50 protein-coding genes and 3 tRNA genes (1 of these 53 only partly in view) are annotated in these 57,671 nt (G+C 62.6%); 44 read left to right on the forward strand and 9 right to left on the reverse strand.

Annotated elements, in window-relative coordinates:
* Positions 1 to 2,360, reverse strand: partial view of a glutamate synthase large subunit gene (gene gltB, locus LK434_RS00215; RefSeq protein ID WP_083784211.1) — the 5' portion only. The gene continues 2,344 nt to the left of window position 1, outside the view; 2,360 of the gene's 4,704 nt are visible here — the first part of the coding sequence; its start codon is at positions 2,358 to 2,360; the stop codon falls past the left edge of the window.
* A 363-nt stretch (positions 2,361 to 2,723) separates the two neighbouring features.
* Here gltB and LK434_RS00220 point away from each other — a divergent pair, with 363 nt between their 5' ends.
* From LK434_RS00220 to LK434_RS00230, 3 genes are all read left to right on the forward strand, one after another.
* On the forward strand, positions 2,724 to 4,814 hold the full coding sequence (locus LK434_RS00220; RefSeq protein ID WP_040360966.1) for a glutamine synthetase III family protein: 2,091 nt from the start codon (positions 2,724 to 2,726) through the stop codon (positions 4,812 to 4,814).
* Between the two features lie 128 nt (positions 4,815 to 4,942).
* A tRNA-Glu gene (locus LK434_RS00225) sits at positions 4,943 to 5,019 on the forward strand.
* 100 nt (positions 5,020 to 5,119) lie between these two features.
* A complete protein-coding gene (locus tag LK434_RS00230; RefSeq protein WP_040360972.1) occupies positions 5,120 to 5,653 on the forward strand; it encodes a biotin transporter BioY in 534 nt (177 codons plus the stop codon).
* A 74-nt stretch (positions 5,654 to 5,727) separates the two neighbouring features.
* Here LK434_RS00230 and LK434_RS00235 read toward each other — a convergent pair whose 3' ends face one another.
* The 6 genes from LK434_RS00235 to LK434_RS00260 form a co-directional block, all read right to left on the reverse strand.
* The gene (locus LK434_RS00235; RefSeq protein ID WP_227917764.1) at positions 5,728 to 8,016 is read right to left on the reverse strand and encodes a MurT ligase domain-containing protein; all 2,289 of its coding nucleotides are present in this window, start codon (positions 8,014 to 8,016) and stop codon (positions 5,728 to 5,730) included.
* A gap of 97 nt (positions 8,017 to 8,113) precedes the next feature.
* Positions 8,114 to 8,914, reverse strand: a complete 801-nt coding sequence (locus LK434_RS00240) for an indolepyruvate ferredoxin oxidoreductase subunit alpha (protein WP_040360974.1) — start codon at positions 8,912 to 8,914, stop codon at positions 8,114 to 8,116.
* Positions 8,915 to 8,917: 3 nt separating this feature from the next.
* On the reverse strand, positions 8,918 to 9,370 hold the full coding sequence (locus LK434_RS00245; protein ID WP_040360976.1) for an FKBP-type peptidyl-prolyl cis-trans isomerase: 453 nt from the start codon (positions 9,368 to 9,370) through the stop codon (positions 8,918 to 8,920).
* Between the two features lie 386 nt (positions 9,371 to 9,756).
* The gene (locus tag LK434_RS00250) at positions 9,757 to 10,782 is read right to left on the reverse strand and encodes a hypothetical protein (protein ID WP_006720877.1); all 1,026 of its coding nucleotides are present in this window, start codon (positions 10,780 to 10,782) and stop codon (positions 9,757 to 9,759) included.
* The gene (locus LK434_RS00255) at positions 10,782 to 11,867 is read right to left on the reverse strand and encodes a hypothetical protein (protein WP_006720878.1); all 1,086 of its coding nucleotides are present in this window, start codon (positions 11,865 to 11,867) and stop codon (positions 10,782 to 10,784) included. Before LK434_RS00255 ends, LK434_RS00250 begins: the two co-directional genes overlap by 1 nt.
* 390 nt (positions 11,868 to 12,257) lie before the next feature.
* Positions 12,258 to 12,674, reverse strand: a complete 417-nt coding sequence (locus LK434_RS00260) for a NusG domain II-containing protein (RefSeq protein WP_006720879.1) — start codon at positions 12,672 to 12,674, stop codon at positions 12,258 to 12,260.
* Positions 12,675 to 13,045: 371 nt separating this feature from the next.
* Between LK434_RS00260 and LK434_RS00265 the strand changes: the two genes are divergently transcribed.
* Entirely contained in the window at positions 13,046 to 14,260 is a 1,215-nt protein-coding gene (locus LK434_RS00265; RefSeq protein WP_006720881.1) for an iron-containing alcohol dehydrogenase, read from the forward strand.
* A 300-nt stretch (positions 14,261 to 14,560) separates the two neighbouring features.
* On the opposite strand, the gene LK434_RS00270 is transcribed toward LK434_RS00265, so the two are convergent.
* Complete coding sequence (locus LK434_RS00270) at positions 14,561 to 15,451, reverse strand: ROK family protein (RefSeq protein WP_006720883.1); 891 nt, start codon at positions 15,449 to 15,451, stop codon at positions 14,561 to 14,563.
* A 416-nt stretch (positions 15,452 to 15,867) separates the two neighbouring features.
* Between LK434_RS00270 and LK434_RS00280 the strand changes: the two genes are divergently transcribed.
* The 24 genes from LK434_RS00280 to lysS all read left to right on the forward strand — a co-directional run bounded on the left by LK434_RS00280 (position 15,868) and on the right by lysS (position 39,269).
* The gene (locus LK434_RS00280; RefSeq protein WP_006720885.1) at positions 15,868 to 16,347 is read left to right on the forward strand and encodes a PTS sugar transporter subunit IIA; all 480 of its coding nucleotides are present in this window, start codon (positions 15,868 to 15,870) and stop codon (positions 16,345 to 16,347) included.
* Positions 16,348 to 16,441: 94 nt separating this feature from the next.
* Positions 16,442 to 16,747: a PTS fructose transporter subunit IIB gene (locus tag LK434_RS00285; RefSeq protein WP_006720886.1), complete on the forward strand. Its 306-nt coding sequence runs from the start codon at positions 16,442 to 16,444 to the stop codon at positions 16,745 to 16,747.
* 75 nt (positions 16,748 to 16,822) lie between these two features.
* Positions 16,823 to 17,929: a PTS fructose transporter subunit IIC gene (locus LK434_RS00290; protein ID WP_006720887.1), complete on the forward strand. Its 1,107-nt coding sequence runs from the start codon at positions 16,823 to 16,825 to the stop codon at positions 17,927 to 17,929.
* A gap of 84 nt (positions 17,930 to 18,013) precedes the next feature.
* Positions 18,014 to 18,874, forward strand: coding sequence for a class II fructose-bisphosphate aldolase (locus LK434_RS00295; RefSeq protein WP_006720888.1), 861 nt, complete (start codon positions 18,014 to 18,016; stop codon positions 18,872 to 18,874).
* An 81-nt stretch (positions 18,875 to 18,955) separates the two neighbouring features.
* Positions 18,956 to 19,858, forward strand: coding sequence for a ketose-bisphosphate aldolase (locus LK434_RS00300; protein ID WP_006720889.1), 903 nt, complete (start codon positions 18,956 to 18,958; stop codon positions 19,856 to 19,858).
* 164 nt (positions 19,859 to 20,022) lie between these two features.
* Positions 20,023 to 20,757 (forward strand): MurR/RpiR family transcriptional regulator, encoded by a 735-nt coding sequence (locus LK434_RS00305; protein WP_227917765.1) that lies wholly within the window; start codon positions 20,023 to 20,025, stop codon positions 20,755 to 20,757.
* A gap of 1,671 nt (positions 20,758 to 22,428) precedes the next feature.
* A complete protein-coding gene (locus tag LK434_RS00310; protein ID WP_006720893.1) occupies positions 22,429 to 23,421 on the forward strand; it encodes a type IV toxin-antitoxin system AbiEi family antitoxin domain-containing protein in 993 nt (330 codons plus the stop codon).
* Positions 23,422 to 24,199: 778 nt separating this feature from the next.
* Entirely contained in the window at positions 24,200 to 25,267 is a 1,068-nt protein-coding gene (gene argC / locus LK434_RS00315; protein ID WP_006720896.1) for an N-acetyl-gamma-glutamyl-phosphate reductase, read from the forward strand.
* 165 nt (positions 25,268 to 25,432) lie between these two features.
* Positions 25,433 to 26,725, forward strand: a complete 1,293-nt coding sequence (argJ, locus tag LK434_RS00320; protein WP_006720897.1) for a bifunctional glutamate N-acetyltransferase/amino-acid acetyltransferase ArgJ — start codon at positions 25,433 to 25,435, stop codon at positions 26,723 to 26,725.
* A gap of 9 nt (positions 26,726 to 26,734) precedes the next feature.
* Positions 26,735 to 27,706: an acetylglutamate kinase gene (gene argB / locus LK434_RS00325; RefSeq protein ID WP_006720898.1), complete on the forward strand. Its 972-nt coding sequence runs from the start codon at positions 26,735 to 26,737 to the stop codon at positions 27,704 to 27,706.
* 48 nt (positions 27,707 to 27,754) lie between these two features.
* Positions 27,755 to 29,038: an aminotransferase class III-fold pyridoxal phosphate-dependent enzyme gene (locus LK434_RS00330; protein WP_006720899.1), complete on the forward strand. Its 1,284-nt coding sequence runs from the start codon at positions 27,755 to 27,757 to the stop codon at positions 29,036 to 29,038.
* A 23-nt stretch (positions 29,039 to 29,061) separates the two neighbouring features.
* Positions 29,062 to 29,137, forward strand: a tRNA-Val gene (locus LK434_RS00335).
* Positions 29,138 to 29,527: 390 nt separating this feature from the next.
* Positions 29,528 to 29,818 carry a hypothetical protein gene (locus LK434_RS00340; protein ID WP_148334539.1) on the forward strand — a complete coding sequence of 97 codons (291 nt, stop codon included), beginning with the start codon at positions 29,528 to 29,530 and terminating at the stop codon, positions 29,816 to 29,818.
* A gap of 138 nt (positions 29,819 to 29,956) precedes the next feature.
* Positions 29,957 to 30,880 (forward strand): HAD family hydrolase, encoded by a 924-nt coding sequence (locus tag LK434_RS00345; protein WP_006720901.1) that lies wholly within the window; start codon positions 29,957 to 29,959, stop codon positions 30,878 to 30,880.
* Positions 30,881 to 30,898: 18 nt separating this feature from the next.
* A complete protein-coding gene (gene murI, locus LK434_RS00350; protein WP_006720902.1) occupies positions 30,899 to 31,777 on the forward strand; it encodes a glutamate racemase in 879 nt (292 codons plus the stop codon).
* A 299-nt stretch (positions 31,778 to 32,076) separates the two neighbouring features.
* Positions 32,077 to 32,811 carry a ribonuclease PH gene (gene rph, locus LK434_RS00355; RefSeq protein ID WP_006720904.1) on the forward strand — a complete coding sequence of 245 codons (735 nt, stop codon included), beginning with the start codon at positions 32,077 to 32,079 and terminating at the stop codon, positions 32,809 to 32,811.
* Positions 32,812 to 33,213: 402 nt separating this feature from the next.
* Positions 33,214 to 33,936, forward strand: coding sequence for an RdgB/HAM1 family non-canonical purine NTP pyrophosphatase (gene rdgB, locus LK434_RS00360; protein ID WP_050754968.1), 723 nt, complete (start codon positions 33,214 to 33,216; stop codon positions 33,934 to 33,936).
* A 1-nt stretch (position 33,937) separates the two neighbouring features.
* Positions 33,938 to 34,384 (forward strand): D-aminoacyl-tRNA deacylase, encoded by a 447-nt coding sequence (gene dtd / locus LK434_RS00365; RefSeq protein ID WP_006720907.1) that lies wholly within the window; start codon positions 33,938 to 33,940, stop codon positions 34,382 to 34,384.
* A 243-nt stretch (positions 34,385 to 34,627) separates the two neighbouring features.
* Complete coding sequence (locus LK434_RS00370; RefSeq protein WP_006720908.1) at positions 34,628 to 34,924, forward strand: Veg family protein; 297 nt, start codon at positions 34,628 to 34,630, stop codon at positions 34,922 to 34,924.
* Positions 34,925 to 35,899, forward strand: coding sequence for a 4-(cytidine 5'-diphospho)-2-C-methyl-D-erythritol kinase (gene ispE / locus LK434_RS00375; RefSeq protein ID WP_006720909.1), 975 nt, complete (start codon positions 34,925 to 34,927; stop codon positions 35,897 to 35,899).
* Positions 35,900 to 35,936: 37 nt separating this feature from the next.
* Positions 35,937 to 36,013, forward strand: a tRNA-Pro gene (locus tag LK434_RS00380).
* A gap of 279 nt (positions 36,014 to 36,292) precedes the next feature.
* A complete protein-coding gene (locus LK434_RS00385; protein WP_006720910.1) occupies positions 36,293 to 36,544 on the forward strand; it encodes a Sec-independent protein translocase subunit TatA/TatB in 252 nt (83 codons plus the stop codon).
* Positions 36,545 to 36,644: 100 nt separating this feature from the next.
* The gene (gene greA / locus LK434_RS00390) at positions 36,645 to 37,115 is read left to right on the forward strand and encodes a transcription elongation factor GreA (RefSeq protein ID WP_006720911.1); all 471 of its coding nucleotides are present in this window, start codon (positions 36,645 to 36,647) and stop codon (positions 37,113 to 37,115) included.
* 168 nt (positions 37,116 to 37,283) lie between these two features.
* The gene (lysS, locus tag LK434_RS00395; protein WP_006720912.1) at positions 37,284 to 39,269 is read left to right on the forward strand and encodes a lysine--tRNA ligase; all 1,986 of its coding nucleotides are present in this window, start codon (positions 37,284 to 37,286) and stop codon (positions 39,267 to 39,269) included.
* Between the two features lie 404 nt (positions 39,270 to 39,673).
* On the opposite strand, the gene LK434_RS00400 is transcribed toward lysS, so the two are convergent.
* Positions 39,674 to 40,153, reverse strand: coding sequence for a putative toxin-antitoxin system toxin component, PIN family (locus LK434_RS00400; RefSeq protein WP_227917766.1), 480 nt, complete (start codon positions 40,151 to 40,153; stop codon positions 39,674 to 39,676).
* A gap of 680 nt (positions 40,154 to 40,833) precedes the next feature.
* Between LK434_RS00400 and LK434_RS00405 the strand changes: the two genes are divergently transcribed.
* From LK434_RS00405 to cysS, 16 genes are all read left to right on the forward strand, one after another.
* Positions 40,834 to 42,291 (forward strand): aminoacyl-histidine dipeptidase, encoded by a 1,458-nt coding sequence (locus LK434_RS00405; RefSeq protein WP_006720916.1) that lies wholly within the window; start codon positions 40,834 to 40,836, stop codon positions 42,289 to 42,291.
* Positions 42,292 to 42,642: 351 nt separating this feature from the next.
* Complete coding sequence (locus tag LK434_RS00410) at positions 42,643 to 45,273, forward strand: ATP-dependent Clp protease ATP-binding subunit (protein WP_006720919.1); 2,631 nt, start codon at positions 42,643 to 42,645, stop codon at positions 45,271 to 45,273.
* A 448-nt stretch (positions 45,274 to 45,721) separates the two neighbouring features.
* Positions 45,722 to 46,846 carry a radical SAM/SPASM domain-containing protein gene (locus tag LK434_RS10550; protein ID WP_227917899.1) on the forward strand — a complete coding sequence of 375 codons (1,125 nt, stop codon included), beginning with the start codon at positions 45,722 to 45,724 and terminating at the stop codon, positions 46,844 to 46,846.
* An 86-nt stretch (positions 46,847 to 46,932) separates the two neighbouring features.
* Positions 46,933 to 47,481, forward strand: a complete 549-nt coding sequence (locus LK434_RS00420) for a hypothetical protein (RefSeq protein ID WP_148334541.1) — start codon at positions 46,933 to 46,935, stop codon at positions 47,479 to 47,481.
* 15 nt (positions 47,482 to 47,496) lie between these two features.
* Positions 47,497 to 47,748, forward strand: coding sequence for a helix-turn-helix domain-containing protein (locus LK434_RS00425; protein WP_006720922.1), 252 nt, complete (start codon positions 47,497 to 47,499; stop codon positions 47,746 to 47,748).
* Positions 47,749 to 47,937: 189 nt separating this feature from the next.
* On the forward strand, positions 47,938 to 48,375 hold the full coding sequence (locus LK434_RS00430; RefSeq protein ID WP_040360984.1) for a DUF2712 domain-containing protein: 438 nt from the start codon (positions 47,938 to 47,940) through the stop codon (positions 48,373 to 48,375).
* Between the two features lie 62 nt (positions 48,376 to 48,437).
* Positions 48,438 to 49,148 (forward strand): hypothetical protein, encoded by a 711-nt coding sequence (locus LK434_RS00435; protein ID WP_006720924.1) that lies wholly within the window; start codon positions 48,438 to 48,440, stop codon positions 49,146 to 49,148.
* A 55-nt stretch (positions 49,149 to 49,203) separates the two neighbouring features.
* The gene (locus tag LK434_RS00440; protein WP_040360985.1) at positions 49,204 to 50,040 is read left to right on the forward strand and encodes a hypothetical protein; all 837 of its coding nucleotides are present in this window, start codon (positions 49,204 to 49,206) and stop codon (positions 50,038 to 50,040) included.
* Positions 50,037 to 50,789: a hypothetical protein gene (locus LK434_RS00445; RefSeq protein WP_006720926.1), complete on the forward strand. Its 753-nt coding sequence runs from the start codon at positions 50,037 to 50,039 to the stop codon at positions 50,787 to 50,789. Before LK434_RS00440 ends, LK434_RS00445 begins: the two co-directional genes overlap by 4 nt.
* The gene (locus LK434_RS00450) at positions 50,779 to 51,600 is read left to right on the forward strand and encodes a hypothetical protein (protein ID WP_040360987.1); all 822 of its coding nucleotides are present in this window, start codon (positions 50,779 to 50,781) and stop codon (positions 51,598 to 51,600) included. The genes LK434_RS00445 and LK434_RS00450 overlap by 11 nt, the downstream gene beginning before the upstream one ends.
* Positions 51,601 to 51,667: 67 nt before the next feature.
* Positions 51,668 to 52,321: an ATP-binding cassette domain-containing protein gene (locus tag LK434_RS00455; protein WP_040360989.1), complete on the forward strand. Its 654-nt coding sequence runs from the start codon at positions 51,668 to 51,670 to the stop codon at positions 52,319 to 52,321.
* Positions 52,321 to 52,962 carry a hypothetical protein gene (locus LK434_RS00460; RefSeq protein WP_006720929.1) on the forward strand — a complete coding sequence of 214 codons (642 nt, stop codon included), beginning with the start codon at positions 52,321 to 52,323 and terminating at the stop codon, positions 52,960 to 52,962. The genes LK434_RS00455 and LK434_RS00460 overlap by 1 nt, the downstream gene beginning before the upstream one ends.
* Before the next feature lie 160 nt (positions 52,963 to 53,122).
* Entirely contained in the window at positions 53,123 to 54,187 is a 1,065-nt protein-coding gene (gene disA / locus LK434_RS00465; RefSeq protein ID WP_006720930.1) for a DNA integrity scanning diadenylate cyclase DisA, read from the forward strand.
* Positions 54,188 to 54,242: 55 nt separating this feature from the next.
* A complete protein-coding gene (locus tag LK434_RS00470) occupies positions 54,243 to 55,040 on the forward strand; it encodes an IspD/TarI family cytidylyltransferase (protein ID WP_006720931.1) in 798 nt (265 codons plus the stop codon).
* Between the two features lie 238 nt (positions 55,041 to 55,278).
* Positions 55,279 to 55,767 carry a 2-C-methyl-D-erythritol 2,4-cyclodiphosphate synthase gene (ispF, locus tag LK434_RS00475; RefSeq protein WP_006720932.1) on the forward strand — a complete coding sequence of 163 codons (489 nt, stop codon included), beginning with the start codon at positions 55,279 to 55,281 and terminating at the stop codon, positions 55,765 to 55,767.
* Positions 55,768 to 56,065: 298 nt separating this feature from the next.
* The gene (gene cysS / locus LK434_RS00480; RefSeq protein ID WP_006720934.1) at positions 56,066 to 57,547 is read left to right on the forward strand and encodes a cysteine--tRNA ligase; all 1,482 of its coding nucleotides are present in this window, start codon (positions 56,066 to 56,068) and stop codon (positions 57,545 to 57,547) included.
* Positions 57,548 to 57,671: the final 124 nt, after the last annotated feature.

Genomic DNA, 57,671 nt, shown 5'->3' on the forward strand with positions numbered 1-57,671 from the left:
CCCACGCGGCTCACGGTGCCGGCGAAGCACCGGTCGATGAGCTCGGGTGCCAGACCGACCGCCTCGAATATCTGGGCGGAATGGTAGCTCTGCATGGTGGAGATGCCCATCTTGGACATGATGGACACGATGCCCGCGGTGGCGGCGCGGTTGAACCGCCCGATGCCCTCGGAGGCGCTCAACTCGACCCCGTCCGCCGTTGCGAGGTCGTGCTGGGCGGCAAGGGCGGCAATGTGGGCATGGGCGCCATAAGGCCAGATGCCACTTGCCGAGTAGCTCACCAGCGCCGCGAAATCATGGGCCGAAAGCGCGTCGCCGGTTTCAACGATCAGGTCCGCGAACGTGCGAAGCCCCGCCCGCATCAGATGATTGTGGACCGCTCCCACGGCGAGCAGGGAGGGGATGGGGACCTCTCCCGTCCCGGCGCGGTCGGAGAGCGCCACGATGTTCGCCCCCGCGCGAACCGCCGTCTCAACCTCGCTGCAAAGGGAGGCGAGGGCCTGGTCGAGCGCATCGGCACCGGCGTCGCGTCGATAAACGGCGCGGAATGCGCGCGCGTGGAATCCCGTGTGCTCGATTGAGGTGATGGCGCGGTACTGCCCCTCCGTGAGCAGCGGGGAGTCGAGGCGGAGGAGCTGGCAGGCGTTGCGGCTGTCTTCGAGTAAGTTGCCGTGATTGCCCAGATACAGCACGGTCGAGGTCACCACGTGCTCGCGCAGGGCATCGATGGGCGGATTCGTTACCTGGGCGAACAGCTGGTAGAAGTAGTCAAAGAACGAGCGGGTCTTGGTGGAGAGGCAGGCGAGCGGCGCGTCGATGCCCATGGAGGCGAGAGGGACTCTGCCCGTGATCGCCATGGGGCGCACCACCTCGTCGATGTCGTCCCAATGGTGACCCAGTTTGGCGGCGTCCACGGTCATCAGCCCGCACGCCCCTTCGCACGGCCCGTCGACGGGCCGCTCGTTGTGCGCGGGCGTGATGTCGTCGAGCGTGAGCGTCTCCTCGGCGATCCAGTCGCGGAACGGCTTGAGCTTCGCCATGCTTCCGCGCAGCTCGTCGTTGTACGCCACGCGCGCCTTCGAAAAGTCGACTTCGATCATCTCACCCGGACCGAGCAGGCCCGCGGTGAGCACGTTTGCCGGATCGACTTCGATGGTGCCGACTTCCGAGGAGAGCAGGAAGCGATCGTCTCGGGTCACGTAGTAGCGTGCGGGGCGCAGGCCGTTGCGGTCGAGGGCGGCGCCGAGGGTCCGTCCGTCGGTGAATGCGATGGCGGCGGGGCCGTCCCAGGGCTCCATGAGCATGGACTGATATGCATCGTAGGCGCGCCGCTCGGGCGAGAGCGCCTTGTTGTGATCCCAGGGCTCGGGTATGAGCATGGACACCGCGCGGGTGAGGGGCCGGCCGTTCATGACCAGGAATTCAAGGACGTTGTCGAGGATGGCGGAGTCGGAGCCCTCTCGATTGATGATGGGCAGCACGCGGTCGAGATCATGTTGGAGCACGGGGGAGTACAGGTTGGGTTCGCGCGCGCGAATCCAGTTGACGTTGCCCTTCAAGGTGTTGATCTCGCCATTGTGGACGATGAAGCGATTGGGGTGGGCGCGTTCCCAGCTGGGCGTGGTGTTGGTCGAGTAACGGGAGTGGACGAGCGCGACGGCGGTTTTGACGGCGGCGTCGTTGAGGTCGGAGTAGAAGCGCCGCATTTGGGTTGCGACGAGCATGCCCTTGTACACGATGGTCCGTGCGCTCATGGAGCAGATGTAGAAGATCTTCCCATCGAGTGCGGGATCGACGTCCGCGCGTTTCTCGATTTCGCGCCGGCATACGTAGAGCGCCCGCTCAAAGTCGTCGCCGCGCGGAATCGATTGGGGACGGCCCAAAAACGCCTGCATGATGGTTGGCATGCAGGCCTGTGCAGTCGAGCCGAGGTCGTGCGGGTCAACGGGGACGGAACGCCAAAAGAGCAGCGGGATGCCGCATGCGGCGCAGCCCTCCTCGACGATGCGCCGTGCGTCCGCCACGCCGCGCTCGTCTCGCGGCAGGAAGAGCATCGCCACGCCGTAATCGCCCTCATCGGGCAAAAGGTGACCGCATCGTTGCGCCTCTTTGCGAAAGAATCGGTGGGGAACCTGAAAGAGGATGCCGGCGCCGTCTCCGGTGTTGCGCTCGAGGCCAACGCCGCCTCGGTGCTCAAGGTTGACGAGGACGGAGAGAGCGTCATCGAGGATCTGATGGCTGCGCTCTCCCTTGATGCTCGCCAGCGCGCCGATGCCGCAGGCGTCGTGTTCGAACTCCGGTCGATAGAGTGTCTGCCGCCCCTGAGGGCTCGTGGCGGGCGACGCGGTTGACTGTCCCATTGCCGTCTCCTTTGGGTCGAGGTGCACGGGGAATCGTTCGGGCGGAATGATACGTTCGGTTGGTTGCGCGTGGTTTGCAGACGTGTTTCCTGCAGGTTTCCAGTAGGGGAACATCTGAATACGGTCCTTATGCATACCCCTTTACCAGCGGTTATGAGAAAACCGAGGCTCTTTGCGCGCAAGCGTGATTTTTTGCCCGCGCTGCACAGTCAGCATTCTTTACGCAGGCAGAGTGCGGTACGCTACGATATGTTTCACGCCTGCAACGCAGCGGAAATTGCATCGAAACGTATGGCGTATAGGCTGCAATCGTCCACTAGCACCAGCGTCGCCCGCAGCGACGCGCCACGAAGGGAGCATCTGATGGCCGATCTCACCGACCGCTTTGGCACGATGGTCTTCTCCGAAGACGTCATGAAGAAGTGGCTGCCCAAAGACGTGTACAAAAAGCTCGCCGCAACCATCGAGGAGGGCCAGCCTCTCGACTTGGATGTGGCGAACGCCGTCGCCCATGCCATGAAGGAGTGGGCGATCGCCCACGGCGCCACGCATTACGCGCACTGGTTCCAGCCGCTCTCCGGCATCACGAGCGAAAAGCACGACAGCTTCCTTGAGCCCAACCACGATGGCACCGCCATCACCAAGTTCTCGGGCAAGGCGCTCATCAAGGGTGAGCCCGACGCCTCGAGTTTCCCCAACGGCGGTCTGCGTGCCACCTTCGAGGCGCGTGGATATACCGCATGGGACGCCACCAGCCCGGCGTTTATCAAGGACGACGTGCTGTGCATCCCCACCGCGTTTTGCTCCTACACGGGCGAGGCCCTGGACAAGAAGACCCCGCTGCTGCGCTCCATGACCGCCCTCGACGAGCAGGCCAAGCGCGTGCTCGCCCTGTTCGGCAAGCATCCCAAGCGCGTCGTGCCTTCCGTGGGCGACGAGCAGGAGTACTTCCTCATCAAGAAGGACGCATACCGTAAGCGCCGCGACCTCGTCATCTGCGGCCGCACGCTGTTCGGCGCGGCTCCGTGCAAGGGACAGGAACTCGAGGAGCATTACTTCGGCGCCATTCGCCCGACCGTCTCCGCGTACATGAAGGACCTCGATAACGAACTTTGGGCACTGGGCATCCCGGCCAAGACGAAACATAACGAGGTCGCCCCCTGCCAGCACGAGCTCGCCCCCGTGTACTCCGAGCTCAATGAGGCCGTTGACAACAACCTCCTCATGATGGAGAAGATGAAGCTCATCGCCAGTCGCCACGATCTGGTGTGTCTGCTGCACGAGAAGCCGTTCGAGGGAATCAACGGTTCGGGCAAGCACAACAACTGGTCGCTCGGCACGGCCGACGAGAACCTTCTCGACCCCGGCGACACCCCGCTCGAGAACTTGCAGTTCGTGGTGTTCCTTACCGCGGTCATCGAGGCCGTCGACAAGTACCAGGACCTCCTGCGCGCCAGTGTCGCGAGCTGCGGTAACGACCATCGCCTGGGCGCCAACGAGGCACCGCCGGCGATCATGTCCATCTTCCTGGGCGATCAGCTCACCGAGGTCGTCGAGATGCTGATGGACGGCGAGACGAGCGTCCACGCTACCACCGATACGCTCACCTTCGGCACGGTTCTGCTGCCCAACCTCGAGCAGGACAACACCGACCGTAACCGTACGAGCCCCTTCGCCTTTACGGGTAACAAGTTCGAGTTCCGCGCCGTGGGCTCCGAGGCGAACGTCTCCGACGCGAACCTGGTGCTCGACTGCGCCGTTGCCCAGGCCCTGCGCGACTTTGCGGACGCCCTTGAGGGCACGCCCGAGGCCGACTTCCAAGAGGCCGCGCTGGCCTACTGCGCCGAGCATCTGCGTGAGCATCGCCGCATCCTCTTCTCCGGTGATGGTTATTCCGAGGCGTGGGAGAAGGAGGCCGAGTCTCGCGGCCTGTGCAACTTCCGCACCGCCGCCGACGCGCTGCCGGCATTTGTCGCCGAGAAGAATCTTGCGCTGTTCCAGGAGCTCGGTGTGCTTTCCGAGGCAGAGGCCGTGTGTCGTTACGAGGTCAAGCTCGAGAAGTACAACAAGCTCATGAACATTGAGGCCACGACGATGATCCGCGAGGCGCGCCGCACGTACCGCCCGGTCATCACCGCCTACGCCACCAAGGTCGCCAAGGGTCTTGAGGCCATCCGAGCCGCCGGTGCCGAGGCGGCGATGCAGTGCGAGCAGAACACGCTCAACAAGCTCTGCAACGGCATCACCGACATCAACGAGGCCATCAAGGCGCTCGACGCGGTGCACGTCAAGGCGGAGTCCATGGCAGATGGCCAGGAGCAGGCGAATTGCTATGCGCACGAGGTTGCACCCGCTATGGCCGACCTGCGCGCGGCAGTCGATGCCATGGAGGAGATTGTGGCCGCAGATTACTGGCCGGTCCCGACCTACGACGACGTGCTGTTCTACGTGTAAGCGCGTTGCCTCAAGGCGATGGGGCATTGAGAGCGAAACGAGTGCGGGCGGGCGCTTTAACTCATCCGCCCGCACTCGATTGTGGGGGTTGTGCGGGCATGCGTGCCTTTGCTATACTCAGTCGCGCTGTCCCCATCGTCTAGCGGCCAAGGACGCCACCCTTTCAAGGTGGATATCACGGGTTCGAATCCCGTTGGGGGCACCATTTTGCTCTGCTTGGACCCGCACGGCTTCGCGTCGCGCGGGTCTTTTTGTCACAAGGCGCGCGCCGCGGAATGCGCGCCTACGGGAGAACGGGGTCCTCGATGGATGCGAAGCAGGTGGCGCGAGCCGGGGTGATGGTGGCGTTGCTCGCCGTCTCCGCCCAGGTCATGGTGCCCATCGGACCTGTGCCGTTCACCCTGCAGACGTTCGTCCTCGCCATGCTCGTCGCGGTGCTCGATCGCGGCACAGCGATGTTCGCCGTTATCGCGTACATCTTGCTGGGGGCGCTGGGCCTTCCGGTGTTTTCCGGGTTCATGGGCGGCATCGGAGCCCTTGTGGGCCCCACGGGTGGCTTTTTGTGGGGGTTCGTGTTGGGCACGGCACTCGCGTGCGGCGTTGGCCGTGCGCTGTCCAAGCGCGCGGGTGCGTACCCCCGTGCCCTCGTATCCGCTGCGGTTCTGCTGCTCGTTTCGTATACGTGCGGCACGGCGCAGCTCATGGTGCTCATGTCGCTTGACCTGCTGGACGCACTTGCCATCGCCGTGCTGCCGTTCGTCATCCCCGACGCCGTAAAGATAGCGCTGGGGTCGCGCGTGGGGATAACGGTGAGCAGGCGCCTCTCGCGGGTCGCCTAGCGCTAAACGGATGCGCCGCCGAGCTGGTTGGGCTCGGCGGCGCATCCGTTCGGCACCATGTGCTTTGTATTGCGCTACCCGAGGAGCTTCATGGCGGCCTCGTTCGCGGCGTGTTCGTAAGCGTCGTCGAGTGCCGCGAGTGGCACAAGGGCCGCCGCCTTCGCATCGCCTGCGTGGACGCGCCGCTCGAGGGCGCGTGCAAGCAGCCAGTCCGCAAGGTCGGGGTTCTTGGAGAGCGCGGGTCCGTGCAGGTACGTGCCGATCAGGTTGCGGTGCACGCAGCCCTCAAAGCCGTCATCGCCGTTGTTGCCCGTGCCCGCCACCACGGCAGCTCCCAGGGGCGTCTCGTCGGCATCGAGCTTGGTGCGCCCGCCATGGTTCTCAAAGCCCACGAGATTGTGGGGGAGCAGGTCGCTGGCGACCGCGACGTTGCCGGTGAGGCGGCCTTCGCCGCGCACGGTCTCCGCACCGATGACCCCCAGGCCCTCGACGCGCGTGTCGCCCATGTAGTAGGAGCGCCCGAGCAGCTGATAGCTTCCGCAAATGGCGAGCATGACGCCGTCTTGTTCGATGTAGGACGCGAGCTTGTCGCGCTGCGAGCGCAGCTCGTTGACGACGGCGAGTTGGTCGCGGTCCGCGCCGCCGCCGATGAGGACCACGTCGGCGGTCGAGAGGTCGAGTTCGTCTCCCATGCGCACGTCATCGACCTGCACGGGGATGCCGCGCCATGCGCAGCGCCGTGCGAGCACGATCGCGTTGCCCCCGTCGCCGTACAGGTTGAGCGCATCGGGGTAGAGGTGCACGATGCGCAAGGGGCGGTCCAAGGCAGCGGGCGCAGAGGCGCCGGCCTCGGGCGTGCCCGCCGCGTCCGCCACGCTCGACGGCGCCGCCTCATCCGCTGCGCCTGCCATCGACGCAGGCACACGCTCCGCCGTGCCGTCGACGGCGGTCACGGCATCGTGGACGGCCGTGGTGTCCCCGCTTGTCGCCGAGCCGTCCTCGGTCATCCGCTCGAGCTCCTTCACAACCGGGGGAAACGCGGTGTAGTTCGCAACCACATGGAGGGTCTCGGTTGCGGGCTCCCCTGCAACCGAGGCGAGCGCCTCGCCCACCTGTCCGACGATGCGCGCGTCGATGCCCGCGTACTTGAGGCGGACCTGCAGGTCATGTGCACGCGTCCCGCCCACAAACGCCCGGATGTTCGGGGTGGCGCTCAGGCGCTCGAAGTCGACGTCCCAGATCCAGGACACATCGCGTCCGTCCGCCTCGGCATCGTTGAGGAAAAACGCCATGAGGCGTCCCTGCGCCGTCTTGATCTGCTGGATCTGGCGGTCAAAGCCCACCGGATTCTTGGCCAGGTCCGTGGCGACTTCGCGACCGCCCATGTGCCAGCGCGTCATGCGCCCGCCGGTGGGCACATAGGTGTCCAGGACGTTCTGGAAACGCGAGGGCGCGTCGTCCAGCACTCCCAGGGCGCTGGCGGCGGTCCATGCCGCGGTGATGTTGTAGACCATGTACAGGCCGTTGTACTTGGTGGAGAGGCGTGCGACGTCGTGCGTCCCTTTCCGGGACATGCTCACGTCGAAGGTGTAGCCGGTGCGCGAGAGCCGCACGTCGCTCGCAAAACTCGCAAGGCGAGGGCGCTCCCAGCCGCAGGAGGGGCAGTGGTAGGCGCCCAGCTGCCCGTACTGGATGTAGTCGTACTCGAGCGGGCCGTTGCACTGTCCGCAAAACCGCGATTCGGCGATGTGCGAGGTCTCGGTGCCCACCGCCCCATCGATGCCAAAGGGCAGTTGGGGGTTGGGCACGCGCGCGGCGATCGAAGCGCACAGCGGGTCGTCGGCGTTGAAGATCAGCGTGGTGGCGGGGGAGGAGGCGAGTGCCTGCGCGATGACGTCTTGCGTGTGGTCGATCTCGCCATATCGGTCGAGCTGGTCGCGGAACAGGTTGAGCAAGACGAAGTAGGTGGGCTTGAGGCGCGGCAGGATGCGCACGGTGTAGAGCTCGTCGCACTCGAATACGCCCACGCGGCGCGTGCCCGCGGTGCGGCGGCGCTCGGAGTTGGCTTCGAGCAGGGCTCCGGTAATGCCCGTCTCCATATTGTTGCCGGCTCGGTTGCACACGCAGTTCGCGCCGCTTGCCGCCACGGCGTCGGCGATGAGGTTCGTCGTGGTGGTCTTGCCGTTGGTGCCGGTGATGACCACGCTCGCGTCGAGCAGGCCGGCAAGATGGGTGACGAGCTCGGGATCGATGGCGAGGCCGAGTTTGCCGGGCAGGGCGCCCCCGCTGCGGTGCAGGACGGAGCGCAGACCCCAGCGGGCGGCTCCCGCCGTTGCGGTCGCGATGGTCGACTTGATGCTCATGAGAGCTCCAATCGGTGGAGGTGATTCGATGCGGGTCTGCCGCCCCGCCGCCGGCTCGCGCCTCCCATAGCGAAGGTTGGCCGATGGGCGGCAAGGCCTAGGGCTGCTGGCTTGCGGCCGCGTACCGCGCGCGGCTGCGCTCCTCGGGCGTCATGCGGCTGCGCGGCGAGTAGATGACGTGCGTGCGGCAGTACTCGACGCACAGGTCGCAGCCGGAGCACGCCTCGGCCTCGATGCGAAAGACGGGCGGTTTGAACGCGATGGCGGGGCAGCCGGTGATTTGCTGGCAGCGATGGCAGCTCATGCAGGCGTACTCGTCGATCTCGGCGGGCTCCGCCTCGTACTCGCCATGCTGGAGCTGGGCGCACGGGGAGGCAAAGACCACGGCATGCGCGCCGGGGCGAGCGAGGGCGCCGCCGAGGACGCCCATGGCGTGCTGGCTGTCAAGGGGATCGACCACCACGGCGTCGTCGCAGCCGAGGTCGAGCGCGCGGGTGCCCAGATCCTCCACCGCCTCGCGCGTGAGGAACGCGCGGCTGGACGCCAGCACGGCGAGGATCACGACGCGCCCTTTCGCCTTGATGTCTCCCAGCTCGGACGCAGCGTCCTTACCGGCGAAAACGGTGTCGGGGATAAAGTGGATGCAGGCCTCGGATGCCGGGGCCTGGGCGGTGCCGCCCAGGGGGACGGGGGTCTTGTAGCGGTCGAGCAGCGCGGACTGCCCGCCCACGCACGCACAGGCGGCGGGGTGCATGGGCCCTACGGCTGCGCATCCGGCGTCTCCGCAGATCACACGCCCGCGTCCGCGTCCGAGCGCCTCCTTGCAGATGACATATGCCGCGCGATGGGGGCAACCCGGGCATGCCACGCCGCGCTCGATGGGTCTGGAGCTCGCCATGCCTTACGCCTCCTCGCCCGTGTAGGGCTCACGGCTCACGAGCTCGAGGTCGAACGTGAGCGTGTGGCCCGCCATGGGATGGTTGAAGTCGAAAAGGGTCTCCCCGTCGTCCTCAACGCGGATGACGCGGGTGAGCTGCTGGTAACCCTCGTCATTCATGAGGTAGATGAGCTGTCCGGGCACGAGGTCCTCATAATGGGGGATGTCGATGGTGGGCATGACGTACAGCAGGTGCGGGTCGTGCTCGCCATATGCGTCCTTGGGCTCTAGGCGCACGGTCTTTTTCTCGCCGGGTTCCATGGAGAGCACGGCGACCTCAAAGCCCGGGACGACCTCGTGGTTGCCCTCGATGTAGGTGAGGGGTGCGCGACCCTGGGTGGTGTCAAAGACCTCGCCGTCTTCGAACGATCCGGTGTAATGCACGGTGACGCGGTGTTTGAGCGAAAAATCCGGCACGGCCCCGCCTTTCAAAGTCGATGAAAAACCAGACAAGCGTACCACGTATGGGCTGTTCGCCCCGGCGCAGCTCGCGAGGGGACGCAACTGTTACATGGCCATGCGATGCGCGCCGGCACGTGCTCGTGGGCGACTGGGACGTGTGGGCGACCGGGGCGCGCACGGCCGGGACGCGAACGCGGCCGGTGCGTGCGTACGACTGGGGCACGCGCGCGACCGGGGCGAGCGCGGCAGGTGCGTGCGTACGATTGGGATGCGAACGCGGGCAGGGCATGCGAACGATGGGGACGCGAACGTCGGCGGGGCGCAGGAACGACAGGCCCGTGCGCGGGCAGGAGGCGCGAACGACAGGCCCCTGCCCCGGCAGGGCGTGCCGGGGCAGGGGCTTAGAACCCGTAGCGGGCGGCGAATTCCTCGGCCTGCTCCCGCACGCCCTCGACGCCCTCGGCCCAGGTGGTGAAATCGGGGGTGTCGGCGATGATGCCATCGGCCTCCCACACCGCCTGGTGGGACAGATCCCAGGCCTCGCACGCGGCGGGGCGCACGGGCAGATACGGATCGTGATAGGTGGGATTGATCAAAAAGAACGCGCCGCCCTCGCAGCGGTTCGCAAAGTCGCGTAACGCGCGACGGGCGCTGCGCCTCTGCCCAAGTTTGTACAGGAGGATGGTGCGCCCCAGCAGGAACCACGGCAGATCTTCCACCGCCGCGCCCGCCTCGCGCGCCGCGGCGAAGAAGCCCTCCTCGTCCTCCAAACGGGCGAGGGCGAGCAGGAGCGTGCCTACGGCGATGGTGGGGTATCCCTCGGCGCGCATGACCGTGCGCGCATATGACGCCGCCGCCCGATAGCGGGCCGTGAAGATGCAGCCCTGCGAGAGCGCCTCGACGGTGTGGAGCCATCCGATGACTTCTGGGTCGCACGCCGTGAGCTCCCGCACGTCCGTTCCCTCCGCACGCGCCTTCTCATCCCACAGGCCCTCTGCCTCAGGGTTGAAGCCCGGGCGCGTGGCGATGAGCCGTTCGCGCGTCTCGCGCTCAAGTTGGAGCATGTCGCCCAGGCACGCGTCGAGGGGGACTTCGGCGAGCTGGATGGAGACGAGCCGCGCATCCACGGCGTGCGGGTCGGTCTGCACGATCGCGGCGAGCTGCGAGCGCGTGCGCTCGAACAGCGCCCCACGGTCGCGCTCGAAGTCGCTATCGGGGAGGTCCTCCATGCGGCGGAGGCCATCCATGAGCTCGTCGTGCGCGCGCATGTAGGCCACGGCGGCCTGTGCCTGCGCATCGGGCGCATAGCGGTCGGGGTCGCGCGCGACCTGGTCGCGGACGAGCTCGCGCGCCGCGTCTGTGAGCTCGGGATGGGCGAGCTCATAGCGGTGCTCAAGATAGGCGGGGACGTATGCGCTGGGATCCATCAGGCCTCACCTCCGTGGGCGTTGCCGTGCGCCTCGGGCCGCATGTGCGCGTCCTGCGCGCCGAGGGCCTGCTGCACCAGCTCGTGCTCGGCGATCCAAAGGGCAAAGCTGGCCGAATCGGGGGTGCCCATGCCCTCCTGCAACAGCGGCGTGGCCTCGGAGAGGGCGATGACGAGCTCGTCCTCGCTTCCGGGCTGCACGTTCACGCGCGCGAATGCGCCGTCGGGGAATTCCGTTTGGAAATACAGGGGCATCTCGGCGTGCGGATATACGCGCATGAGCGTGCGAAGCGCCGTCGTGGCGCCTGCGAAATCGAAGGCGCGGTAGGCGAGGCTCATCTGCGCGATGAGGCTCCAGGCGTCGGGTTTGTGCCCGCCGGTGTGCCCGCGCCGGGAAGGGCCCTGGCCGGTGATTTGGTAGGCGACGGCATGGCGGGTGCGATAGCGCTGTAGCTCCTCGGGGGCGACCTCGAGCTTGGCCATGGCGAGCATGCCCGTGTGGCGGACGCCTGCCAGGTCGGTCGGACTCACGGCGAGCCCCTCCTCGGCGTACGAGAGGGCTTTTCGATACTGACCGGCTATGAGAAAGCGCGAAGCCAGGGCGGCGATCCAGCGTTGGTGGGGGCGCTGGCCCAGGTCCCGTGCGAATTCCGCCTCATAGGGGTTCGACGCCTGCTCGATCAGGCCCGCCGCATCGGACGCGACGTCCTGCTTATGGTCGAGCAGGTAGGCGATGAGCTCGTCGTCGCAGCTCGATTGAAGCGTGGCGAGCATGCGCTGGGCGTCCCAGTTGCGCGGGTCGAGCTCGACTGCCTCGCGCAGGTAGGCCTCGGCGGCATTGGCCTGCTCCTCCGCCTCCGCCTCGGTCGCGGCGAAGGGAGCACGATAGTCGATGAGCTCGGTCGCCTTGGCAACAAGGTGGAAGGAGCGCTCGCGATCGGTGTGGATGAGCGGCGACGGGTCCTTTTGGAACACATCGGTGGCCCGCTCGATGTAGAGGGGGTCCTGAAGAAGCTGGACACCATCGCGTTCCATGTTGGCGAGGATGAGGCGAAGGCAGTCCTCCTGGACGGGGTCGAATGCCACAGGTCTCTCCTTCCCGGCTGATGAGCAAGGGGCGCAGATCGCCCCGTATACGATAACGATTCAGTGTAGCCGTTTTGCCGCCCGCTCCCGCATGCGCTCAGGGCGACTGATGCATTCTGGGTGCATTTTACACATGCCCCGCGCGCAGAGAGGGCAGGGCTCTTGTGTGCGCGGGGCGTCTCAAGGCGGGGGGCGAAACGGCCATCCAGGGCGGTCGGTGACCATCGATACGGTCCAATCGTAATGCCTTGAAAGCGAAAGAGCCACCCTCATGGACGGCTCAAACGGTAATGGGCGTCTATCGGCGCGGCGCGTGTCCAGGGCATCGGCCCGCCTCGAGCTCAGGGCGCGTCAGTGCAGGTCCGTCGCATCGGACTCGCGCTCAACGCGTCAGTGCAGCTCCGTCGCATCGGACTCGCGCTCGACGATTTCCACGACGAGCCCATGGGGGAGGCAGACGATCTGCTCGCCGATGCGCTCGATGGGGTCGTGCTCGACGCAGACCTGGTTGCCGCAGTTCGACCGCTCGACCTCAACGGTTCCGCCTGAGATGCGCACGGTGTTGCTGCCCCGTTGGGCGTCGTCTCCCGAGCCCGTGCCGGGCGTCTCGACCGTGTAACTCGCATCCGCATCGAGCGGGTCTGCCCGGTAGAACCCGTCTTTGGTCTGGGTCACCACGACGGCGCCGTTCGCCGAAAAATCACCCTCATTCGCGGAGTTGGCGAGCCACCAGATCCCACCGGCGACTGCCGCCAGCAAAAGGCCAGCAAAAAGCAGGATGTCTCCCGTTTTGAGGCGTGTCTTCATGCACGGATCCTTTCGCGACCTGCCCTTTTACCTGCAGAGTATGCAAGAAGCCTAGCAGATTTCGAGCGATGGGGTCAGGCCGTGAGCGATATGATATGTACGTTTGTGGTTGAACGATTTACCACCCGCCGCGCCGTGTTCGTGCGCTTGGAAGGTCCTGCTTCCCTGGGGGCGCCGCTTCCCTGGGGGCGCTGCTTTCCGTTGCGCCCGTTCTGTCCCGTTACACCCGCTCTGGCATTGGAGGGGCTGCAGGGCGGTCTCGAATTCTGCGCGGGCGGTCTTAAATCGTTCGGCTTGCGGACGTGGTTCTTGCGGAGCCAACGGGGCTTCGCGCACAACGCGGGTGATCCCGCGAATTTGGGAGGTATGAAATGGGACGTTTCACCAATCCTCGCGACCTGTACTTCGGTGAGGGCGCTCGTCATGAGGTCAAGAACCTCAAGGGCTCCCGTGCCATGATCGTCACCGGCGGCGGCTCCATGCGTCGCGGCGGCTTCTTGCAGGACGTCGAGGCCGACCTCAAGGAGGCCGGTTTCGAGGTCGAGATCTTCGAGGGCGTCGAGTCCGACCCGTCCGTCGAAACGGTCATGAAGGGCGCCAAGGCCATGGAGGCCTTCCAGCCCGATTGGATCATCGGCATCGGCGGCGGCTCCCCCATCGATGCCGCCAAGGCCATGTGGCTGTTCTACGAGTACCCGGAGGAGACCTTCGAGCAGGCCGTCGTGCCGTTCTCCTTCCCGGAGCTCCGCACCAAGGCCAAGTTCTGCGCCATCGCCTCCACCTCCGGCACTGCCACCGAGGTCACCGCGTTCTCCGTCATCACCGACTACGAGAAGGGCATCAAGTACCCGCTGGCCGACTTCAACATCACCCCTGACGTCGCCATCGTCGACCCCGAGCTCACCTACACCATGCCCGCCAAGCTCTGCGCCCACACCGGCATGGACGCGCTGACCCACGCCATCGAGGCCTACGTCTCCACCGCGGGCTCCATGTACACCGACGGCAACGCCCTGCATGCCATCCGCGAGATCGTCGAGTGGCTGCCCAAGTCCTACCAGGGCGACCATGAGGCCCGTCAGCACATGCACGACGCGCAGTGCATCGCCGGCATCGCTTTCTCTTCAGGCCTGCTCGGCATCGTGCACTCCATGGCGCACAAGACCGGCGCCGCCTTTACGGGCGACCACATCATCCACGGCTGCGCCAACGCCATGTACCTAGGCAAGGTCATCCAGTTCAACGCCAAGGACGAGCGCGCCAAGAGCCGTTACGCCTTCATCGCCAAGGACATCCTGCACCTTGCCGGCGAGACCGAGGACGAGCTGGTCGAGGCCCTCGTCCAGAAGATCCGCGACCTCAACGACGCCCTCGACATCCCGCAGGGCATCAAGAACTACGGTCAGTACGGCGTGAAGGCCGATGAGTCCATCATCGACTACGAGGAGTTCGAGGCCAAGAAGGCCGACGTCGCCGCCAACGCGATCCTCGACGCCTGCACCGGCTCCAACCCGCGCATCCCGACGCAGGAGGAGATGGAGCAGCTGCTCGAGTGCGTCTACACCGACACCCCGGTGACGTTCTAGTCAGAAATTACGGTGACGTTCTGGCTGGACATCTCGGTGACGCCCTGGTCGGATGTCTCGATGGCGTTCTGGCAGACGTGTTTAATCGTTTTGGATGGCTTTTGGCCTTCCGCTTGGATAGTTTTTAACCTTCCAAGTGGATGGCCTTTGGCCTCCCACTCGGATAGCATCTAGCCTTCCGCGAAGAATGCGGGGCCGGACACGTGTGGTGCCCGGCCCCGTGTCTTATAACGCTCCCGAAGGTGGGGCGGTAAGTGCCCGAGGACGGGGCGGTAAGTGCCCGAGGATGAAGCGGTGCTTTTAGGCTTTGAGAGCGCCGGCGCCAAGCGCTAGGCAACCCATAATGCCTTGTCTGCCTGCAAGGCTGTTGTTGACAATGTATTTTTCGATGTGTTCGATTTCCGGAGTTGCGATATAGCCGTTTAAGAGCTCGGCTGCTTTTGCGCGGGCGAGTGCGACGATGGGGGTGTGATCGGCGACACCTCCACCTATAACGATACGCTGTGGGGCGTAGCAGAGGACGTAGGTCATCAACGCTTGTGCAAGATAACCGGCCATAAGACTCATCGCTTCGCCGTCGTCCGCAAGCTCACTGGCGCGTTTGCCTCCCCAGCGCTTCTTGACAGCCGGCCCGGCGATAAGGCCCTCGAGGCAGCTGTCATGATAAGGGCATCCAGAGCCTTCTTTTAGGGGATCTGTAGGATCGCGGGTCACCAGGATATGGCCCGCCTCAGGATGCAGCATGCCGTGGATAAGCTGACCGCCCACCATGACGCCTGCGCCCACGCCTGTGCCAATGGTGAGATACACCACATTATCGAGCCCCTGCGCGCAGCCGAATGTGCATTCGCCAAGGCATGCGACGTTAACGTCGGTGTCGTAGCCGCAGGGCACATCAAGTGCGCGTTGCATCGTTCCGAGTATATCGAAGTAGCGCCAAGCCGTTTTCGGGGTCTCCAGAATCTTGCCGTATTGGGGCGAGGACGGGTTTACCGCCGTGGGCCCGAAGGCTCCGATACCGAGTGCCTTAATGTCTCGTTTGGAGAACCATGAAGTTACGGCCCCCATGGTCTCATCAGGCGTTGTTGTGGGGAGTTCGGTTTGCTCGACAATTGTGCCATTGGCGTATCCGGTGGCACAAACCATCTTAGTTCCGCCTGCCTCCAGGGCTCCAATGAGCTGATTCTCCATGCTTTACCTCCTGTTTCATTACGATAGAACGTGAAACATATTGTTTCATTAATAATCATAACGTGAATCACAAACCTTCGTGCGGTAAAGAGAATACATTTCATCTGAGATTAAATTAATGCTCAAAAGTTTATTAACCTGCAGATATGCAAGGAACATCTCAATATGTCCGTCTGTTCCGAAAGTAGCTCAATAACAGCCCTTTCGAATGAAAATACAGTATTGATCTCTCTTCATTTGCTTATGGCATGCAACAGAATTACCGTCCATGGAGAAAAACAAGCCGTTCGCCAGGAAATGTTTCATATCGTTATCTCATTGTTTCAGAAATGTCTATAGTCTGAAACAACAAATGAAACAGCCGGAATGCGAGTTCGTTTTGGGCGAAGCCCCGGCAGGCAGGGAAGGAATGTGAGATGTCGGATTTTTCCATCTCCAACGTTATTGACGAGAAGCTGATCGCCCTCGACATGGACGTTACCACGAAGGAGGAGATGCTCGAGCGCCTGACCGACCTGTTCCACGAACAGGGCAAGCTGAACGATCGCGATGCGTTCCTCAAAGATGTTATGTGGCGCGAGGGCGAGGGCCAGACTGGCATCGGCATGGGCGTCGCGATTCCCCATGGCAAGTCCGCCGGCGTGAACACCACCTCGCTCGCCATCGGCGTGTCCAAGAACCCACTCGCCTGGGAGTCTTTGGATGACGAGCCGGTCACCGTCGTGATCTTGTTCGCCGTCACCGAGGGAGATTCCGACGTCATCCACCTCAAGCTTCTCCAGCACGTCGCCATGCTTCTGGCCCACGAGAGCTTCGTCGAGAAGCTGCACTCCGTTTCCAGCACTGCCGAGATGCTGGCGCTTCTTGAGTCCAACCCGGACGACTACGACGACTAGCCATCGCTTCCATCGCAAAAACAACGTCGCCGATCGCGTCTTCGCCCGGTTGGATGAAACGGCGTATGTCAGGCGAGAAGAAAAGGGGATTGCAATGAAACTCGTCGGCGTCTGTGCTTGCACCAGCGGTATCGCCCACACCTACATGGCCAAGGAGAAGCTCGTGAAGGCCGCTCAGGCCCTCGGTCACGAGATCCACGTCGAGACCCAGGGAACCATCGGCGTCGAGGACGAGCTCACGCCCGAGCAGATTGCCGAGGCCGATGCCGTCATCCTGGCGATCGACATCAAGATCGACACCTCCCGCTTCAAGGATAAGCGCGTCATGGAGGTTCCCACGGGCATCGTCCTCAAGGCTCCCAAGCAGATCATCCAGAAGATCGAGGAGAGCCTGGGCTAATCGGGTCCGAACCACCTTTGTTGCCATTTCGTCTCGTCGGGGCGAAGCAAACGTACATTAATGAAAGGGGAATGTATGAAAGGCAAGTTCACCTTGGCCGAGATCAAGAAGCACGTGCTGACAGCAATCAGCTACCTGCTCCCTCTGATCGTCGCCTCCGGTCTGCTCATCGCGGTCGGTAACCTCATGGGCGGGCAGGTCATGTCCTCCCTCGACGACCTGACGGTCCCGAGCGCCTTCACCTCGCTCGGCGTGCTGGGCATGGGTCTCATCCCGGCATTTATCGGCGGTTACATCTCGTACTCTGTCGCTGACCGTCCCGGCATCGCCCCCGGCTTCCTGATGGGTTGTATCGCCTCCTTCCTGAACGCCGGTTTCCTCGGCGGCTTGATCGGCGGTCTGCTCGTGGGCTATATCGCGCTGGCCATCGAGACCTATGTCAAGGTTCCCAAGTGGGCCCAGGCCCTCATGCCGATGATGATCGTCCCGACGCTCTCCTCAATGATCGCCGGCCTCATCATGTACTACATCCTCGGTGGCCCGCTGCAGAGCTTCACCGTGGCCCTGACCAACTTCATCACTGGCCTCGATCAGTCCCAGAAGGCTCTGTACGGCTTCGCTATCGGCTGGCTCGGTTGCCTTGACTACGGTGGAGCCATCTCCAAGGTCCCGAACCTGATTTGCGACGGTCTCATGGCTGACGGCGTGTACGGCCCCGAGGGCATCAAGGTCCTTGCTGCTATGGTTCCGCCCTTCGGTGTCACCTTTGGCTACCTGCTTTCCAAGGTCGTGAAGAAGCCTATCTTCAAGTCCACTGAGGTCGAGAATATCAAGGTTGCCTTCCCCATGGGTGTCTGCATGATTTCCGAGGGCGTCATCCCCATCGCGATGAACGATCTTATCCGCACCGTGATTTCCACCTCCATCGGCTGCGGCGTCTGCGGCGCGATCGTCTTCTCCATGGGCGTCGAGTCCATGGTTCCCTCCGGCGGCGTGTTCGTCATCCCGGCAATGACCAACCCACTGTGGGCCGTCATCGGCCTGCTGGTCGGCTCCTGCGTCACCGCCATCTTGCTGGTCCTCCTCAAGAAGCGCCTTACCCCCGAGGAGGTCGACGACCTCGGCATGGACGAGGACGTCGAGGAGGTCGAGGTCGACCTGTCCGGCTTCTCCCTCTCCTAATGGCGTCAACCCGATAGCTGTCCCCTAGGGCGGGGGCGAACAGGCCCCCGCCCGACCCATACGCAAACGAAAGGAAAGCGCTCGATGTACGAATCCATGAAAGGTATGCTCGCCAAGGCGAACGCCGAAGGTTATGCGGTCATGGCGATCAACGCGTTCAACCTTGAGACCGCGCGCGGTGTCATCACCGCTGCCGAGGAGATGAATGCACCTATCATCATCGACCTGCTCCAGGACCACGTGAAGGCGTACTTCGATTGCGATATCCTCACGGCCCCCATCATCAAGATGGCCCAGGCGGCTCACGTCCCGGTGGCCGTCAACCTCGACCACGGGCATGACATCGCGCATCTCAAGCGCTGCTTGCACGAGGGCTTCTCGAGCGTGATGTGCGACGCCTCCGCCTATTCAGATGAGGAGAATGCCCGCATCACCAAGGAGATCGTCGAGCTCGCCGACATGTTCGGCGCCTCCGTCGAGGCGGAGGTCGGAAACATGGGCCGCATCGCCGATGACGGCGTGATGCTCACCGACGCCGCCATGTACACGGATCCGGACGCCGCCATCGACTTCATCAAGAAGACCGGCGTGACCGCTTTGGCGATTTCCTACGGCTCGACCCATGGCGATTACCCCGAAGGGTATGTGCCGGAGTTCCACTTCGACATCGTCGAGAAGATCAAGGCCGCCACGGGCTGCCCGCTCGTCCTCCATGGCGGCTCCGGCGCCGGCGACGAGAACATGCGCCGCTCCGTCGAAGCGGGCATCAACAAGATCAACGTTGGAACCGACTACATGATCGCCCAGCGCGATTTCATCGCCAACGCCCTGGCCGAGGACCCCTCTTGCGATTTCCCGCAGCTCATTCAGGACAGCTGGCGTGCCGGCGTGGAGACCATCAAGCACTACATCGAGCTTTCGGGCTCGGCAGGCAAGGCGTTCTAAATCCCACGAGCGCTTTAGGCGCGGGATTTGAACATAGCAATGTAAGACACAGGCAACGTTTCAAAACAAAAGGAGAACACAATGCTCGTCAACATGAATCAGATGCTCGCCATGGCTAAGGAGAAGCACTTCGCCGTCGGCGCCTTCAACGTCTCCGAGTCTAACCTCTTCCGCACCGTGGTCGAGGCTGCCGAGGCCAACGACGCCCCCGCGATCATCGCCGTTCACCCCACCGAGCTCGACTACTGCAAGGACGACTTCATCAAGTACGTCGTCGCCCGCTGCTCCAACAGCCCGGTTCCCTTCGTGATTCATATGGACCACGGCGACAGCATCGAGAGCATCATGCGCGCCGTCCACTGCGGCTTTACCTCCGTCATGATCGACGGCTCCGCCCTGCCCTTCGAGGAGAACATCGCCAAGACCGCCGAGGTCGTTCGCTACTGCCACATGGTGAACGTCTCCGTTGAGGGCGAGCTGGGGACCATCGGCGACACCGGCACCTCCATCGAGGGCGGTATGTCCGAGGTCATCTACACCGATCCTGAGGACGCCAAGAAGTTCGTCGAGGCCACTGGCATCGACACCCTCGCCGTCGCCATCGGTACCTGCCACGGCCTGTACCCCAAGGGCGTCACCCCGAAGCTGCGCATGGACGTGCTCGAGGCCATCAAGGAGAAGGTCGACCTGCCGCTCGTCCTGCACGGTGGTTCCGGCAACCCGGATTCCGAGATCGCCGAGGCCGTCAAGATCGGCATCCAGAAGGTGAACATCTCCTCCGACTACAAGAGCGCCTTCTTCCTCAAGGCCCGCGAGATCCTCTCCCAGGAGGGCTCCGGCTGGGATCCGAACAACCTGTTCCCCGAGTGCATCGAGGCTGGCAAGGCCGTCATCAAGCAGAAGATGGAGCTCTTTGGCTGTGTGGGCGCTGCCAAGTACTACCGCGAGGCCGGCGTCGCCCAGTGGCGTCAGGAGCTTAACTAGAGGATAGGGACAGAGCTACTGATTCGCCTTAAACATGCTCGAGGGCCCGCCATCGCGCGGGCCCTTTTCGCATCCTTACCCGCTCTTTGTACACGTGCGGAATTGACCGGGGGGGGGTGCAGTGTTTCAATGAAAAAGCATGAGCGAAACGAAAGGTGGGTGTCATGGAACCCAAGGGAAGCGTCATCAACGAAATATGCTCTCTATACGACCAGCTCAGTGATGGAGAGCGTAGCATTGCCGATTATATGATGGCGAATCCCTTCGATGTCGCCTCTATGACAACGCGCGATATTGCGCAAGAGAGTGAAACATCCGCTGCGAGCGTATCGAGATTCGCACGGCGTTTGGGGTATGAGAGCTTCTCTGCTTTGCGCCAGGCGCTGCTGCGCGATGAGGCGGCATACGACGATCGCGGCCAGCTCGCCGTCATTTCCATCGATGCACCCGCTGCGGCTCTCGAAACCGTTCTGATGGTGAAGAATCGAGAGTTAACTGACACGTTGAGCCTGCTTGATGCTCGCGAGCTTGTACGTGCGGTGCACTTGCTTGAACGCTCTGTCTCAATTACGTTCGCTGCCGTGGGAAATACCATTCCGGTGGCCCTATCGGCGTCGTTCCTTCTTGGGCAATTAGGGCTTCGCTGCGCATGTGCGCCCACAACGGAGGCGATGATGCTTGACTCGTTGTCGTTGACTCCGCGCGATGTGATTGTGTTCCTGTCCAAGTCTGGGCACTCCAAGCGCCTGAACAAGATGATGGACAACGTTATCGATTCTGAAACACCTACGATCGTGATTACGAACCAACCGTCCTCGCCGCTTGCGCGTCGTGCGACGTGTGTTGCACGCTGCGACGCACGACAAAATGCTGAGCACGGAATTGCCGTTTTCCCATAATTCGATTAATTACATTATCGAGGTGCTGTTTTTGCTGCTCCAGTCCGAGATTCCGAACTTTCGCGCGCATGCGGGTCTGCTATGGAAGGCGCTGGGAGAGGATAAGGGAGTTGCAGGCGAGGTCATGTAGGTGGGGTGGGCAGCGACCCTGCGCGTTGCCGTGGTCTGTAGCCGGGTGCTTGCCGAGGGTGGGCAGGTGAAGATGCGGGGCGGATTTGCAGGTGACGACTCGCGTGCGGCGTGAAGCTGTTGGTCGGGTGCGGCCGGCCCATATGAAGTTGAGCCCTAGAAGCCCTTTTAGGGCGGAACTGCAAAGCGCAGTGCGCTCAACAATGCGTGCCATGACAATCGATGCGGAGCAGCGGGTGATGCGAGCGAAGCACCAGGTGATGTGAGCCGCTGTACAGCGTGAGAGCCTTCGCGCGATGTGCGTAAGCGGCCGTTTGAAACGAGCCACTTTGTTTCAAACGGCCGCTTACGCACAGAAATGGCCATGGTAATGTGCTTTACCAATGGTTTGAAAAGAAATCGATGGTTTCAAACGGCCGTTTGCGCACAAACGGCAACTTTGCGTGCCGGCTGCGGCCCAATGCACCGACGGGCGACCCCGCGTGCCTCTGGCAACCCAGCATTCTGGCGGCAGCCCCTCGTTCCGGCGGCAGCCCCTCATTCCAATGGAAGCTCCTCGTTCCGGCGGGCGACCCCGCATGCCGACGGGTGACCCCATTGCAACATCTTTAAGAAATAGCTCCTAATACAGGCGCTCTTGTGGATGGTAGCCTCGGGGGTCCACCAAGTTCCCGCATAGTTATTTCAAGCACTGCATGGTGATTTCAGGCGTCAATATCCTTGCGCACGCAGCTTTATCGCGCATGGGCCTTCTTGCGCATCGGTCTCCTCGTGCGCAACAGCCTTGGCAAATGCCGGCATCTTTGTGTGACGGCCTCAAAAGGCGGTGTTCTCACGAATTGCCAGCCGCCCGTCCATTCGCCGCCTCACCCGCCCCTCACCCGTCAATCCGGCAGTTCGTTAGCCATCAGTCCGGCCGCTCGTCAGTCACCAAGTCCGGCCGCTTGCCTGCTCGCCGGTCCGCCAGTCCAGCCGTTCGCCAGTCCGGCTGCCCGCTAGCCCGCAAGATCGACCGCTCGCTAGCCCGCCAGCCCGACCGGCACGCGTGCTCGCAAGTCTTGCCGCCCTTCGGTCCGACCACCCACCAACCTGTCCGACCCGCCGTCCGTCCGTCGGTCCTGCCGTCCGTCGGTCCTCCCATCCAATCGCCCGCCAACCCGGTATCTCGCCCACTTGGCCGCCAACCTGCCCGCCCATCCGCTCATCTAAGCGGGTGCGCAACTTCGATCGATGGGCTATCGGCGACGGACGCAGGGCTTCGCCGTTCGCATCTCTCCGACCGTCTGGCCGCCGTTGCGCGCCGGCTGCGACGGACGCAGGGCTTCACCGTGCCCACGTTCCCTTAAGCGCCGTTCCTCATGCGAATCCCGGCCGTTGACGAGCGTAAACGTACCGTCCGCCGATATGCATGCCGTGCCGCACTGCCGCCGAGCTGGGGTGTCAGACTGCTCCAGAAATAGTGTAAGACGATGCCGTTTCCCAACCGTCTACCGTAATGAGAAGGGATGTTCGGAAGGCGATATTGCATCGAGGGGGCGCTGCATGGGGGAAGCACGACAGAAGATGCTGGACAAGCTCGCCAAACTTGAGGGGGAGGGCCTATGGCTGGTGGCAGAGAGCCATGCCGAGGGGGAGCTGCTGCGGAGATTGCGCGCCCAGGGTGAAGTGGTCAGCCCGTGTCGTGGCGTGTATGCGCGCGCGGAGTCGTATCGGGCCGCCACGTGTCGTATACGTGCCTACCGGCTGATTAGAGCGCTTGGGAGGGCTCGTCCTACCTGGGTGTTCTGTTGCTATTCAGCGGCGGTTATGCACGGGCTTCAAGTGCCCTATGCGCTGCTTGACAAGGTTCACGTTATCTCAACGGGCAACGACGGGGCGGAGGGCCGCATTGCGCGCCATGACATGCACGCGGAGGGCGGCGAGGTTGCATCGATCTTTGGAGTCCGCGTGACCTCGCTTCGAAAGACGCTCATCGACTGCCTATGCGCGTCCACGTTTTCCCAGGGTTTGCCAATTGCGGATTCGGCTCTGCATTGGGGCTTGGTGGGCAAGGAAGAGATGATCGGCTGGTTGCACGAGGACGGACGGCGGAGGCGCGGTGTGCGTCAGGCGAGGGAAACGGCGGCGTGGGCGGATGGGAGAAGCGAGAACGGCGGCGAGTCGGTCGCGCGTGCCACGATGATCGAACTCGGGTTTGAAGTGCCCGAGCTGCAGGTTGAGCTTTTCGACCCTATGGAGCCGAACAATCCGAAGCGCGGGGATTTTGGCTGGCGGCTCAATGACGGTCGCTGGATAATCGGCGAGCTTGATGGCCTTGAGAAGTATCGCGGGCGGGGCGGGGCTGCGGGCGCTGTCGATGCGGCGATACGGGCGATGGCCAGGGAGCGCAGGCGCGAAGCGCACATCAACCTTACCAATGCGACGGTGGTCCGCTTTTCCATGGACGAGGTGCGCGACACCTCCTATTTCGAACGACTGCTCGCGAGCGCGGGCGTGCCCCGTCGGCTCGAGCCATCAGTCCGCATCGGCACGTAGCGGCGCATTGGCTTGCAGCTCCGCGCTGGCAGCGTCGAGACGTGCCGGCTTATGAGGTTGTGTTGGCTTGTGGCGTGATGTGGGCCAGCGGCGCTGTGCCGGCTTGTAGTGCGATGTGGGCTGGCGGCGCCGTGTCGGTTTGTAGGTTCGCGCCCGCGGTGCTGTGGTGCGCCTGCCTGCAGTGCCGTGTTGGAGCGCCGTCTTCGGAAATGTCACCTTTGGCAGCGTGTTCCAACTTGAGACGGCTGCTTACGCACAAAAGCCACCTTTGGCAGTGCGCCTTAACTTGAGACGGCTGGTTACGCACAAAAAATGGCATGGTAATGTGCTTTACCAATGGTTTGAAACGCGCTGCTTCGTTTCAAACGGCCGTTTGCGCACAAACGGGCAACCGGCGACGCGATGCGTCGGGCCCCAGGGGCCCAGACGGACGCCGGCTGGCTGAAGCGCCGTCGCCCTCCGGCGGGCCATCCGATCGCTCGGCGGCTCGTTTCCTCGGCCCCCACGGCCCCACTCGACTCAGCTTTGGTATGTTACGAATGTATAAAATGCATACGAAACTACTAAAAACAAAATAAAACGTGCCAAAATCTCGAAACAATGTAAATAGATTGTTATCGAATGCAGTCTATAGGACGGATGCCAGTTTTGCCGGTGCAACGGGCGAGAAGCGGATGCCGGTTTTGCCGGGGCAGCAGGCGAAAAGGGACGCCTGTCTGTCGGGGTAAACCTGGTGTTCGCAACGGCAGATCGCGCGATACGTGGGGAAGTGGAGCATATGGCATATCGGGTTGGAGTCGTCGGTGCGGCGGGATACGCGGGGGCGGAGCTGGTCCGCCTGCTGCTGGCACACCCGGATTTCGAGCTCACGGCAATCACGTCGAACGCCGATGTCAACGTGAAGCTCGCCGACGTGTACCCGGCGTTTGCGGGCGAGACCGACCTTGTCTTCACGGCGCACGACGACCCCGTGCTGGAATCGCTCGATGCGGTCTTCCTGGCGGTTCCCCACACGGCGGCCATGGGCATGGTGCCCGGCCTCCTGTCCCATGGGGTCTCGGTCTTCGACTTGTCGGCGGACTATCGCTTGGACGACCCTGACGTGTACGAGGCGTGGTACGCGACTCCTCACACGTCTCCCGATCTGCTCAAAACCCGTGCGTTCGGTCTGCCCGAGCTGTACGCCGAAGACCTGGCGTCGGCACGCGCGCAGCACGTCGCGGGGGAGCCAGCGTTGATCGCATGCGCGGGGTGCTATCCCACGGCGACGTCCTTGGCTGCGGCGCCGGCGCTGCGGATGGGATGGTGCCGGGCGCAGTCCCTGATTGTGGTTGACGCCATTTCGGGCGTCACGGGCGCTGGAAAGGGCTGCACGAGCAGGACCCATTTTTGCTCGGCGGACGAAAGCGTCGAGGCGTACGGTGTGTGCAAGCACCGTCATACGCCCGAGATCGAGCAGATCTTGGGCGCACGCGATCGGGTGATCTTTACCCCGCACCTCGCGCCTCTCAAGCGCGGATTGCTCTCCACCGTGACGCTGCAGCTCGATGAGGGCGCCCATGCCCTTTCGACCGAGGACGCCGTTCGCGCGTATGAGGAGTTCTACGCCACATCTCCGCTGGTCAAGGTGTTGCCGGCGGGGGCGATGCCGAGCACGTCGTCGGTCGTCGGCACCTGCTCGTGCCAGATTGGCCTTGCGGTCGACAAGCGCACGGGCGTGTTGGTGGCCATGGCGGCGATCGACAACCTGTGCAAGGGTGCCGCGGGGCAGGCGGTCCAGTGCGCCAACATCGTGTTCGGCCTGGATGAGCGACGAGGCCTCCCGCTCGTTGGCATGCCGGTGTAGGTTGCCCATACGGGATGGCACCGCACGGTGCCGGCATCCCCGGGCGGGCATGCGCCAGGTCGCCGCATGGGGACCGGTTGTTGCATCGGCGATTCGCAAGCAAGATCTCGAGGCGCGACGCGTGTTGTCGCAACGACGCCTCTCAACAATCACAGGGAGCATTTCATGGACACGCAGCAACGTGAAGATATGAAAACGGACGAGCCGTTCCAGGTGAGCCCCATCGAGGGCGGCGGCGTCACGAGCGCGGCGGGCTTTACGGCTGCCGGCGTGCACGCGGGGTTTCGCAAGAACCCTGAGCGCGCCGACCTCGCGCTCATTGCGGCCGAGCGCCCGGTGGCTGCGGCGGGCACGTTTACCACCAACCGGTTTTGCGCGGCGCCCGTGCAGGTGAGCCGCGAGCACCTGGGCGGCGCGGGCAAGGGGTACGGGCTCATGCGCGTCGTCGTGGTCAATTCCGGTAACGCCAACGCGGCGACGGGCGCGCCGGGTCTCGCGGTCGCGCATAAGACGTGCGAGGTCGTTGCCCGTGAGCTGGGGTGCGCCCCGGAGGAGGTCCTCGTCGCGTCGACGGGCGTGATCGGCGTCCCGCTCGCCATCGCGCCGTTTGAGCAGGGCGTGCCGCAGGCGGTGGCGTCCCTGTCACGCGAGGGGGCGCACGCGGCGGCCCGCGCGATCATGACCACGGACACGCGCGCGAAGGAATGCGCCGTTGCGTATGCGAGCGAGGCACCGGGATATGAGGGCGCGCGGTTCACCGTGGGCGGCATGTGCAAGGGCTCGGGCATGATCATGCCCAACATGGCGACGATGATCGCCGTCATCACCACCGACGCCCCCGTGGCGCCGCGCGCCCTGCACGCCGCTCTCGCATCGGCCGTACGCATGACGTTCAACAAGGTGACCGTCGACTCGGACAGCTCGACCAACGACACCTGCGTCATGCTCGCCTCTGGAGCGGCCGCTCCCGCCGCGACACCCATCGAGGAGGGGACGCCTGCGTTCGCGGAGCTCTGCCGCGCCGTCCGCGCCGTATGCGAAACGCTCGCCCGCGCGATCGCCGCAGATGGCGAGGGTGCGTCCAAACTCGTCACCGTCACCGTGCGCGGGGCCGCGACGGACGCAGACGCGGACACCGCCGCTCGATCCGTGGCGAATTCTCCTCTGGTCAAAACGGCCATCGCGGGGCGCGACTGCAACTGGGGCCGCATCGCGATGGCGCTGGGCAAATGCGGCGTTCCGTTTGAGCAGGAGCGCGTCGACATCGACATCATGGGCATGCCGGTGTGCCGAGCGGGCCTGACGGTGCCGTTTGACGAGGACGAGGCGCTGCGCCGCTTTGAGGAGCCCGAGATCGTCATCGAGGCCAACCTGGGCGCGGGTACGTGCTCCACGACGGTGTGGACCTGCGACCTCACGCACGAGTACGTGTCCATCAACGCCGATTATCGTTCCTAGGAGCAAGTCATGAAATACGCACGCGACAGCAGGACCTCGCTTTCAAGTGAGGAGACCGCGCAACTGCTCTTCGAGGCGCTGCCGTGGGTCAAGAACCTGACGGGCAAGACCGTCGTCATCAAGTACGGCGGCGCGGCGATGGTCGACGAGCGCCTGCGCGCCGACGTCATGAGCGACATCGTCCTGCTCAAGATCATGGGCATGAAGCCGGTCATCGTCCACGGGGGCGGCAAGGACATCAACGCGGCCCTCAAGCGCAACGACATCCCCGTGGAGTTCCGCGATGGGCAGCGCGTCACCAGCGATGACGCCATGGAGCTGGTGCGCGAGGTGCTCGTGGGCAAGGTGAACGGGCAGCTCGTGGCGGCGGTCAACCATCATGGCGACCTCGCCGTGGGCGTGTCCGGCGCGGATGCGGGCACCATCGTGGCCGAGCAGCTCGCGCCCGAGCTCGGCCGTGTGGGCCGCATCACGCGCATCAACGGGGATTACCTCAACAGCCTGGTCGAGAACGACTACATTCCCGTGGTCGCCACGGTGGGCGTGGGCGAGGACGGCGGCTTCTTCAACATCAACGCCGATGTCGCGGCGGGGCACATCGCCTCCGCGCTCGGCGCCCATAAGGTGATCTTCCTCACCGACGTCGACGGCCTTTACGAGGATTTCTCCGACAAGGACTCCCTCATCTCGAACCTCACGTTGGAAGAGGCCCGCTCGATGGTGGACGCCGGGGTGATCGATTCCGGCATGATCCCCAAGCTGGAGAGCTGCATCACCGCGCTCGAGGGCGGGGTGTTCCGTGCGCACATCATCAACGGCACGACCCCGCATTCGCTGCTGCTCGAGCTGCTCACTGACGCGGGCGTGGGCACGGTGATCCACTCATCGCACGTCGCCTACGAGCACGACCGTCATCCCGTGCCCGTCATGGCGCCTCACGCGCTCGGGGCGTTCGCGGCGCGCCTGAGCGAGAACAACTAGTCGCTCCATCCGTTCGCCCTGCCCCCACCCTCATGGAAAGGATCCATCATGTCGCTTGCCACCCAAAAGACGCTCGAGTCCTCCTATGTCATGCGCACCTTCGGCCGCTCGGAGGTTGAGTTCGTCGGCGGGCGCGGCATGACGCTCGTGGACGCCGAGGGGCGCGAGTACCTCGACTTTTTGGCGGGCATCGGCGTGTGCTGCCTGGGTCACGGGCACCCGGCGGTGACGGGTGCGGTGCGCGAGCAGGCCGAGCGCCTCATGCACGTGTCGAACTATTTCTACATCGAGCACCGCGGCGAGGTTGCCGCCCTCATCTCAAAGCTCGCCAACGATGACATGGCGGGCGCGCGCCTGCTCGCCCAGGCCATGGTGGACGGCGATGAGGAGGGGGTGCTCCAGGCGGCGGCCCTCGCCCCGGGCGAGCAGGTGTGGGAGACGTTCTTTGCCAACTCGGGCGCCGAGGCCAACGAGGGCTCCATGAAGCTCGCCCGCCTGTTCGCCAAGCGCGCGGGCAACGGGGGCAATACGATCGTGTGCCTGCGCGGCGGTTTTCACGGTCGCACGTTGGAGACCATCGCGGCCACCATGCAGGATTGGCTGCAGGAGAGCTTTACGCCGCTGCCGGGCGGTTTTGCGCCCTGCACGCCGAATGACGTTGACGAGCTGCGGTCGATCTTCGACGCCTTGGGCAGCGAGATTTGCGCCGTCATGCTCGAGCCCATCCAGGGGGAGAGCGGCGTGCATCCGTTGACGGCTGAGTTCATGGAGGCGGCGCGCGACCTGGCGCACGAGCACGGCGCGCTGCTCATCGCCGACGAGGTCCAGACGGGCGTGTTCCGCACGGGCAAGCCGTTCGCGTTCCAAACGTATGGCGTGGAGCCCGACATCATGAGCTTGGCGAAGGGCATTGCGGGCGGCGTGCCGGCGGGCGCCTGCGTGGCCAAGAAGGAGATCGCCGATGTGTTCCGGCCGGGCGACCACGGCTCGACGTTCGGCGGTAGCTGCCTGGCGGTCGCGGCGGCGGCCGCGGTCTTGGCGGAGCTGACGCTCGGCGCGTACGACGAGCGCGCGTCCGAGGTGGGCGCGTATGCATTCGCGCGCCTGGGCGAGCTGGATGCGGTGGCCGAGGTGCGCGGACGCGGGCTCATGCTCGGCTGCGACCTCGCAGAGCGTGCGGGCGACGCGCACGACGTGGTGGCGGCCATGCTCACCGAGGGCTTTGTGATCAACGCGACCGGCCCCCACACGCTGCGCTTCCTACCCCCGCTGATCTGCAGTGAGGCGGACATCGACCGCCTTGTGCAGGCCCTCGCTCGCGTTTTGGGGTAGTTGCCGCTATACTGTTCACCCACGGGCGATTGGCGCAACGGTTAGCGCAGGTGCTTTACACGCACAAGGCTGGGGGTTCGAATCCCTCATCGCCCACCATCGAATGTAAACGCGAGGGCCATGGTGCCCTCGCGTTTTTGTTTGCCCTGCATGGATTCGAACCCCGTTCGGGGTGCGGAGCTGGGGAAACGGCGCGAGCCGTTTTCCAGCGGAGCCCGCAAGGCGCGAAGTCGGGTCAAAGACTGGCTGCTTCTTTTTGGTTTGCAAGTGCAGCGATTGTAAAGGGCGTGATGCTGTTTACCGATAGTTCTTTAATTTCGACTTCCCATCCTATAATTTCAAGAATACAACTTTTCTATACAGGAAAAAGTGAGGCCCCAATTACGCAGAGGCGGAAAGAAAATGAAGACGGTACGAAGAATCGTTATACCCGCAGTGCTTCTGATAAGTGCGGCTGGCCTGTGGTCGCTATGGAGAAGCTCCGTTCCCGTGGGAGATTGGAATCCGATGCAAGAAAAAACGAGTTCCGGTTGGCTGGTAGAGGTGGACCTTGAGGCCGGAACGTTTACGCTCAGGGATGTTGAAGGGTGCGCTAAGGCCGATGGGAACGATGTGGACGGCGTGGTCGTGTTTGGCTTAAGCGACAGGCGTGATTTGGAAAAGCTCCGCGCCGAGTTTCCTTTGGGGTCACAGATCGTTGTGGAGCACGAACGTGTAGAAGGACTTGTCAGTGATGCTGGTCAGTTAAAGTGCCTGAACTATCGAGGTCCCGAGACTTGACGTTGCTGAAAAATGCAATTGCCTTATAAGGGGATGGGAATAATAGCGACTGTCCACTTTGCTGAGCGACATGACGGTGTAGTTGTCATCCTTTGTTTATCATGGTGAGGACGAATCTGCATCGCGAGAAAGGCTGCCATGAGCGACTTCGACCTCTCGAACTATCCCGTCCTGCCGAGCGAGCCTGCGGGCGAGCTGCGCGAGAAGCTCAGCCGCGTGAAATACGTCTTCACCGACCTGGACGCCACCATGCTGGCGCCCGGCTCCTGCGCGCTCGCGGGCAACGACGGCGCTCCGAGCACCATGCTCGTCGAGGCTATCGTGGCACTCAAGCGCGCCGGCGTCGAGATCATCCCGTGCTCCGGCCGTGCTCGCGTGATGATGCACGAGGACTCGCGCATCCTCGGCTTCAACTCCTATATCGGCGAGATGGGCGGCCTGCTCATGCTCGACCTCAAGGCGAACGAGTGGGAGTACTTCACCGGCGACATGCCCTACGACCCCGCGTGCGGCCTCACCCCGCATCAGGTCATCGAGCAGGCCGGCGTGTGCCAGGGCATCATCGACCGCTGGTCTGGCCGCATCGAGTACCACAACGACATGGCTAACGGCATCAAGTACCGCGAGGTCACCGTGGGCATGCGCGGCGAGGTGCCGGACGAGGAGGCCCAGGCCATGATCGACAAGGCCGGTCTTGGCCTGGTGTGGGCCAACAACGGCTACCTCACCCATGTGTCCAAGCCCACCTCGCTCGACTTGGGCGAGGACGGCCCCGGCCGCGCGTTCAACATCATGCCCGCCGGCCTCAACAAGGGCCGCGGCATCGAGCGTTTCTGCGAGCTGCGCGGCATCGACCCCGCCGAGACCCTCGCCATCGGCGACTCCGAGTCCGATTTTCTGGCGGCGCCGTACGTGGGAACGTTCGTCTGCGTGGAAAACGCGCTCAAGGATCCCGCCACGCCGGCGCTCATCGCCGAGAACGACAACGTGTACATCACGCGCGGAAAGGTCGTCGAGGGCTGGGTGTACATGGCGAACGCCCTGCTCGCGGCAAAGGCGTAAGGGAGGGGAGAGCGCGGGATGCTCGATAGCGAACGCCCCATCGGCGTATTCGATTCCGGCCTGGGTGGCCTCACCGTCGCCCGGTGCATTGCCGAATCGCTGCCCCATGAATCGATTTACTACGTGGGCGATACCAAACGGTGCCCGTATGGCGTGCGCTCCGAGGAGGAGGTGCGCGCCTTTGTGCTCCAGGCGGGCCATTGGCTGGCCGAGCATGACGTCAAGATCATGGTCATCGCCTGTAACACGGCGACGGCCGCGGGCCTTCGCATCGCGCAGCAGATCCTGCCGGTGCCCGTCATCGGTGTGATTGCCCCGGGTGCCCGCGCGGCGATCAACTCCACGCGCACCCGCAAGGTGGGCGTGCTCGCCACGCCGCTCACGGTGCGCACGGGCGCGTACACCCGCGCCATCCAGGATTTGGATGCGGGCGTGAACGTGTACGGCTGCCCGGCGCCCAGCTTTGTGGAGATCGTTGAGCGCGAGCTCGCCACGGGGGCGCATTTGCAGGAGCGTTGGCTGCAGGACGGGGACATCTTCGACACACCCGAGAACCGCGCCGAGGTGGAACGCACCCTGGCGCCTATTGTCGAAGGCGGCGCCCAAGTGGACACGGTGGTGCTCGGATGCACGCATTTTCCGCTGCTCGCGGGCCCCATCCGCCATGCGCTCGGCCCGGACGTGCGCGTGGTGTCCTCGGCCGAGGAGACAACGCGCGAGCTTGAGGACATCCTGCGCCGGCGCAACCAGCTGGCGGGGATCGGGCATCGACCGACGCACCGTTTTGCCACCACGTCGGACAACATCGCGGAGTTCGCGGCGGCCGGCAGCTTTATCTTTGGCCAGCCGCTCAAGAGCATCGAGCACGTCTCGCTCGACGAGCTTCGCGGGCTCTAGCGTTCGATTGCCGTCCTGGCTCGATGTCTCGGCTGGGCTGCCGCGAGCGTTCCGCCCGGCCGGGGCGTGCGGCGGGCGTGTGCCCCGTGTCTGGACCCCACGTCTAAATCTCGCCTTTGCATCCCGCGCTTGTACGTCACGTTTTCACCCCCCCGTTTGCATCCCACGCTTGCACGTCACGCTTACATCACGCGCTTGCACGCCACGTTTTCATCTCGCGTCTACATCACGCCATCTCGCGTCTACTTCACGTATTTGCACGTCACGTTTCCATTTCACATCGAAAGGACCTTTACCCCATGGATCACATGCTTATCAATCGGTCGTTCGACCGCGCCGCAGATGCGATGCGCCCCGTCAACCTCACGCGCGACGTGATGAAGAACGCGCTTGGTTCCTGCCTTGTCGAGTTCGGCGACACCAAGGTGCTCTGCGCCGCCACCATCGAGGAGGGCGTGCCCGGCTGGCGCAAGGCGAGCCGACAGGGCTGGGTCACGGCGGAGTACGCCATGCTGCCCGCCTCCACCAATCGCCGCACGCGTCGCGAGACGTCCAATCGCAAGGGCCGCTCCATGGAGATCGAGCGCCTGATTGGCCGCAGCCTGCGCACCGTGGTGAACATGAAGGCGCTCGGCGAGCACACGGTCACGGTCGACTGCGACGTTATCCAGGCAGATGGCGGCACCCGTACGGCGAGCATCACCGGCGCGTGGGTGGCGCTGCACGACGCTCTCATGGCGTGGGTCGAGGCGGGCAAGATCTCACGCCTGCCGCTCACCGGTCAGGTGGCCGCCGTGTCCATGGGCCTGGTCGACGGTTGCGAGCTGCTCGACCTCGACTATGCCGAGGACAGCCATGCGGAGGTCGACATGAACCTCGTGGCGACCGATGCCGGCGAGATCATCGAGATCCAGGGCACCGGCGAGCAGACGCCGTTCGACCGTGCTCGCCTGAACCGCCTGCTCGACCTGGGCGAGCTGGGTATCAAGCAGCTCATCGACCTGCAAAACGAGGTCACGGCCTTTAGGGACTAGCACGCAAGGGAGTGGCACGCAAAAGGGACGGCCTCCGCACACCTTGCGTGCCCCAAGCTCGGTGCACTGTGCGAGGCGTCGATGCACCGAACGAAACGCCGATGCACCGGGCGAAGCATCGATATGCTAAGCGAAACCTCGATGTATCTGGCAAAACTCGATGCACCAAGCGAAACGCCGATGCACTTTTTGACCATCTTCCAAGGGAAAAGTGGTTGAAAACTGCACCGAGTTTTACGGATGTGCATGGAGTATGACCTGACGCGCGGAACGATGTGCATGGAGTATGCCCCTGCGCGCGGAACGGATGTGCACGGGATGCGCCCAGAGCACGCAACGGATGTGCGCGGGGTATGCTTCAACATGCGGAAACTCATAGATAGAGAAAGGACGGTGCCGAACATGGCGCTGGAAAAAATCGATATCGCGACGCTCGACCCCAAGCGCACCATCGTGGTGGCGACGGGCAACGCGCACAAGCTCACCGAGATTGAGGCCATCTTGAGCGAGGTCCTGCCGGAGGTCCGCTTTGTGGCCTTGGGTCAGCTCGGCGACTTCGAGGACCCCGAGGAGACGGGCACCACGTTTGTGGAGAACGCGATCATCAAGGCCGAGGCTGCGGTTGCGGCCACCGGCCTTGCGGCAATCGCCGACGACTCCGGCCTGGTTGTGGATGCGCTGGACGGCGAGCCGGGTGTGTACTCGGCGCGCTATGCCGGTGTGCACGGGGATGACGCCGCCAACAACGCCAAGCTCCTCGACAAACTCGGCGACACCCCGGATGCCGAGCGTACCGCGCGCTTCATGAGCGTCGTCGCCCTCATCGATGCAAGCGGCTGCGTGCTCACGGGCACGGGCGCCTGCGAGGGCGTAATTGCCCGCGAGGGCCGCGGCGAGCACGGTTTTGGCTACGACCCGCTGTTCCTTCCCGTCGACACCCCGGGCAAGACTATGGCGGAGCTCACGCCGGAGGAGAAGAACGCCATCAGCCACCGTTTCCACGCGCTGCAGGACCTGTCTGCCCAGCTGGTGCAGGCGGCGTCTGCCGAGGATGCCGAGCGGGCAGGGGAGACTGGCGGTGCGGAATGCCCCTCTGCACCCGGTTCCGCGGCAGGGGATCGCTAGCATGCGCGCGGTCGTTCAGCGCGTGCGACACGCGAGCGTCGCCATCGACGGTGAGGCCGTAGGTTCGATCGGCAGGGGTTACCTCGTTCTGCTCGGCGTGGGCCATGCCGACACGCGGGCGGAGGCGGACAAGCTGTGGAACAAGATCTTCGCCCTGCGCATCAACGATGACGAGGACGGCAAGACCAACCTCGCCTTGGCGGATGTTGCGGGCGAGGTTTTGGTGGTCTCCCAGTTCACCCTGTTTGCTAACTGCAAAAAGGGCCGCCGCCCCTCGTTCACCGAGGCTGCCCCGCCCGCGCAGGCAGCCGAGCTCTACGAGTACTTCGTCGACCTTGCGCGCCGCGACGTCGAGCACGTGGCGACGGGTCGCTTTGGCGCGAACATGCAGGTCGAGCTTTTGAACGACGGTCCCTTTACCATCGTGCTCGATACCGACGAATTGTAGTCAGGGCTTCACTCACGCCGAGGTTGTTGCCCCCGTTAGCCCGCCGGGCACTTTGTCCGAGGCGAGTTCCGCACGAGCCGAAGGTCCCACTGGGGCCTTCGTGCGAGCAGGACTGCCCGAACATCGGACAAAACGCCCCCGTCGGCGCCCGGAGCGACAATCGTATCGATCCTTGCTATACTCCAATGCGTATGTCTATTCTTGGGCGCATTCTGTCAAGCGCCCGTATGTGGAGGCCATCGCATGGAAGAGCTCGAAGTCAATCACGTTGCGGAGATCAAGGAAAAGCTGACCGAGATGGTCGGCGACCGCGTCAAGGTCAAGGCCAACATGGGCCGCACGCGCGTCATCGAGCGCATGGGCGTTATCAAGAACGTCCACCCCGCCGTGTTCATCGTCGAGGTTGACGAGCGCCGCGGTCGCAAGTCCCGTCAGTCCTACCAGTACGTCGACGTGCTCACCGGCACGGTCGAGCTGTTCGACCCCGAGACCGGCGAGCATATCTTCACGCCGCTCGGCACCCAGCTCGAGGAGCACTAAATGACCGCGGTCGGACGGGGCTCAAGCTCCGCTCCCAACCCGGCGTTCGACCCGTATCGCGCCGCGGCCCAGCCCGCCGCGCCCCAGGGGAACTTCATGCTCATCACCGCCCCCGCAAAGATCAACCTGTATCTGGGCGTGCATGAGGGGACCGATGATGGGGGCTACCACCGCGTCGATACCGTGATGACGACGCTCGACATCTCGGACACCATCGCCATTGCGCCCTCCGACCGCCTGATGGTCAAGACGGTGCCCGAGGCGGACTTTCCCCAGGAGAGCAACACGGCGTACAAGGCCGCCGTGGCGATGGGGGAGGCGTTTGGCCGCGAGCCGAACTTCGCCATCCTCATCGACAAGCACATTCCGGTCCGCGCTGGCCTGGGCGGTCCGTCCACCGACGCCGCGGCGACCATCATGGGCATCTGCCGCTATTGGGGAGTCGACCCGCGCGACGAGCGCATCGATGCGGTCGCGCGCTCCATCGGCGCGGACGTTCCGTTTTTCCTCTATGGCCCTCCCGCCCATCTGGACGGGCGCGGCGATTCGATGCGTGAGCTGTTCCGCCCGCTCACGGGTACGCCCGTGGCGCTGGTAAAGCCCATGACGGGTGGCGTCTCGACCGTCGAGGCGTATCGCCGCTTTGACGAGTCTCCCATCAAGGCGCAGCCTCTCGAGCCCATGCTCGAGGCCATGCGCTCACACGACGAGCAGGTCATTTTCGATTGCGTGTCGAACAACCTGGCTCCCGTCGCCCGCGCGCTTTGTCCCGAGATCGGCGAGATCGTTGATTGGATGCGCGAGCAGCCCGACGTCCGCGCGGTCGATGTGTGCGGATCGGGCGCGACGGTCTTTGCCGTCTGCGCCACGCAAATGGCGGCCGATAAGATCGGCATCGCCGCGATGAAGGAGCATGGCTGGTGGGCGCAAGCTGCGAGGATGGAAAAATCTGGACCAATTATCGCTGTGGGGTAGATTTTCGTTCGCGGCTTTGATACTATAGCCAAGCTAACGGGTTGTGGCTCAGCTTGGTAGAGCACCGCGTTCGGGACGCGGGGGTCGCTGGTTCAAATCCAGTCAACCCGACCATTACATTGCAAAGGGTCGCCTTATGGCGGCCTTTTTTTGCATAACGGGCCCTGCCATAAAGGATTCCTATCATGGGCGGCCCATGCGCATCGCGCCGGCTCTGCGCGTTTTGGGTTTGGCCCACCGTTTACCGACTGTTTACCGTTTGCGATACGCTCCCGTGTAGAATAGACAAATATTGTGCAGTGTCGCGGTGGCGGGTTATACTCATTCGAGCTGTAACGCGCACGGCGAACATCGTGCCGTACACGCCAAACGGATCGTATCTGGAGGAAAAGTATGTTCCCTAAAGGCTTTGAGTGGGTTGTCATCCTTATCGTCGCCCTGCTGATTTTTGGCCCCAAGAACCTGCCAAAGCTCGGCAAGTCTCTGGGCAAGACGGTCAAGAACATCCGTGAGGGCATGTCCGGTGACGAGGCTCCTGCCGATGACGCCGAGGTTGTCGAGGAGGACGACGAGGTCGCTCAGCTCGAGGCTCAGCTCGCCGAGGCCAAGGCCAAGAAGGAAGCCGCCGCTAAGGACGCCGAGTAACCCGCTCGCATAAGGGTTGATCGCGGCCGGTTGACCCGCACTGGGTTTGCCGGTCGCTTTGCTGTTATTCTGCACAAGACGTACAAGAGGAGTTCGACGCATGGATGCAAGCCAGATCGTACTGACTGCCGAGGGTCGCAAGAAGCTCGAGGAGGAGCTCGCCTATCTCGAGGGTGAGAAGGCCAAGGAGATCGTCGAGCACATCAAGGAAGCCCGCGCATTCGGCGACCTTTCCGAGAACGCCGAGTACGACGCCGCCAAGGAAGATCAGGCCCGCAACGCCGCCCGCATCGCCGAGATCCGCGCCACGCTGGCCAACGCCCAGGACGCCGTCGCCGGCTCCAACATGATCGTCTCCATTGGCAGCAACGTCACGCTGGTCGACGGCGAGGGCGAGGCGTCCGACTTCACCATCGTCGGTACCACCGAGACCAACGTGCTCGAGCACAAGATCTCCAACGAGTCCCCGGTCGGCCGTGCCATCATCGGTCACGCCGAGGGCGAGAGCGTCGAGGTCGTGCTCGCCTCTGGCAAGAAGCGCGTCTACACCATCGCCAAGATTTCGCGCTAGGGCTCACCCGTTACCTATTGAGCTCTAGCGCTCGCTCCGCTCCCTGGTGCCTCATGGCGCCAGGGAGCGGTTTTCGTTTGGAACATGGGGCGGCACGCTCGTTGGGCGATCGCCGCATCGATGAACAGTCGGGCCACATGACCCGGCATTACGAGAGGAGTCACAAAGATGGCCGAGAACCTCGAGGTCAACGAGGCCGCCAACACCCTGAACGACGAGCGCGCCCGTCGTCTCGCCGACCGCGCCGCGCTCTACGAGGCCGGCAAGAACCCCTATCCGGAGCACTCGAGCGTAACCGATCACGCCGCCGACCTGCTCGTGCGCTACGAGGGCCTGGCCAACGAGGAGTTCGCGAGCGAGACCGTCACCGTAGGCGGCCGCGTGGTCGCCAAGCGCGGTCAGGGCAAGATCATGTTCCTGGTCCTGCGCGACCCCTCCGCCGACATCCAGCTCTTCTGCCGCGTGAACGACGTGGAGGAAGAGTCGTGGGCCACGCTCAAGAAGCTCGACCTGGGCGACATCATCCAGGCCACCGGCGTGGTCACCCGCACCAAGCGCGGCGAGCTCTCCGTTGCCCCGCGCGAGCTCAAGCTGCTCTCCAAGGCCGTCCGCCCGCTGCCTGAGAAGTTCCACGGCCTCTCCGACAAGGAGACCCGCTATCGCCAGCGCTATGTCGACCTCATCGTGAACGAGGACGTGCGCGAGACGTTCCGCAAGCGCTCCGCCATCATTTCCACCTTCCGCCGCTACATGGAGGACGACGGCTACATGGAGGTCGAGACCCCCATCCTGCAGTCCATCCAGGGCGGCGCCACGGCCAAGCCGTTCATCACGCACTTCAACGCGCTCAACCAGGAGAACTACCTGCGCATCGCCACCGAGCTGCACCTCAAGCGCCTGCTGGTGGGCGGCTATGAGCGCGTGTTCGAGATCGGCCGCATCTTCCGCAACGAGGGCATGGACCTCACCCACAACCCCGAGTTCACCACCATGGAGGCCTACCGCGCCTATTCCGACCTCGAGGGTATGAAGGAGCTCGCCGAGGGCGTCATCAAGGCCGCCGCGACCGCCGTGGGCCTCGAGGGCATCATCGAGTATCAGGGTCAGCAGATCGACCTCTTCTCGCCGTGGGCCAGCCGTTCCATGACCGAGATCGTCTCCGACGTGCTCGGCCGCGAGGTCACGCTCGATACGCCCGTCGAGGAGCTGTTCGCCGCGTGCGCCGAGCGCGGCATCGAGACCAAGCCCGAGTGGACCGCCGGCAAGCTCATCGCCGAGATCTACGACGAGCTGGGCGAGGACACCATCGTCAACCCCACGTTCGTGTGCGATTACCCGGTCGAGGTCTCGCCGCTCGCCAAGCGCAACGAGGAGGACCCGCGCCTTACGCACCGCTTCGAGCTCGTGATCGCCGGCCATGAGTACGCCAACGCGTTCTCCGAGCTGAACGATCCGGTCGACCAGGCCGAGCGCTTCGCTGCGCAGATGGCCGAGAAGGCCGGTGGCGACGACGAGGCCATGGAGTACGACGAGGATTACGTGCGCGCGCTCGAGTACGGCATGCCTCCCGCGGGCGGCATCGGCATCGGCATCGACCGCGTGGTCATGCTGCTCACCAACTCCACTTCCATCCGCGACGTCCTGCTGTTCCCGCATATGAAGCCCGAAAAGGGCTCCAAGAGCGGCGCCGCCGCCGCGAAGGCCGCTCAGGACTCCGCGGCCGCCGGTGCCGCGAGCCCGTTCGTCACGCCCGCCAAGCCCACGCTCGATTACTCCAAGGTCGTCGTCGAGCCGCTGTTCGAGGACTTCGTGGACTTCGACACCTTTGCCAAGAGCGACTTCCGTGCCGTCAAGGTCAAGGACTGCGTGGCCGTGCCCAAGTCCAAGAAGCTTTTGAACTTCACCCTGGACGACGGCACCGGCACCGACCGCACCATCCTCTCCGGCATCCACGATTACTACGAGCCGGAGGACCTGGTGGGCAAGACGCTCATCGCCATCACCAACCTGCCCCCGCGCAAGATGATGGGCATCCCCAGCTGCGGCATGATCATCTCCGCCGTGCACGCCGAGGCCGAGGGCGACGAGACGCCCGAGCGTCTGAACGTGCTGATCGTGGACGATTCAATCCCGGCAGGCGCCAAGCTCTACTAGGGCACCTCAATTTAGGGACCACCTCAATTTAGGGACAGTCCCTAAATTGAGGTTTTGCGAGTCATCCTGGCCATCGCTTCGATTTAGCGCCTTCGGGTTCAATCGTCGGGCGTCGCACGCAAGGCGTGCGCCCTCCTCTTTCACCCGAATCCGGGGCGCCTGGGAATCTTTAATCCCAGATGCCCCGATTTTCTATTTGCCTCAGATTAGGGACAGTCCCTAATTTGAGGTTTCGGGAACCTTTGATTCATGTACCTTGGGTTTTTATTGGGCATGCGCCTTAATCGGGCGTTCGAGCGGGGATCAAGCGGGGGCGCGTCACCCTAAGGTGCGCCCCCGCGTTCGCGTCGATCGCGGGCACCTGGAAATCCTTGCTTGTAGATATGGATCCGTTTGAGAGCTCTTTACTGTGAGATGAGCTCGATGGCACGTTCGGGCGTGATGCAGGCCTCGGGGAAGCGTTGCAGCAACGGGCCATCGCGAGTGACGATGTAGTCGGCTTTTGCCGATTCGCTCGATGCGAGAATCAGGTTGTCCTCGTAGTCCCTAAATTTGGAGCGAAGGCTGCCCGCCAGGGTACATTCAAAGAGCCCGAGCGGAGATGGCGTGGCCAACTCGAGCATACTTTCAATGCATGCCCATGCTACGGGCTCGTAGGACGTCTCCGGTTTTCCCTCGAGCGCATCCTGTCGTTTGAAGCGTCTTGGAAGCAAGCAGAACGCGTCTTTGAGCGTGGTTGGGCATACGAGCAGGGGAACGTCGTTCTTGACGGCGCATTCCAAGAGGAGCTTGCTGGCTCCTCGGTCCAGTTCATTGTTTAGGAAATAATCAACCCATACGTTGGTATCGATGACCAGGCTCATCGGCTTTCCGGATACACGCATCGGGCCTCCATTTCCCCAAGCATGTCGTCGTACATGACGTCTCGAAGCTCATGGGGCGTCTTCCCTGCAAGAAGATTGTTGTCTGGGCCCGTATACCCGCATTGCCTGGCGGTTTTGATTGCCAGGCCCGCGCTATCATGGATGAGCGAAAGTTTCCTTTGCCGGATTGCGTCCATGCCGCTTGCCTCGGCCTCCTTCATAAACGGGGGCACATCCTGGTGGTCGCACAGATATGTCCAAAGTGCCCGGACCGCCTGGCTGGGGCTATAGCCGCATTGACTCAAGACCGCGTCGCCCCCGGTTTTTATCGATCGCTCGAGGCGCGTGTTCATCTGAACAGCCGCTTCCATGTCTTCTCCAATCGCTATACGTATAGCAAAGTATAGCAAGCGTAGGGAGGCATAGCGGTCGTCATTCGCCGAACGGTGAGCGACGCGTACGCGTCACCACCTCACCACCTCAAATTAGGGACAGTCTCTAATTTGAGGTGTGACGGCGGCTACGTGTGCCCAGGCTGATGACCCTACGCGTCAGGCACAACAGAGCCATGGCACCTGATGACACTCCACCCGCCGAGGACGAGGATGTGTCCGTCGAGCTGGAGTGGTTTTGGCGCCGCAACTCTGGGAATATATAACCCGTATGACTACCGTCCGCATCAAACGCTTCGAGGAGGCACCATGGACTACAAGATCACCGGCTACGAACCCGCCAAGCTGTTCCATTACTTTGAGGAGATCAGCGCCATCCCGCGCGGATCGGGCAACGAGAAGGGCATCAGCGACTACCTGGTGGCGTTCGCCAAGGACCACGGTCTGTGGGTCTACCAGGATGACGTGTACAACGTGATCATCAAGAAGGCGGCCTCCGCCGGTGCCGAGGCCGCGCCCGCGGTCATGCTGCAGGGCCACATCGACATGGTGTGCGACAAGCTCGGCAGCGTTGAGCACGATTTCGAGAAGGACGGCATCGATTTGGTGGTCAAGGACGGCATCCTGACCGCCAACGGCACCACCCTGGGCGCCGACAACGGCATCGCCGTGGCGCTCATGCTCACCGTGCTCGATGACGATTCGCTCGTGCACCCCGCGCTCGAGTGCGTCTTCACCACCGACGAGGAGTCCGGCCTGGTCGGTGCCGAGACCCTCGACAAGTCCCAGATCGACGCCCGCATCATGATCAACCTCGATTCCGAGGAGGAGGGCGTTGCCACGGTGAGTTGCGCCGGAGGCGTCGTCGTCACGTACAGCCGCCCCATCGTGCGCGAGCACAAGGCGGGCTCGCTGCTCACGCTCGAGATCTCCGGCCTGCTGGGCGGTCACTCCGGCTCCGATATCCACCTAGAGCGCGGTAACGGCAACATCATCATGGCGCGCATCGTCGAGCGCCTCATGCTCGCCGGCGACCCCGCCCTCGTGAGCTTTAACGGCGGCACCAAGGACAACGCCATCAACCGCGAGTGCAAGGCCGAGCTCGTGTATGCCGATCACGCCGCCGCCGAGGCGGGCGCCGCGATCGCGCAGGGCATCATCGCGGCCGTGAGTTCCGAGCTCGAGGTGTTCGACCCCGGTTTTGCCTGCAGCGTCGAGATCGCCGACAACGCCGAGGTCGAGGCCATCGACCCCGACACCGCGCTCGCCTTCGTGCGCGCCATTCGTCTGGCCCCCAACGGCGTGATGCGTCGCAACATTGCCACCGATGGCTCCGTTGAGGTCTCCTCCAACATCGGCGTGGTCGCCACCTCCGCCGACGAGGCAAAGATTCTGCTGTCGCCCCGTTCCTCCATCACGTCCCTGCAGGAGGAGTTCAAGGACCGCTTGCAGACGCTCGCCGACGTCCTGGGCTTTGACGCCGCATTCGAGTACGAGTATCCGGGCTGGAGCTACGTTGAGCACTCCGCGGTGCGCGACGTGTTCTGCGAGAGCTATCGCGAGCTGTTCGGCACTGAGCTCAAGATCGAGTCCATCCACGCTGGCCTTGAGTGCGGTCTCTTTACCGAGGCGCTTCCCGGCCTGGACGCCATCGCCGTCGGCCCGACGCTCTCCGACGTGCACACGCCCGACGAGAGCATGGAGCTCGCGTCCTCCGAGCGCTTCTACACGCTGCTCGTCGACGTCCTCAAGCGCCTCGCCGCGTAATGCCCCAATTGGGGATAGGTGCACATTGAGCCGTTTTCCCTAGGGATGCGAAAGGCCCGCAGCGATACCGTTCGCTGCGGGCCTTAGCATGTGGGCGACAAGGTTATCGCGGCCATTGTTGTGCTCCTTGCGGTCGTATCGCTCTACCTGCACTTCTCGGGAATATCACCCATCGTGTAGCGTCTATTATCTTTGCGGGCCGTGCGATCGCGTGCGGCCCGCATTCCTCATGCGTGGAACGTGACGCTCTCGTTGCCAAATGCGACGTATCTGCCCGAATCGGTTATCATGGTGCGCCATTGGGTACACGCTTTTCGATAGCACGAACTCGAGCATAGACGAGGTAGACGCATGTTAGACCGATTCACCGACCGCGCGCGCAAGGTCATGTCTCTGGCCAAGGAGGAGGCAAAGGCCCTCAAGACCTCCAAGGTGGGCACCGAGCATTTGCTGCTCGCGCTCGCCAAGGAGCAGGAGGGCATTGCCGCTGAGGCCCTCCGTGATTTGGAGATCACCTACGACGACATCTTGAAGCAGCTCGGGGATATTCGCGCGGCGGCTCCCGCGGAGGCCGAGCCGGAGGACGCCAAGCTCGCGTTCACACCGCTCGTGGTGTCCGTTATGGAGAAGAGCTTCCGCCTGGCGCGCGAGAACAACCAGACCTATGTTTCCACAGAGCACCTGCTGCTCGCGATCGTGAGCGAGGGCAACGGCGTTGCCGTCGACATCCTGCGGCGTCTGGGTGTGTCCGCGGCGAGCGTCCGCGCGGCCGTCGAAAAGCTCACGTCGAAAGACCAGGGCAAGCAACGCCCGTTGGCTGGTGCGGGCTCCGGTCGACCCGGGGCGGGTCTGCCGTTTTTTGGCGGCGGCACGCAGGGCCAGCAGGGGGCAAAATCCGAGAGCACCCTCAAGCAGTTCGGCACCAACCTCACCGAGGAGGCGCGCGCGGGCAAGCTGGACCCGGTCATCGGGCGCGAAAAGGAGATTTCCCGCATGATGGAGATCCTCTCGCGCCGCACCAAGAACAACCCACTCATCTTGGGCGATCCCGGCGTGGGCAAGACCGCCATCGTGGAGGGCCTGGCGCAGGAGATCGCGGCGGGCAGCGTGCCCGAGAACCTCATGGGCCAGAACATCTGGACGCTCGACTTGCCCGGCCTGGTTGCCGGCGCCAAGTACCGTGGTGAGTTCGAGGAGCGCCTCAAGAACGTGATCGCCGAGGCCACCGAGGCCGACGACATCATCTTGTTCATCGACGAGATGCACACCCTCATCGGCGCCGGCTCGGCCGAGGGCTCCATCGACGCCAGCTCCATGCTCAAGCCGGTGCTCGCGCGCGGGGCGTTCCAGATCATCGGCGCCACCACCGCCGAGGAGTTCCGCAAGTACCTTGCCAAGGACCCCGCCTTTGAGCGCCGCTTCCAGGCCGTCGACGTCGACGAGCCGAGCGTGGAGGACACCGTGGCGATCCTGGCAAAGCTCGCGCCCAAGTACGAGGAGCACCACCAGGTGCGCTACACCACGGCGGCACTCGAGGCGGCGGCGAGCCTCTCGGCGCGCTACATCCAGGACCGCTTTTTGCCCGATAAGGCCATCGACCTCATGGACGAGGCGGGTGCCCGCGCGCGCATCGCTCGCAACAAGGCGCCTGAGCCCGTGCGCCGGGCAGAGGAGCGCGTCGCCGAGCTCAAGGCGGGCATGGAGGAGGCGACTGCCGCCGACGACATGAACAAGGCCGCCGAACTCAAAGAGCAGGTGCAGTCTGCGCAGATCGCCCTCGGCGAGGTTCGTGCCGCATGGAACGCCGAGCTCGAGGCGCACCCCGTCATCATCGACGTCCCCCAGATCGCCGATATCGTTTCCGTCACCTCGGGCGTTCCGGTGTCCTCGCTCACCGAGGACGAGAGCCGTCGCCTGCTCGCCTGCGAGAGCGTGCTCAAGACGCGCATCATCGGTCAGGACGAGGCCGTGTCCGCCGTGGCCAAGGCCATTCGCCGCAGCCGCTCGCCCCTCAAGGACCCGCGTCGCCCCGGCGGCTCGTTCATCTTCTTGGGCCCCACGGGCACGGGCAAAACCGAGCTCGCCAAGACGCTCGCCGAGTACCTGTTCGGCAGCAAGGACGCGCTCATCAGCTTTGACATGTCCGAGTTCGGTAGCCAGTACGAGGTGTCCAAGCTCATCGGCTCGCCTCCGGGCTACGTGGGGCACGAGGAGGGCGGCCAGCTCACCAAGGCGGTGCGCCGCAACCCGTATTCCGTGGTGCTGTTCGACGAGATCGAGAAGGCGCACCCCGACATCTTCAACATCTTGCTGCAGGTGCTCGAGGAGGGCCGTCTTACCGACAGTCAGGGCAAGACCGTGGACTTCCGCAACACGGTGATCATCATGACGAGCAACGTGGGCGCGCGCGAGATCGCGCAGGACGCGAACGTGGGCTTTGGCACTACGGGCGAGGCCGGCCTCACCGCGGGCGAGATCAAGACGCGTGCGATGGGCGAGCTCAAGCGCTTGTTCCGCCCCGAGTTCATCAACCGCGTGGACGACATCGTGGTGTTCCAAAAGCTCGCGGGCAAGAGCCTCACCGCCATCGCCGAGCTGCTGGTGGACGACCTGCGCCAGCGCCTCATCGCCAACGGCATGAACATTGTCCTCACCGACGAGGCGCTCGACAAGATCGTGCGCGAGGGCACGGACGTCTCCAACGGAGCGCGCCCCTTGCGCCGTGCGATCCAAAAGCTCATCGAGGACCCGTTGTCCGAGGAGCTGCTCGCCGGGGAGTGGGGTGCCGGCGATACGGTGCTGTGCGATGTGGCGGACGATGCGTTCGTGTTCAGCCACACCACGGGCGAGATTCCCGCTCCACGCGCGACGGGGGAGCTGGGGTCGAGTTTCGACGCGCCCGCGCCGCGCCGCGCCATTGCCGCGCCCCGCACCACGAACAGCGCCGGCGGCCTCACCAGCGTAGGCGCCGGAGCGAATTAACGTAAGTCAGGGCCCGTCTGCCCGTGGCTGCTGAACAGGTGTATACGTACTGTTTGACCTGGGGTCGCCTGAGGCGACCCCTTTCTCGTCGGCTCGCCCCATCACTCTTTATCCCAAATGGGATAATCTTTTAAGAAGTGTTAGATTTTTTCCCATATGGGAAAATAAGCCGCGCGTGGAGTCGATTGAGCTTAAAGGATATTTGTCCTGCCCCCCCGGCGCGGGGGGCAGGGCTAGTTTTTCTTTGTGCGCCTGTATTCTACTTTGCATTAGCGACTATAAAGATATCCTTATACATCAGCTTGTGATTGATTTCTAACAGGTGGTGTACATGCGGCTTGCTGATTACGTTGTTCGGTTTTCACTGGGGACAATCCCGACTGTCGGGAATCCGCGAACCGGTGCAATTGTAGGCTTGACTCCAGATGGACAAACGCTTGTGGAGTCGATGTCGCGATGTGACATTGAGCCGGCCGAAGTGCCTGCATCTTGTTTGCAACTTGTTGATTATTTACAATGCCATGGCTTCCTTGCTGACAACGATTCCGCTGCTCCGGTAGTCACCTCCGCATACTTGCATGTTACTCCTCAATGCAACTTCTCGTGCATAGGTTGCTATTCTGGTTCAGATCGCATGGCACATTATTGTGTGCCTACCGTTGACCAGCTCACTGTTGCGATCAATATGCTGGCACAACTTGGTGTCCAGGAACTAATTTATTCCGGTGGCGAGCCGTTCATGAGGGAAGATATGGCTCTATTGGTACGGAGAGCCGCGTATCATGGCATACCGCGGCAAACCATCATTACAAACGGTTCGCTGTTGAGCAAACATTGTTTGACGTCGTTTAGGGGCTTCGTTCAGACCGTTGCTTTATCGTGTGATCGTCTTTTTGACGACGAGATATCTTACTTGGGCCGGGATATCTCTGCTGCAGATTATTTAGTGACATGTGACGCTGTGTGCGCAGCGGGCCTTCGTCCTCACATCCTGCTTACGCTGCATCCCAAGAATTACCTGAACATACCTCGCTATCTTGCGCTTGCAGATGAGCGTGGTTTCACGATCGGCTTTAGCCTTCTAAGCTGCATCTCCTCTGAGTGTCACGATCTGGTCTTCACTGATGAGCAGCTTCAAGAGCTTGCGGAAATTTTGATGTCGGAACAAGTAGGTGTCGGCGATTATGCAGAGTCTTCCGGCTGCACTCATTTACATGGTCTGACCTGTGTGACATATTGTGGGGCGGGACGAAGGTGCGTAAGCGTATCGTATGATGGAACGATATACCCATGTCACATGTTGCACATACCCGAACTGCGTGTAGGCAATGCCTTTGTCGATAGTGGCGAGGATGTTCGAAAAGGTCTCGCGTCACACCCTCTTCAATCGGTTGATGAAGTGCCCGGTTGTAAATCATGTGACATTCGATATCTCTGCGGAGGCGGTTGTCGTGCGCGGATGATGCATGCGTCAGGCAGTTGGTTTTCCAATCGATCCTCATGCGACCCCTATTGCATGTTCTATCAGCATGTGATTGGATTGCAAATCGACCGAGTCTTGGGAAAGGGGTGAGTTAAATGTTGTTTGTGATTGAGGGTGCTTACTATGATAAGTGTACGGTAATTTTCGGCATCAAGATTGGTAGATAGGAGATCGTTTTGCCTAAAGTCGTGCATAGCAACGATGCGCGTTATAGAGAAGTCGAAGCACGGGCTCACGTCGGGAGACGGCCGCTGCGTTTCGCCTTCTTTACGGGAGCATCATTTGCAGTCATTGTGTTGGCGCTTGGTGGATTGTCGGCTTTGTCCGGTTCTTATCTGTTGGGCCAATCGTTGAAAGATGGCACATTAAATGCCTTAGCTGCTGTATCCATCGCTTTTGAGCTATGCTCATCTGTTCTTGACATTGTCGTATCGGTTTTGGTTCTGAGGTTCTACATAAGGGTTTATCGAGGTGGGTTGCAGCAGTGTTTCTCTAGTTCAAAGGAAATGCGTGCAATTGCCATTTGCTTATTGATAAACGTAATCGTCAAGCTGATTTCGCCCAAATTGCCAACAATGTACCTGTTTTCAGGCGTTATTGAGCTCGAGAGCTCGGGTCCTTCCCTCGATCTTTTGTCCCTTTTCATGTCGGGCTTCTTTTTCGTGCTGTCCTCGATCTTTCAGTATGGTGCGGCGGTTCAAAATGATTCCGACGAAATAGTATAGCCGGGGAGTTTGGGCATGCAGATTGTAATGCGCCTTGATGTGATGATGGCAAAGCGCAAGATGACGGTGACGCAACTCGCGAAGGAAACGGGTCTTTCGGCGGTGAATATAACGCGCATCAAAAATGGGCGACTGCAAGGTATTCGTTTTTCGAGTCTCGTGCTGCTGTGCGATGCTCTGCATTGCAAGCCCGGTGACCTAATTGATTATATGTCGGACGAGGAATTCGAAGAGGAGTTCGGCTATCCGCCGGAGCGAGACGAGTAAGATTCGCTTTTGGATTTTTGCAACACATCACTATAGTCGGTGTTAGTGTTATAGCTCCTGGTGCTAGGAGCTATTTTCATAATTGAAATCAATCATCTCATGATTGATTTCAATCAGAAGGAAGACTATATTATCGGACATGGACGAAGGGAATCGTCCATGCGGGTCTCGAAAGGAAGGAGCCTTGCAATGACGAAGTCAATGACGAGGGATAAAGGAGGGCTGCTCGCGTTGTTTGCATGTGTGCTAATCGCGGTTTCTTTGGTTGCCGCGCCGGTGGCATCATATGCTAACAATCATCAAGATGTTCGTTATACGAGGTATGTTGGATCTAGCGCAACCAGCTCGTACACGTCGCGTCGGCTCAAGGTTGATGCGTCGTCGATGTATTCATATAACGATAAATCTGCAGGCAGCTATTATGCTATGGGAGTGGGCTTTGCATCCGCTTCGAGCACTACAGGGCATCTCAACACCGTTATCGATAATGTTCTCTGCCGAAAGGGCAACGCCTATTTTATTCGCCAAAACGTGCATGAGCTCGGGTATGGTTACGCAGCTCTGAAGATCACTCCGATGTTTACTAGCGGAAGCATCAACATGCTGTGGAGTGCCGACAGCGTCTAGTGAATGTATCTGCGCGTCGGTCGCGGTATCGTACGCGGCCGACGTCTTTTTTAGGAGGGTCGATGCGAAAGATAACCCGTAACGCCATTGTGGCTACGGTGTCGACCGTCGCTGTCATAGCCGTGGCGTTTCCGGTGTTCTCGCGCGCGATGGGGAAGTTACAAAATGAGGGAAGCGGGTGGGAGCCAACGCATGCTTCTCAGCTCCCTTCTGCCGATGCCCCTGTGGAGGAAGACCCGGGTGGAGTTCCGGTAGAGGCGGCGATCGGCGAGTCATTTATCGTCGGCGAGCAACTTGAGGTTACGGTTAACGGCATTGCGTGCCAAAAAGAGAAAGGGCCCCTGCCGGAGCTGTCTCAGGATTGGGCCGATTATTACGGCGTGATTTTAGATACGAACGGGACGATACAAAACGATTTCGTATACGTGATTGTTGAGGCGACATTTAAAAACGTATCGGACAGCGCTGATGCGGGTGAGATTCGTCTCAACCAGAGCTGCCTAGCGCAAGATGTCGACGGGGATGTATCGCCCGTTGCGGAGGTGGTCCTGTGCGACTCGGTTGACCTGAATGCGCAGGTGAGCAATGCCGGTGAATACGACTTGGCTGACGGTGAGTCGATTACGACCCACTTGGGATATGTCGTGCCCCAGGATGCTCTTTCCGATTCTGGCTCGCCGCTGTACTTTTTGCCCGATTTCACGGGCGCATCATTGTACGATCCGGCTTCTGTAAACGCTCATTGGGTCAAAGTTCCAGCGTTCGAGGGGTAATGAGACACGGCGGTCATGAGATTTGCGTAGTGTCTGCTTGGTAGAGGAGATGGCTATGAGCAAGCTGCTCGCAATCGAACTCAAGCGCGCTTTTAGCAGCAGCGGCATGGTTGCGGCCTTGCTGGTCGGATGCGCCTTGGCTATTCATCATTTTGTCGCCTCGGTGACGGCTGGATGCTATCTTACTGGTTTTGAGGCCGAGGCGGAGCGACTGGGGTCCATGGTCTTCGCTCCTGATTTCCTTTGGGGTTGCTGGATGGGGGCCGATGGTACCAAGTTTCATGGGTACCTGCTCCTGCTGCTTATGCCTGTTTTGGCTGGACTGCCACACGCCGCCTCCTATGTAGAGGATCGTGCCAACGGCTATTTGGTCACGGTGTTCTCTCGTGTTGAACGCCGGTCGTACTACGCATCAAAATGGCTTGCCACGTTTGTGTCCGGAGGCGTCGTCTCGTCGTTGCCGTTTGTCTTGAATTTCCTGTTATTTCTCACGGTGTATCCCGTCGTCGATCCTGTGATCGGGTCGGGCCACTGCGTGGCGGGTGTCAATGCTATTTTCTCCAGTGTGTACTTCTCCCATCCTCTTGCGTGGGTGGTGCTTTGGATTTGCGTGCTGTTCGTCGCTGGTGGTCTCATGGCGACGCTCGGGCTGGCGGTGACGCCTCTGACGGAGTATCGGCTGGTTGTTCACGTCCTGCCGTTTTTGTTTTTGTATATCGTCGCGATGGCGCTTGGCGCATTCGGCCTTGGGAGGCTGGGGCTCTTTACGCTCATTGATCCCTTGCGCAACGAGGGCGGCTTACCGGTACTTGTCGGTGAGCTTGCAATCATGTTCGCCCTTTCTGCCGGGGTCCTGACATGCATGTGCGCCCGTCGAACGGACGTGGCATGAGATCGCTGGGGTATCGGAGGTTACATAAGGGCTTTGCGCTTTTGGCGCTTGGCTCGCTGGCTTTCGCGCTTGCCGCGCTCATGCACGATCTGTTTGGCTGGGCAAGCGTCGATCTTGGAGTGAGCGCTTGCGCGGTCGATGTGCTGCTGGGCGCGCTTGACCCACGTGTTGCTCCCATTGCCCTTGGTATTCCAGCGTCCATGGCGCTCCTTGCGTTCACCAATAACGATTTTGACGCGCGGTTCGTGTTGTTGCACACGGCAGGGCGTCGATCTCTTGCCATGGGGGAGTGCGTATGCGCGGGGGCGGCGGCGGGTCTGGCTGTTCTCGGCGCGCTATTCCTGACGGGTGTGCTGTCGTGTGTTTCGGGAGCTTCATTCCTAAACTGGGGGGATGCGGCGTCTTATGGCGCGTGGCGCGCAGGCATGCCGATGTCCGTGCCGATGCCCGTTCCCCTTCTCACGTTCTCAATAAGCGCCTTTTCAGCGCTCTTTGTGCTGCTTGTGTTTGAGGTCTGGGGGCGATGGGTGTGTAAGCGAGCGTGGTGGAGCCTGGTGGCCATCATCCCGTATTCCTTGCTATATGCGGTGACCTTGGGGCCGATTCTCGCCGTGGGCCCCGAGAGCTTCGCCTCCGTCCCTTGGTCCTCGCTTACGTGCTCCATGTTGCTTGTTGTGGGAGCAGGCGTGTTGTCGTACCTGTTTTCTCGTTCTTCCCTCGTTGGAAATAAGGACTTCTATGGCTGCTGATCGACGTTCCTCCCACCATGCGTCCCTGCGTGCTCGCGCCGGTATTGCGCCGTTGCACGTCGGGGCGCTCATGCTCGCTGAAATCTTGATCGTGTTCGCCTCGGCAAGTGAGGTCCAGGCGTATGCGGGCGCCGACATGACGGCGGGTGATGTGTTCTACAACATTTCCCGAGGAATGATGGTGCAGGAGTATTTCGCCTCGGGTCGAACGTTCTCAATTCCCGTGCTGTGGCTGACGAACATCCTCGTTCTTCTCCTTGGGGCGGTGATGCTCGCAATGCCCTCGCGTGATGGCATTGAGCGCGGGCGGATGATGGCATCGGGTAGTCGAACGCATTACTGGCTGTCTCGGTGCGTACTTGCGTTGATCTGGCCCCTGCTGGCGCTGATCACTCGCCTTGCCTGCAGCGAGGCGTTTGCCCTTGCTTGGGGAGGATCGGCGGCGATGGGGCAGGTGTCAGATGGCGCCTGTATCTTGTTTGAGTCGCAGGGGGTCGTCGTGTGGGGCGGCGCTCAGCTCGTCGCCACGGTGCTGATTGAGCTGGTTGGCGGATGTGTCATGTGCCTTGCGCTTGCTTCGATGGCGCTGGCGACACATACGCCGATTGCATGCATGGTGGCGATCGGATATGTGGTCGTCGGCGTGTACTCGTGTTCGCCACTATTTCTGACCAACTGGATGATGGCGTATCGGACGGTTGAGTACGGGTGCGGTTTATCGGCTGTGCTCGGTGCTGTTGCCGGAGTGTGCGTGCTGCTTTCGTGCTGCGTATATGCCCATGTACGCCTGCGCAGAAGAGACGTCATTTGAGGATGGTGCTGTTGAGTGATTCGAGTAACGAGTTCGTTGCTTCGTGATATGGAAGAAGGGGATTCCCGTGCATGTTTCGATCGATCATGTGACTAAGACGATCAAGGGCGAAACGGTTCTCAACGACATATGTCTGGAATTGGAGAGCGGGTCGGTGTATGGGTTGCGGGGCAAAAACGGTTCGGGGAAAACCATGCTGCTTCGTGTTCTGTGTGGCTTGGTTGTCCCGAGCGGCGGTCGCGTGATCGTTGACGGGGAGGCCCTCCATGAGGGGGAGCGGTCGTTTCCCGCCAGCGTGGGAGTGTTGATCGAAAATCCCGGGATCATTCGGAGCTATTCTGGATTTCGGTACCTCCAATCCGTGGCATCGGTTCGCGGAATCGCGTCCGATGAGGACATCGTGCGCATGATGCAGCGCCTTGGCCTCGACCCCTTGAGCCGTAAGCCGCTGAGGAGTTATTCCTTGGGAATGAGGCAGAAAATCGGCATCATCGAGGCGCTCATGGAGAAGCCCGAACTTGTGCTGCTTGATGAGCCGTTCAATGCGTTGGACGACGGCTCGGTGCGAGAAGTTGTGCGTTTGATAGACGAGATGCGAACGGAGGGGGCGCTGGCCGTCGTCTCCTCGCACGACCGCGATGAGCTCGATCTTATTTCCGATGTGATTGTCAATATGAGGGGCGGCTGCGTGACCGGTATCGAGCGGCAAGGAGCGGCGTGATGAGTGATACCCATGTTGCGCAAGTCGACAAGGATGCGTCGGATGCGCTCAAGGCAATAGGGCGTCGTCGTGCCCGGCGGCGTGTGGCGGCGCTCGCCGCGTTGGCGCTTGTCTGCGCAGGTGCTTTGGCGGTCGCGATTCGCTCCCATGCCCTGTCGAGTGCATATGCTCTGGGGGACCCCCTGGCGTTTGCCGAGGGAGTGGATGTTGTATATCCCGGAGCGGAGGACGTGTTGTTTTCCGTTGAGGGGGCGGGGTACCTGAGCGATACGGATGCCCAGACGATTTGTCCCGATGCATACGAGGAGGCATCTGAGGCGGCGGCGCGCTTCAAGATGTATAAAGTCGATTTGGCGTTCACGAACAACGGTAAGGCTGATTACCCGCTGGAGGAGCTTCTGCATTCTATTCTGGCGATTGGCGATGCGTACGGAAACGGCGTGAACTACCGTGCGAGTGAGGAGGCATCCGGAGGGTCGCTGCCGACGAGTGCTCCCGCGGGCGAGGAGATTCGCTTTACGTTCGTGTATACGGTGTACGACTATTCGTTTACCGAAGAGCAATGGTCGAACATCGAGGCGGAGCACACACGCTTCATCTTCTCTATGTGGCCGCGTGTCGAATCGATCGAACTGCAATAGATGTGGGGCGTCAGTCCTAGAGTGCTTGCGATCCATGCGTCAGCCAACGTTGACCAGTCGGCGCTGCAACCGAGTCCGTCATAGCTTTTCTGCAAATCTCTGGTGGTGGCGGCAATTCGTGCGACAATGGGGCAAAGCGAGCGTTTGAGGAGGTACGCCCATGGAGCAGAAGAGCACTGAAGATCGCATGAAAGAGGCGGTTCGCCTGACCGCTCCCGGGCAACCTCTGCGCACCGCCCTCGACATGATCATCGCGGGGCACATCGGAGCCCTCATTTGCGTGGGCGATACCGACTCCGTGCTCGCCGCCGGCAACGACGGCTTCCCGCTCAACATCTCCTTTACGAGCAACCGCCTGTTCGAGCTGTCAAAGATGGACGGTGCCATCGTCATCGACGGTGGGCTCAACAAGATCCTGCGCGCCAACTTCCACCTCAACCCCGACCCGTCGCTCTCGACGAGCGAGACCGGCATGCGCCACCGTACCGCCGCGCGCATGAGCGTCCTCACCGACGCCACGGTCATCTCCGTCTCCGAGCGCCGCGGCGTCGTAAACGTGTACGTGGACGGCAAGTCCTACCAGATCCAGCCGGTGACCGAGATCATGAGCTCCGTGAACCAGCTGGTGTCCACCTTGCAAACCACGCGCTCCTCGCTCGATCGCGCCCTGCTGCGCCTGACCACGCTGGAGCTCGACGACTACGTTACCCTTGCGGACATTACGAGCATCTTCTCGAGCTTCGAGATCATGGAGCAGGCGAAAGTCGAGCTCCAAAGCTGCATCACCAAGCTCGGTAACCAGGGCAAACTCGTGCAAATGCAGCTTGAGCAGCTCGCGGGTGCCAGCATGGAAACCGAGTACAACCTCATGATCCGCGACTATGCGGCCGATGCCTCGGAGGAGAACAGCGAGCGCATCCGCACGATATTCTCGGACATGTCGGCGCAGGACCTCACCAGCCCCAGCAAGGTCGCCGCGGCTTTGGGTTACGAGGACCTCGACGAGGATTCCGTCATGTCGCCGCTCGGCCTGCGCACGCTCTCGCGTGTCTCGGTGGTGCGCGATGGTGTTGCCGAACGCATCGTGGATGAGTACGGCTCGCTGCAGGACCTGATGGACGACATCAAGAAAGATCCCGATCGCCTTGGCAACTTCGGCGTGAACAACCCGGCGATTCTCGCGGACTCGCTCGCTCGCATGCACGGCGGCAAGCGCGAGGCGTAACAACGGCTACCCGGCACGCGGCGCGGCGAGGCGCCGCGTTCCTTTTGGAGGGCATATGGGCAAACGGACGCAAGCGCGCGCGTGCGCCATCATCGTCGCGGGTGGTTCCGGCACGCGCTTTGGGAACCCCGGCGGCAAGCTGCTGATCGACGTGGCGGGCAAGCCGCTCATCGCTTGGACGCTCGAGGCATTCGATGCCGCTGAGCACGTCGATCGCATTGTCGTGGTGTGCCCGCCCGAGAAGGCGGACGAGATGCGCTCGCTTGCGGTAGAGCCGTATGCGATCTCGACACCCGTGGCGTTCGCGCGTTCGGGGTCGGAGCGCCAGGATTCAACGAGAAACGGTCTTGACGCGGCGGGTGATGCGTTCGATGTCGTGTTGGTTCACGATGCCGCCCGTCCGCTCATTTTGCCCGAGACCATCGATGCGGCAATCGAGGCGCTGGTGGACGCGGATGACGGTATGGATGTCGCACCGGAAGAGTCGAGTGATGGCAGGTTGCTGCAGTGCCGCGCGTCTGACGATTGCTCGCTCCACGCACTTGATGGTGTTGTGTGTGGTCAGCCGGCGGTCGATACCCTCAAGATCATCGACGCGGACGGCTGTTTTGTCGAGACGCCTCCGCGCGCGAAGTTCTGGACGGTGCAGACGCCGCAGGTCTTTTGGACGGAGTCGTTGCGCCGTGCATATACCTGGGCCGACTGCGTGGGGTTTGTGGGAACGGACGACTCCTCGCTGGTCGAAGGCATGGGCGGCCGCGTTCGCGGTTTTGAATCCCCGCGTGACAATCTCAAGGTGACGTTGCCCGAGGACCTGGCTCCGGTGGAGGCGGCGCTGCGCGAGCGCCGCTAGCGAAACCCGTCTTGCAACAGGGTGGACGTAGGGAGGGGCCGGGGATTTCCCGAGCGAACATTCCGCACGAGGGCGCTGCGCGAGCGCCCTCCGAGGACGTTCGCGAAGGAATTCCCCGGCTCCGACCGGTGGGATTGCCCTGCCGCGCGGAAGTTCAGCATCTTCGCCTGCATCGGTAAAGCTGCGTGGAAAGGGTATAGTCTTACCAGTTGAAACCGTTTCGAGTTGAGGGGGCGCTATGGCATCGAGTTTGCGCATCGGCCACGGATACGACGTCCACCGTTTGGTTGAGGGCCGCCGTTGCATCATCGGCGGGGTCGAGATTCCGCACAGCAAGGGCCTGTTCGGCCATAGCGACGCCGACGTGCTCGCCCATGCCCTGGCGGACGCCATCCTGGGCGCCTGCCGCGGCGGTGACATCGGCAAGCTGTTCCCCGATACCGACCCCGCCTACGAGGGCGCCGATTCGCTCAAACTGCTCGCCGCGGTCATGGACCATGCGCGCGGCCTGGGATACGAGTTCGTCGACGCCGATTGCACCATCGCCTGCCAGGAGCCCAAGATCGGCCCGCATCGCGAGGTCATGCGCGAGAACCTCGCCCGTGCCATCGGTTGTCCCGGGGAGAACATCGGGGTCAAGGCCACGACCACCGAAAAGCTCGGCTGGGAGGGCGAGGGCGAAGGCATCGGCGCCTGGTCCGTTTGCCTCCTCGAGCGATGTAACTAAGCGGGCCGTCCCGGGACCGCCTTCCTGATTTTTCGAGTGAGCGTTTTTCCAACGTTTCAGCGCCTCAAACGTTGGAAAAGCGCTCACTCGAAGCATTCGCAACGAGGAGGATGCCCCACTTCTGCAAGACGCCCCGCTCATATAGACTATTCAGCAACGATAACGATGTGGCCGAGGTGGGCCATATGGTCCGCCGCGAGTTCCGCACGAGCCGAAGGATCCAGTGGGCCCTTCGCGCGAGCAGGACTGCCCGATCGCCGGACCATATGGCCTGCCTCGGCCCCAACGGGAGATACCTATGAAGATCTACAACAGCGCCACCCACCAAAAAGAGGACTTCCACCCCATCGAGGAGGGCAGGGTCCGCATGTACGTGTGCGGCCCCACCGTCTACGACAACATCCACATCGGCAACGCCCGCACGTTCATCAGCTTCGACGTGATTCGCCGTTGGCTCATCGCGAGCGGCTACGAGGTCACGTTTGCCCAGAACCTCACCGACGTGGATGACAAGATCATCAACCGCGCCAACGAGCAGGGCCGCACGGCCGAAGAGGTCGCGACCGAGTTCTCGAATAAGTTCATCGGTGTCATGCGTGCCGCCAACGTGCTCGACCCGGATGCGCGCCCCCGCGCCACCAAGGAGATCGGTGCCATGATCGGCATGATCAAGACGCTCATCGAGGGCGATCACGCCTACGCCGCGGACAACGGCGACGTGTACTTCTCCGTGCGCAGCGACCCCTCCTACGGCGAGGTCTCCGGCCGCAACATCGATGACCTCATGGTCGGCGCGCGCATCGAGGAGAACGAGGACAAGCGCGACCCGCTCGACTTCGCCCTGTGGAAGGCCGCCAAGCCCGGCGAGCCCTCTTGGAAGAGCCCGTGGGGCGAGGGCCGTCCCGGCTGGCACACCGAGTGCGCCGCCATGGTCCACCGCTACCTGGGCACCCCCATCGACATCCACGGCGGCGGCTCTGACCTGGCGTTCCCGCATCACGAGAACGAGTGCGCCCAGGCCACCTGCGCCTGGCACGAGGGCTTTGCCAACACGTGGATGCACACGGGCATGCTGCTCGTCGATGGCGAAAAGATGAGCAAGAGCCTCGGCAACTTCTTCACCTTGGCCGAGGTGCTCGAGAAGCATTCCGCCGCCGCCCTGCGCCTGCTCATGCTGCAGACCCACTACCGCAGCCCGCTCGACTTCTCCTGGGAGCGCCTCGAGGGCGCCGAGAACTCGCTCGCGCGCATCGCCGGCACCTGCCGCAACCTCAAGTGGGCGGCCGACCATGTGGAGGGCGAGCCGAACGCCGAGCTCGCCGAGGCCCTGACCGCCGCCATGGAAAAGGCCGCAGCGGATTACGAGGCCTGCATGGACGACGACTTCAACACGGCCGGCGCCATCGCCGCGTATTTCCAGCTGGTGACCGAGGCGAACAAGTACCTTGAGCAGGCCGCCGGCGCCGTGGACGAGGTCACGGCACGCGCGTGTGCCGCCGTCATCGCCGGCGCCCTTGCGCAACTGGGCGTCGAGCTGCCCGTGATCGAGGAGCCGCTGCCGGTCGGGCTGCTGGGTGTCGCTGCGGGCCTTACGGGCTATACGGGCGACAGCGTTGACGAGGCCGCCGAGAAGATCCTCGAGGCCCGCGCCGCCGCCCGCGCCGCCAAGGACTGGACGACCGCCGACGCCATCCGCGACCAGCTCCGCGACATGGGCCTTGCCATCGAGGACACCGCCGCCGGCTCCCGCATCACACCTCAGAATGGGGACAGGCACTAATTTGAGGTGGCGATTCGCCTCAGATGAGGGACAGGCACCAATTTGAGGTTTGAGGCGCCCTTTGGGCATGTTGCACCGCACCCGCGTCTTTCCGGGTGCGGTGCTTTTGTGTCCGCCCTCTGCG

Source organism: Collinsella stercoris DSM 13279, assembly GCF_020735465.1.
GTDB lineage: Bacteria > Actinomycetota > Coriobacteriia > Coriobacteriales > Coriobacteriaceae > Collinsella > Collinsella stercoris.

Excerpts from the sequence above, each read along its gene's own strand:
- LK434_RS00425 (WP_006720922.1), top strand. The coding sequence starts at position 47,497 with ATGCAGATTGTAATGCGCCTTGATGTGATGATGGCAAAGCGCAAGATG.
- LK434_RS00440 (WP_040360985.1), top strand. The coding sequence starts at position 49,204 with ATGAGCAAGCTGCTCGCAATCGAACTCAAGCGCGCTTTTAGCAGCAGC.
- LK434_RS00250 (WP_006720877.1), bottom strand. The coding sequence starts at position 10,782 with ATGGATCCCAGCGCATACGTCCCCGCCTATCTTGAGCACCGCTATGAG.
- LK434_RS10550 (WP_227917899.1), top strand. The coding sequence starts at position 45,722 with ATGTCGCGATGTGACATTGAGCCGGCCGAAGTGCCTGCATCTTGTTTG.
- LK434_RS00280 (WP_006720885.1), top strand. The coding sequence starts at position 15,868 with ATGTCGGATTTTTCCATCTCCAACGTTATTGACGAGAAGCTGATCGCC.
- LK434_RS00305 (WP_227917765.1), top strand. The coding sequence starts at position 20,023 with ATGGAACCCAAGGGAAGCGTCATCAACGAAATATGCTCTCTATACGAC.
- rdgB (WP_050754968.1), top strand. The coding sequence starts at position 33,214 with ATGGCGCTGGAAAAAATCGATATCGCGACGCTCGACCCCAAGCGCACC.
- LK434_RS00385 (WP_006720910.1), top strand. The coding sequence starts at position 36,293 with ATGTTCCCTAAAGGCTTTGAGTGGGTTGTCATCCTTATCGTCGCCCTG.
- argJ (WP_006720897.1), top strand. The coding sequence starts at position 25,433 with ATGGACACGCAGCAACGTGAAGATATGAAAACGGACGAGCCGTTCCAG.
- murI (WP_006720902.1), top strand. The coding sequence starts at position 30,899 with ATGCTCGATAGCGAACGCCCCATCGGCGTATTCGATTCCGGCCTGGGT.
- LK434_RS00270 (WP_006720883.1), bottom strand. The coding sequence starts at position 15,451 with ATGGAGAATCAGCTCATTGGAGCCCTGGAGGCAGGCGGAACTAAGATG.
- LK434_RS00265 (WP_006720881.1), top strand. The coding sequence starts at position 13,046 with ATGGGACGTTTCACCAATCCTCGCGACCTGTACTTCGGTGAGGGCGCT.
- LK434_RS00345 (WP_006720901.1), top strand. The coding sequence starts at position 29,957 with ATGAGCGACTTCGACCTCTCGAACTATCCCGTCCTGCCGAGCGAGCCT.
- LK434_RS00235 (WP_227917764.1), bottom strand. The coding sequence starts at position 8,016 with ATGAGCATCAAGTCGACCATCGCGACCGCAACGGCGGGAGCCGCCCGC.
- disA (WP_006720930.1), top strand. The coding sequence starts at position 53,123 with ATGGAGCAGAAGAGCACTGAAGATCGCATGAAAGAGGCGGTTCGCCTG.
- LK434_RS00290 (WP_006720887.1), top strand. The coding sequence starts at position 16,823 with ATGAAAGGCAAGTTCACCTTGGCCGAGATCAAGAAGCACGTGCTGACA.
- LK434_RS00430 (WP_040360984.1), top strand. The coding sequence starts at position 47,938 with ATGACGAAGTCAATGACGAGGGATAAAGGAGGGCTGCTCGCGTTGTTT.
- LK434_RS00220 (WP_040360966.1), top strand. The coding sequence starts at position 2,724 with ATGGCCGATCTCACCGACCGCTTTGGCACGATGGTCTTCTCCGAAGAC.
- LK434_RS00295 (WP_006720888.1), top strand. The coding sequence starts at position 18,014 with ATGTACGAATCCATGAAAGGTATGCTCGCCAAGGCGAACGCCGAAGGT.
- LK434_RS00330 (WP_006720899.1), top strand. The coding sequence starts at position 27,755 with ATGTCGCTTGCCACCCAAAAGACGCTCGAGTCCTCCTATGTCATGCGC.
- LK434_RS00460 (WP_006720929.1), top strand. The coding sequence starts at position 52,321 with ATGAGTGATACCCATGTTGCGCAAGTCGACAAGGATGCGTCGGATGCG.
- cysS (WP_006720934.1), top strand. The coding sequence starts at position 56,066 with ATGAAGATCTACAACAGCGCCACCCACCAAAAAGAGGACTTCCACCCC.
- argB (WP_006720898.1), top strand. The coding sequence starts at position 26,735 with ATGAAATACGCACGCGACAGCAGGACCTCGCTTTCAAGTGAGGAGACC.
- LK434_RS00450 (WP_040360987.1), top strand. The coding sequence starts at position 50,779 with ATGGCTGCTGATCGACGTTCCTCCCACCATGCGTCCCTGCGTGCTCGC.
- LK434_RS00405 (WP_006720916.1), top strand. The coding sequence starts at position 40,834 with ATGGACTACAAGATCACCGGCTACGAACCCGCCAAGCTGTTCCATTAC.
- LK434_RS00240 (WP_040360974.1), bottom strand. The coding sequence starts at position 8,914 with ATGGCGAGCTCCAGACCCATCGAGCGCGGCGTGGCATGCCCGGGTTGC.
- LK434_RS00300 (WP_006720889.1), top strand. The coding sequence starts at position 18,956 with ATGCTCGTCAACATGAATCAGATGCTCGCCATGGCTAAGGAGAAGCAC.
- LK434_RS00435 (WP_006720924.1), top strand. The coding sequence starts at position 48,438 with ATGCGAAAGATAACCCGTAACGCCATTGTGGCTACGGTGTCGACCGTC.
- rph (WP_006720904.1), top strand. The coding sequence starts at position 32,077 with ATGGATCACATGCTTATCAATCGGTCGTTCGACCGCGCCGCAGATGCG.
- lysS (WP_006720912.1), top strand. The coding sequence starts at position 37,284 with ATGGCCGAGAACCTCGAGGTCAACGAGGCCGCCAACACCCTGAACGAC.
- dtd (WP_006720907.1), top strand. The coding sequence starts at position 33,938 with ATGCGCGCGGTCGTTCAGCGCGTGCGACACGCGAGCGTCGCCATCGAC.
- ispE (WP_006720909.1), top strand. The coding sequence starts at position 34,925 with ATGACCGCGGTCGGACGGGGCTCAAGCTCCGCTCCCAACCCGGCGTTC.
- argC (WP_006720896.1), top strand. The coding sequence starts at position 24,200 with ATGGCATATCGGGTTGGAGTCGTCGGTGCGGCGGGATACGCGGGGGCG.
- LK434_RS00470 (WP_006720931.1), top strand. The coding sequence starts at position 54,243 with ATGGGCAAACGGACGCAAGCGCGCGCGTGCGCCATCATCGTCGCGGGT.
- LK434_RS00410 (WP_006720919.1), top strand. The coding sequence starts at position 42,643 with ATGTTAGACCGATTCACCGACCGCGCGCGCAAGGTCATGTCTCTGGCC.
- greA (WP_006720911.1), top strand. The coding sequence starts at position 36,645 with ATGGATGCAAGCCAGATCGTACTGACTGCCGAGGGTCGCAAGAAGCTC.
- LK434_RS00285 (WP_006720886.1), top strand. The coding sequence starts at position 16,442 with ATGAAACTCGTCGGCGTCTGTGCTTGCACCAGCGGTATCGCCCACACC.
- LK434_RS00400 (WP_227917766.1), bottom strand. The coding sequence starts at position 40,153 with ATGCGTGTATCCGGAAAGCCGATGAGCCTGGTCATCGATACCAACGTA.
- LK434_RS00370 (WP_006720908.1), top strand. The coding sequence starts at position 34,628 with ATGGAAGAGCTCGAAGTCAATCACGTTGCGGAGATCAAGGAAAAGCTG.
- ispF (WP_006720932.1), top strand. The coding sequence starts at position 55,279 with ATGGCATCGAGTTTGCGCATCGGCCACGGATACGACGTCCACCGTTTG.
- LK434_RS00445 (WP_006720926.1), top strand. The coding sequence starts at position 50,037 with ATGAGATCGCTGGGGTATCGGAGGTTACATAAGGGCTTTGCGCTTTTG.
- LK434_RS00230 (WP_040360972.1), top strand. The coding sequence starts at position 5,120 with ATGGATGCGAAGCAGGTGGCGCGAGCCGGGGTGATGGTGGCGTTGCTC.
- LK434_RS00310 (WP_006720893.1), top strand. The coding sequence starts at position 22,429 with ATGGGGGAAGCACGACAGAAGATGCTGGACAAGCTCGCCAAACTTGAG.
- LK434_RS00260 (WP_006720879.1), bottom strand. The coding sequence starts at position 12,674 with ATGAAGACACGCCTCAAAACGGGAGACATCCTGCTTTTTGCTGGCCTT.